Source organism: Anaerovibrio sp. JC8 (genome assembly GCF_002100115.1).
In the GTDB taxonomy this organism is placed as follows: domain Bacteria; phylum Bacillota; class Negativicutes; order Selenomonadales; family Selenomonadaceae; genus Anaerovibrio.
In genome coordinates this window covers 1-57,671 of sequence record NZ_ANBM01000012.1, presented here as the reverse complement: position 1 = coordinate 57,671, position 57,671 = coordinate 1, and the positions used below count along the sequence as shown (strand labels likewise).

General features: G+C 48.9%; 48 protein-coding genes and 3 tRNA genes (1 of these 51 running past the window's edge). 38 read left to right on the top strand and 13 right to left on the bottom strand.

What is annotated here, in order from left to right:
- Window positions 1-1,541, bottom strand: partial view of a nicotinate-nucleotide--dimethylbenzimidazole phosphoribosyltransferase gene (locus tag D081_RS10900; RefSeq protein ID WP_085024199.1) — the 5' portion only. It extends 400 nt beyond the left edge of the window; only the first 1,541 of its 1,941 coding nucleotides appear in the window; it begins with the start codon at window positions 1,539-1,541; its stop codon lies off the left edge, out of view.
- Window positions 1,538-3,730 carry a Tex family protein gene (locus D081_RS10895; protein WP_085024198.1) on the bottom strand — a complete coding sequence of 731 codons (2,193 nt, stop codon included), beginning with the start codon at window positions 3,728-3,730 and terminating at the stop codon, window positions 1,538-1,540. The genes D081_RS10900 and D081_RS10895 overlap by 4 nt, the downstream gene beginning before the upstream one ends.
- A 198-nt stretch (window positions 3,731-3,928) precedes the next feature.
- Here D081_RS10895 and D081_RS10890 point away from each other — a divergent pair, with 198 nt between their 5' ends.
- The 4 genes from D081_RS10890 (at window position 3,929) to rlmH (ending at window position 6,886) form a co-directional block, all read left to right on the top strand.
- Entirely contained in the window at window positions 3,929-4,366 is a 438-nt protein-coding gene (locus D081_RS10890; RefSeq protein WP_369824012.1) for a Fur family transcriptional regulator, read from the top strand.
- Window positions 4,367-4,519: 153 nt separating this feature from the next.
- Window positions 4,520-5,281 carry an MBL fold metallo-hydrolase gene (locus D081_RS10885; protein ID WP_085024197.1) on the top strand — a complete coding sequence of 254 codons (762 nt, stop codon included), beginning with the start codon at window positions 4,520-4,522 and terminating at the stop codon, window positions 5,279-5,281.
- A gap of 27 nt (window positions 5,282-5,308) precedes the next feature.
- Window positions 5,309-6,400: a S1C family serine protease gene (locus D081_RS10880; RefSeq protein WP_085024196.1), complete on the top strand. Its 1,092-nt coding sequence runs from the start codon at window positions 5,309-5,311 to the stop codon at window positions 6,398-6,400.
- Between the two features lie 6 nt (window positions 6,401-6,406).
- Window positions 6,407-6,886, top strand: a complete 480-nt coding sequence (rlmH, locus tag D081_RS10875) for a 23S rRNA (pseudouridine(1915)-N(3))-methyltransferase RlmH (RefSeq protein ID WP_085024195.1) — start codon at window positions 6,407-6,409, stop codon at window positions 6,884-6,886.
- Between the two features lie 56 nt (window positions 6,887-6,942).
- On the opposite strand, the gene D081_RS10870 is transcribed toward rlmH, so the two are convergent.
- Window positions 6,943-7,389, bottom strand: a complete 447-nt coding sequence (locus tag D081_RS10870; protein WP_085024194.1) for an Lrp/AsnC family transcriptional regulator — start codon at window positions 7,387-7,389, stop codon at window positions 6,943-6,945.
- A gap of 193 nt (window positions 7,390-7,582) precedes the next feature.
- Between D081_RS10870 and D081_RS10865 the strand changes: the two genes are divergently transcribed.
- The 15 genes from D081_RS10865 to D081_RS10795 all read left to right on the top strand — a co-directional run bounded on the left by D081_RS10865 (window position 7,583) and on the right by D081_RS10795 (window position 25,140).
- Window positions 7,583-9,559 (top strand): penicillin-binding protein, encoded by a 1,977-nt coding sequence (locus tag D081_RS10865; RefSeq protein WP_085024193.1) that lies wholly within the window; start codon window positions 7,583-7,585, stop codon window positions 9,557-9,559.
- Between the two features lie 28 nt (window positions 9,560-9,587).
- Window positions 9,588-10,385, top strand: coding sequence for a Cof-type HAD-IIB family hydrolase (locus D081_RS10860; RefSeq protein ID WP_085024192.1), 798 nt, complete (start codon window positions 9,588-9,590; stop codon window positions 10,383-10,385).
- A gap of 26 nt (window positions 10,386-10,411) precedes the next feature.
- Window positions 10,412-11,314 (top strand): RNase adapter RapZ, encoded by a 903-nt coding sequence (gene rapZ / locus D081_RS10855; protein WP_085024191.1) that lies wholly within the window; start codon window positions 10,412-10,414, stop codon window positions 11,312-11,314.
- A 13-nt stretch (window positions 11,315-11,327) separates the two neighbouring features.
- A complete protein-coding gene (gene yvcK / locus D081_RS10850; RefSeq protein WP_085024190.1) occupies window positions 11,328-12,641 on the top strand; it encodes a YvcK family protein in 1,314 nt (437 codons plus the stop codon).
- Between the two features lie 38 nt (window positions 12,642-12,679).
- Window positions 12,680-13,636: a DNA-binding protein WhiA gene (gene whiA, locus D081_RS10845; RefSeq protein ID WP_085024189.1), complete on the top strand. Its 957-nt coding sequence runs from the start codon at window positions 12,680-12,682 to the stop codon at window positions 13,634-13,636.
- A complete protein-coding gene (locus D081_RS10840; protein ID WP_233127479.1) occupies window positions 13,633-14,436 on the top strand; it encodes a polysaccharide deacetylase family protein in 804 nt (267 codons plus the stop codon). Before whiA ends, D081_RS10840 begins: the two co-directional genes overlap by 4 nt.
- Before the next feature lie 96 nt (window positions 14,437-14,532).
- The gene (scfA, locus tag D081_RS10835) at window positions 14,533-14,676 is read left to right on the top strand and encodes a six-cysteine ranthipeptide SCIFF (protein WP_071997203.1); all 144 of its coding nucleotides are present in this window, start codon (window positions 14,533-14,535) and stop codon (window positions 14,674-14,676) included.
- Between the two features lie 80 nt (window positions 14,677-14,756).
- Window positions 14,757-16,157 (top strand): thioether cross-link-forming SCIFF peptide maturase, encoded by a 1,401-nt coding sequence (scfB, locus tag D081_RS10830; protein WP_085024206.1) that lies wholly within the window; start codon window positions 14,757-14,759, stop codon window positions 16,155-16,157.
- Between the two features lie 242 nt (window positions 16,158-16,399).
- Window positions 16,400-17,413 carry a type I glyceraldehyde-3-phosphate dehydrogenase gene (gene gap / locus D081_RS10825; protein WP_085024188.1) on the top strand — a complete coding sequence of 338 codons (1,014 nt, stop codon included), beginning with the start codon at window positions 16,400-16,402 and terminating at the stop codon, window positions 17,411-17,413.
- A gap of 102 nt (window positions 17,414-17,515) precedes the next feature.
- Window positions 17,516-18,709 (top strand): phosphoglycerate kinase, encoded by a 1,194-nt coding sequence (gene pgk, locus D081_RS10820; protein WP_085024205.1) that lies wholly within the window; start codon window positions 17,516-17,518, stop codon window positions 18,707-18,709.
- Window positions 18,710-18,795: 86 nt separating this feature from the next.
- Complete coding sequence (gene tpiA, locus D081_RS10815; RefSeq protein ID WP_085024187.1) at window positions 18,796-19,548, top strand: triose-phosphate isomerase; 753 nt, start codon at window positions 18,796-18,798, stop codon at window positions 19,546-19,548.
- Window positions 19,549-19,565: 17 nt separating this feature from the next.
- A complete protein-coding gene (gene gpmI / locus D081_RS10810) occupies window positions 19,566-21,098 on the top strand; it encodes a 2,3-bisphosphoglycerate-independent phosphoglycerate mutase (protein WP_085024186.1) in 1,533 nt (510 codons plus the stop codon).
- A gap of 105 nt (window positions 21,099-21,203) precedes the next feature.
- Complete coding sequence (locus D081_RS10805; RefSeq protein WP_037325573.1) at window positions 21,204-21,899, top strand: iron-sulfur cluster assembly scaffold protein; 696 nt, start codon at window positions 21,204-21,206, stop codon at window positions 21,897-21,899.
- 34 nt (window positions 21,900-21,933) lie between these two features.
- A complete protein-coding gene (locus tag D081_RS10800; RefSeq protein WP_027406936.1) occupies window positions 21,934-22,935 on the top strand; it encodes a GGGtGRT protein in 1,002 nt (333 codons plus the stop codon).
- A 183-nt stretch (window positions 22,936-23,118) separates the two neighbouring features.
- Window positions 23,119-25,140, top strand: a complete 2,022-nt coding sequence (locus D081_RS10795; RefSeq protein ID WP_143272198.1) for a methyl-accepting chemotaxis protein — start codon at window positions 23,119-23,121, stop codon at window positions 25,138-25,140.
- Between the two features lie 62 nt (window positions 25,141-25,202).
- Here D081_RS10795 and D081_RS10790 read toward each other — a convergent pair.
- The 5 genes from D081_RS10790 to lysA form a co-directional block, all read right to left on the bottom strand.
- Window positions 25,203-25,277 (bottom strand) — tRNA-Glu (locus tag D081_RS10790).
- Between the two features lie 75 nt (window positions 25,278-25,352).
- A complete protein-coding gene (gltX, locus tag D081_RS10785) occupies window positions 25,353-26,822 on the bottom strand; it encodes a glutamate--tRNA ligase (RefSeq protein WP_085024184.1) in 1,470 nt (489 codons plus the stop codon).
- 106 nt (window positions 26,823-26,928) lie between these two features.
- A tRNA-Ser gene (locus D081_RS10780) sits at window positions 26,929-27,017 on the bottom strand.
- 84 nt (window positions 27,018-27,101) lie between these two features.
- Entirely contained in the window at window positions 27,102-28,043 is a 942-nt protein-coding gene (locus tag D081_RS10775; protein WP_085024183.1) for an AEC family transporter, read from the bottom strand.
- Between the two features lie 13 nt (window positions 28,044-28,056).
- A complete protein-coding gene (gene lysA, locus D081_RS10770; protein WP_085024182.1) occupies window positions 28,057-29,319 on the bottom strand; it encodes a diaminopimelate decarboxylase in 1,263 nt (420 codons plus the stop codon).
- Window positions 29,320-29,549: 230 nt separating this feature from the next.
- Between lysA and D081_RS10765 the strand changes: the two genes are divergently transcribed.
- The 7 genes from D081_RS10765 to D081_RS10735 all read left to right on the top strand — a co-directional run bounded on the left by D081_RS10765 (window position 29,550) and on the right by D081_RS10735 (window position 38,812).
- Entirely contained in the window at window positions 29,550-29,921 is a 372-nt protein-coding gene (locus tag D081_RS10765; protein ID WP_233127478.1) for a YkvA family protein, read from the top strand.
- Between the two features lie 34 nt (window positions 29,922-29,955).
- Window positions 29,956-32,454, top strand: coding sequence for a DNA topoisomerase 3 (locus D081_RS10760; protein ID WP_085024180.1), 2,499 nt, complete (start codon window positions 29,956-29,958; stop codon window positions 32,452-32,454).
- Window positions 32,455-32,471: 17 nt separating this feature from the next.
- Window positions 32,472-33,818: a hemolysin family protein gene (locus tag D081_RS10755; RefSeq protein ID WP_085024179.1), complete on the top strand. Its 1,347-nt coding sequence runs from the start codon at window positions 32,472-32,474 to the stop codon at window positions 33,816-33,818.
- A gap of 1 nt (window position 33,819) precedes the next feature.
- Entirely contained in the window at window positions 33,820-35,733 is a 1,914-nt protein-coding gene (locus D081_RS10750; RefSeq protein ID WP_085024178.1) for an ABC-F family ATP-binding cassette domain-containing protein, read from the top strand.
- Window positions 35,734-35,774: 41 nt separating this feature from the next.
- Complete coding sequence (locus tag D081_RS10745) at window positions 35,775-36,140, top strand: VOC family protein (protein ID WP_085024177.1); 366 nt, start codon at window positions 35,775-35,777, stop codon at window positions 36,138-36,140.
- A 36-nt stretch (window positions 36,141-36,176) separates the two neighbouring features.
- Window positions 36,177-37,454 (top strand): hexokinase, encoded by a 1,278-nt coding sequence (locus tag D081_RS10740; protein WP_085024176.1) that lies wholly within the window; start codon window positions 36,177-36,179, stop codon window positions 37,452-37,454.
- A 77-nt stretch (window positions 37,455-37,531) separates the two neighbouring features.
- Window positions 37,532-38,812, top strand: coding sequence for an SGNH/GDSL hydrolase family protein (locus D081_RS10735; RefSeq protein ID WP_085024175.1), 1,281 nt, complete (start codon window positions 37,532-37,534; stop codon window positions 38,810-38,812).
- A gap of 51 nt (window positions 38,813-38,863) precedes the next feature.
- Here the strand turns inward: D081_RS10735 and D081_RS10730 are convergent, their stop codons facing one another.
- Together D081_RS10730 and D081_RS10725 are read right to left on the bottom strand one after the other, a co-directional pair.
- Window positions 38,864-39,151 (bottom strand): hypothetical protein, encoded by a 288-nt coding sequence (locus D081_RS10730; RefSeq protein WP_085024174.1) that lies wholly within the window; start codon window positions 39,149-39,151, stop codon window positions 38,864-38,866.
- 1 nt (window position 39,152) lies between these two features.
- Complete coding sequence (locus D081_RS10725) at window positions 39,153-40,865, bottom strand: ABC transporter ATP-binding protein/permease (protein WP_085024173.1); 1,713 nt, start codon at window positions 40,863-40,865, stop codon at window positions 39,153-39,155.
- Between the two features lie 231 nt (window positions 40,866-41,096).
- Here D081_RS10725 and D081_RS10720 point away from each other — a divergent pair, with 231 nt between their 5' ends.
- The 10 genes from D081_RS10720 to D081_RS10680 all read left to right on the top strand — a co-directional run bounded on the left by D081_RS10720 (window position 41,097) and on the right by D081_RS10680 (window position 54,965).
- Window positions 41,097-41,756 (top strand): hypothetical protein, encoded by a 660-nt coding sequence (locus D081_RS10720; RefSeq protein ID WP_085024172.1) that lies wholly within the window; start codon window positions 41,097-41,099, stop codon window positions 41,754-41,756.
- 1 nt (window position 41,757) lies between these two features.
- Window positions 41,758-42,387: a YigZ family protein gene (locus D081_RS10715; RefSeq protein WP_085024171.1), complete on the top strand. Its 630-nt coding sequence runs from the start codon at window positions 41,758-41,760 to the stop codon at window positions 42,385-42,387.
- A gap of 187 nt (window positions 42,388-42,574) precedes the next feature.
- Window positions 42,575-43,738 carry a glucose-1-phosphate adenylyltransferase gene (locus D081_RS10710; RefSeq protein WP_085024170.1) on the top strand — a complete coding sequence of 388 codons (1,164 nt, stop codon included), beginning with the start codon at window positions 42,575-42,577 and terminating at the stop codon, window positions 43,736-43,738.
- A gap of 30 nt (window positions 43,739-43,768) precedes the next feature.
- Window positions 43,769-44,869 (top strand): glucose-1-phosphate adenylyltransferase subunit GlgD, encoded by a 1,101-nt coding sequence (gene glgD / locus D081_RS10705; protein ID WP_085024204.1) that lies wholly within the window; start codon window positions 43,769-43,771, stop codon window positions 44,867-44,869.
- 87 nt (window positions 44,870-44,956) lie between these two features.
- Entirely contained in the window at window positions 44,957-47,404 is a 2,448-nt protein-coding gene (locus D081_RS10700) for a glycogen/starch/alpha-glucan phosphorylase (RefSeq protein WP_085024169.1), read from the top strand.
- An 11-nt stretch (window positions 47,405-47,415) separates the two neighbouring features.
- Window positions 47,416-49,749, top strand: coding sequence for a 1,4-alpha-glucan branching protein GlgB (gene glgB / locus D081_RS10695; RefSeq protein WP_198941995.1), 2,334 nt, complete (start codon window positions 47,416-47,418; stop codon window positions 49,747-49,749).
- Window positions 49,746-49,871: a hypothetical protein gene (locus D081_RS13120; RefSeq protein ID WP_255375017.1), complete on the top strand. Its 126-nt coding sequence runs from the start codon at window positions 49,746-49,748 to the stop codon at window positions 49,869-49,871. Before glgB ends, D081_RS13120 begins: the two co-directional genes overlap by 4 nt.
- A gap of 15 nt (window positions 49,872-49,886) precedes the next feature.
- Entirely contained in the window at window positions 49,887-51,320 is a 1,434-nt protein-coding gene (glgA, locus tag D081_RS10690) for a glycogen synthase GlgA (RefSeq protein WP_085024168.1), read from the top strand.
- A gap of 26 nt (window positions 51,321-51,346) precedes the next feature.
- Window positions 51,347-54,796 (top strand): 4-alpha-glucanotransferase, encoded by a 3,450-nt coding sequence (malQ, locus tag D081_RS10685; protein WP_085024167.1) that lies wholly within the window; start codon window positions 51,347-51,349, stop codon window positions 54,794-54,796.
- 82 nt (window positions 54,797-54,878) lie between these two features.
- A tRNA-Leu gene (locus tag D081_RS10680) sits at window positions 54,879-54,965 on the top strand.
- Between the two features lie 235 nt (window positions 54,966-55,200).
- Here D081_RS10680 and D081_RS10675 read toward each other — a convergent pair.
- From D081_RS10675 to D081_RS10665, 3 genes are all read right to left on the bottom strand, one after another.
- Window positions 55,201-55,353 carry a YvrJ family protein gene (locus tag D081_RS10675; RefSeq protein WP_085024166.1) on the bottom strand — a complete coding sequence of 51 codons (153 nt, stop codon included), beginning with the start codon at window positions 55,351-55,353 and terminating at the stop codon, window positions 55,201-55,203.
- 74 nt (window positions 55,354-55,427) lie between these two features.
- The gene (locus D081_RS10670) at window positions 55,428-55,634 is read right to left on the bottom strand and encodes a DUF2922 family protein (RefSeq protein ID WP_085024165.1); all 207 of its coding nucleotides are present in this window, start codon (window positions 55,632-55,634) and stop codon (window positions 55,428-55,430) included.
- Window positions 55,635-55,657: 23 nt separating this feature from the next.
- The gene (locus tag D081_RS10665; RefSeq protein ID WP_085024164.1) at window positions 55,658-55,879 is read right to left on the bottom strand and encodes a hypothetical protein; all 222 of its coding nucleotides are present in this window, start codon (window positions 55,877-55,879) and stop codon (window positions 55,658-55,660) included.
- Between the two features lie 656 nt (window positions 55,880-56,535).
- Here D081_RS10665 and D081_RS12740 point away from each other — a divergent pair.
- Window positions 56,536-56,871 carry a hypothetical protein gene (locus D081_RS12740; protein WP_158087658.1) on the top strand — a complete coding sequence of 112 codons (336 nt, stop codon included), beginning with the start codon at window positions 56,536-56,538 and terminating at the stop codon, window positions 56,869-56,871.
- Between the two features lie 362 nt (window positions 56,872-57,233).
- Window positions 57,234-57,482, top strand: a complete 249-nt coding sequence (locus tag D081_RS10655; RefSeq protein ID WP_085024162.1) for a hypothetical protein — start codon at window positions 57,234-57,236, stop codon at window positions 57,480-57,482.
- The last annotated feature ends 189 nt before the right edge of the window (window positions 57,483-57,671 follow it).

The window sequence follows — 57,671 nt, the reverse complement described above, 5'->3', positions numbered from 1 at the left end:
ATTATAGCAATATCATTATCGATAAGGGAAAGCCCCATTATCTGGCTGGCAAGGGAAATGTTTTCCCCCTGAAGTCGGCCGAATTCAAAGGCATCCATCTGGGTTCTTTCGCTGGTCAGATAAGCGGCAATTGAGTCGGCTCCAGTCTGGGAAGCAAAGCTGTGAATGAAAGCAGCCTGCTCCAGGTCCGGGGCGGCTTCCCTTTTCATGCCTACCAGCAAAAGGGTTTTGGATATATCCCCCGGCAGCTCGTTGGAGGTGATACCGCTAAGCTGGGAGGCAATCTGCTCGATAACTCCCAAACTGTATATAGGCTTGGACAAGTTATCAAGACGCATCTGACACCGCTCCATGGCTTCCTTATCAAGGCTTGGCATGGTGCGGGTGTAGTAGTCAAAGGTTTTATCTGTAAGGGTTACAGCAACGTCGGGAATGATATCCTTTTCAATGGTATCCCCCATCAGCTCCCTGGCAGCTGTATCCTTTTGAATATTTCTGTATGCCCTTATGGAAGCATCCAAAATATCTGCCACCAGGGATGAGCCAATGGCTTCTCCCAGCTTAATATTTAAATCCATCAATGGGGTGAAATCCATCTCTTTAAGAATCAAAGGCTGTCCCTGCTCACCGGCCCTGTGGGATGGGATAAGATAATCCTTTACACCGGGGGCCAGCCTAAGGGCAATAAGGGCGGCGGCACTGGAGTTGAACCCGTCCAAAATGGTAAGGGAACGGGAGGCGGCGGCACCCAGCATCAGACCGGCTATGGCTCCCAGCTCAAAGCCACCAACCTTGGCCAGCACGTCAATAGGGTCGGTCGGGTCCGGCTGGTTTACGGCCAGTATTTTTTCCACAGTGGCCAGCTTGTGTTTATACCGCTGGTCGGAAATATTGGTTCCCCGTCCTGTGGTATTGGCAGGGGATTCCTTAAGCAATGCTGCAGTAATGGCGGCACTGGCGGTAGTATTGGATATGCCCATTTCCCCCGGCAAAAAGAGGGTAATGCCCTGCTGCTCATGCAGCTGTCTGGCCAGGGAATAGCCATAGTACAGGGATTTAACAGCCTGCTCTCTGGTCATGGCCGGGCCCTGGGCAGAATTATTGGTGCCGGAGGCAATGTGAAAATCTATGAGGCCGGGAATCTCCTTGGCCTTGTCACTGTTTATGCCTAAATCCGCTACGCAAAGATGGGCTCCCGTATAATCTGCAAAGACATTGGCGGCGGAGCCGTGGGAAATCAGATAGTTTCCCACCATGTGCAGGGTGGTTTCCGGCGGATAGGCGCTGACGCTTTCTTTTGCCACACCATGGTCAGCACAGCAAAGGGCTACAGCCTTTATTGGCATTTCCTCAAAGGAAGCCTGTCCTGTTGCCCCTGCGTATTTTTTCAGCAAAAATCTGATGGCACCGAAAGCTTCCTTGGAGATGGTGGATTTGGCCAGCACCTGTTCCACCTGCTGAACGCTGTCCATATCCCGTGGTGGAATCTGGGCAATAAGGTCCCGCAGCTCTTCTTCAGTTATACCGGGTAAGTTGGTCATATAGCTGCCTCCTGGGGAACCTGCTTCAGACTGAGGCCTATGCGGCCACGGGCTTCATCCACGCTGATAACAAGAACAGTGACAATATCACCTACAGCAACTACATCCAGTGGATGCTTTACGTGCTTGGTGCTTAATTCGGAAATATGGATAAGGCCGGCGGTCTTGATGCCAATATCCACGAAGGCACCAAAGTCGGTGATGTTGCGGACAGTACCCCGCATTACGGTGCCCACCTTGATATCGGACAGCTTCACAATGGCCTTGCGGGTCAATGGTACAGGCAGGTCCTCACGGGGATCACGGCCAGGCTTGGCCAAGGCGTCCAAAATATCCTTTACTGTCGGTACACCTGCGTCCAGATCCTTGGCCAGCTTGCTTGGGTCCGCCAGCTTTATTTTGGCCTGGAGCATTTCCAGCTGCTTTTTGTCAGTTAAAATATCAATATCGGCACCCAGCTTGGCCAGAATATTTTCTGCCAGCTCATAGGATTCAGGGTGAACCGGAGTGTTGTCCAACGGCATTTTGCCGCCGCCAATGCGGAGGAAACCGGCGCACTGGGTGTAGGCGGCATTGCCCAGACGGGCCACCTTCAGCAATTCCCTGCGGGACTTGAATGGTCCGTTTTCATTTCGGTAGGTCACGATATTCTTGGCAATGGTGGCGTTAATGCCGGCCACATGCTTTAAGAGGGCCGGGGAGGCCGTATTAAGCTCCACGCCCACATGGTTTACGGCGGATTCAATGGTCTGGTCCAGGGTATTGGCCAGCTCCTTCTGGTTTACATCATGCTGATATTGTCCCACGCCAATGGCCTTCGGGTCGATTTTTACCAGCTCCGCCAACGGGTCCTGCACCCGGCGGGCAATGGATACGGCACCACGGATGGTGACATCGTACTCCGGCAGCTCCTCCTTGGCCAGTGGGGAGGCAGAATAAACGGAAGCTCCTGCCTCGCTGGTGACAATGTAGTGGGTATCCAGATTATTGTCCTTAATGAGCTTGGCGGCAAATTCCTCGGTTTCAAAGGAGGCGGTACCGTTACCAATGGAAATAAGATTTACCTTGTATTTCTTGATAAGGGCCAATGCTTTTTTGGCAGACTCGACGGCACCCTTTTCACCGTGGGTAATGTAGAGTACACCGTGATCCAGTACATTGCCTGTAGGGTCCACAATGGCCATTTTGCAGCCGGTGCGATAGCCCGGGTCCAGGCCCATTACAGTAAAGCCTGCCAATGGGGCCTGCAGCAGGAGCTGGCGCAGATTTGTGCCAAAAATATCAATGGCCTGCTTTTCAGCGGTTTCAGTGAGCTGGTTGCGGATTTCCCGCTCCAGTGACGGCTGGATAAGACGCTTCCAGCTGTCGGCAATAGTGTCCTCCAGAATGGACTGGAAAATGGATTTATTGGTAATGAACCTCTTGCCAATAATGGCCAGTATTTTTTCTTCCTCAATTTCCAGCTTCACCTTCAGGCACTCCAGCTTTTCGCCACGGTTAATGGCCAGAATGCGGTGGGAAGGCAGGGTGCGGACCAATTCTCTGTATTCCTTGTACATGAGGAACACCTTGCCCTCATCAGTGGCTTCCTTTTCCTCATCCAGAGCTGTGGTAATAAAAGCATTGTTCCACAGGAACTTGCGGAGCTCCTGACGGAGAGGTGCTTCCTCGGAAATCATTTCCGCAATGATATCCATGGCACCTGCCAGGGCATCCTCGGCGGTTTCAACCTCCAATTCATGATTAATGAAGTCAGCGGCCACCTCTGCCGGGGTACCCTGGGTGAGCTGCTGGAGCATAATGGTATTTGCCAGAGGCTCAAGTCCCTTCTCCTTGGCCTTCTGGGCACGGGTGCGCTTCTTCTGCTTGTATGGAAGATAAATGTCCTCCAGCTCCTGCAGCTTGGTGGTCTTTTCGATGGCAGTGCGCAGCTCGTCGGTGAGCTTGCCCTGCTCCTCTATCTTATTGAGGATTTCCTCCTGACGCTTTACGAAATTCCGGAGATAGGTGAGACGCTCGGAAATGATACGTACCTTTTCCTCGTCCAGCTCCCCGGTCTTTTCCTTGCGGTAGCGGGAAATAAAGGGAATAGTATTTCCCTCATCCAAAAGCTCTATAACGGCATCGGTCTGAAAAACTTTTATTTTTAATTCGTCGGCAATGGTTTTGCTGATATTTTCTGTTTTCATATTGAATTAACTCCTTCATCAAGTAAGCGATAGCCAAATAATTATACCATAATATTATGTTTGTATAGAAATGAAACTATAATCCTATTATTGACATAGTTGTTAAATGTATGTAAAATACTCAATGGATAGTAATTATCCGTTAATAATTGTGAAAGATAGTTACATCATACAACTAAGTTTGGAGGAAAAGAAATGATGATGGATATGCAAGGGGTAGCGGAGATACTGCGCAGCCACGGATTTAAGGTGACCCCTCAGCGTCTTGCTGTATACGATGCCTTGCAGCACACCACTGAGCATCCAAATGCAGAGATGCTTTACAATATGCTGTTGCCGACCTATCCGGCCATGAGCCTGGCAACTGTATATAAGACCATGGAGATTTTTGACAAGATAGGTCTGGCCCAGGTGCTGAATATTGGGGAGGACAGCTACCGCTATGATGCCAGAATGGAAAATCACCCTCATATCCGCTGCAATACCTGCGGCCGGGTGGATGATATTATGGAATTTGAGGACGAGGCCATTATGGAGGCTGTGGCCAAGCTGTCCGATTATAAGCTGACTGGTCGTCAGCTGTATTTCTACGGCGAATGTCCTAAGTGTCAGGGTAAAAAGAAGAAATTAAACTAATAAGCTATGGGGACAGGGCTACATACAGCCCTGTCCTTTTCTTTGACCTTTTTTCGCTTTTTTGTTATGGTATATGAGGTTCTAAGGAAAAACTAATAATATTTACAGAATATTTTCAGCAGGGATTCTTATACTTGCCTTATAGGAGGAAAGATGCAGGTTTCGGTTTTGGCCAGCGGCAGCAAGGGCAATTGCACCTTCATTGAAATGGAGGGCAGCCACATTCTGGTAGACGCTGGTATCAGTGCCAGGCGAATAAAGCAGGAGCTTGGCAATATAGGCTATTCTATAGAAGATTTGGATGGGGTGTTTATCACCCATGAGCACAGTGACCATATTAAGGGACTTGCTACCTTGACAAAAAAATACGGTGTACCGGTTTACAGCCGTCCGGAAACCTTTCGGGCCATGAACTGCTACGGGGAGCTTCCTCAGGAGTGCATTAATCCGATTATGGACAGGGTCAGGATAAACAAGCTGACCGTTAAGGCTTTTGGAATCCCCCATGATGCGGCAGACCCGGTGGGCTATTCTATTATGGGCAGCGTAAAATGCGTGGTGGCCACTGACATGGGGTTTGTGGACAGCACCCTGCGGCAGGAGCTGGAATCCGCCAGGGTAATGATTCTGGAAGCCAATCACGATGTGGATATGCTGAAAAACGGCGAATATCCTTGGCCGTTAAAGCAGCGCATACTAAGCAACCGGGGCCATCTGTCCAATATGGATACGGCCTGGACTCTGGTACATCTAAAACAAAGACCACAAAAGGTTTTGCTGGCCCATCTCAGTGAGTCCAATAATCTGCCTGATTTGGCAATGAATACTGTAAAGCAGATTCTTGACCAGCAGGGGGTAAAAAATATGGAGCTTATACTCACTGCCCAGGACAGATGTGTCAGTGTGGAATTTTAACATAATTTATATTTTGGAGGGAGAAAAATGATTACAAAGGGTAAAATTTTGAAAGCATGTCTGCCTGCAGTTATGGGATTGCTGGTGGCAGGCTCCGTAATGCTGAGTGGATGTGGTAATTCCAATGCTGCCGAAGGTATTCCGGCCTCCAGCCCAAGCTACAGCAGCAACGTATCCGATGCCAGAAATACACCGGTTGTCCGGGCGGCCAAGACCGTGGGCCCGGCTGTGGTAGGCATTACCAATAAAGCAGTGACCAGAGATTTCTTCTTCAACCTTCGTGATGTGGAGGGCTATGGCTCCGGCGTAATTTTCCGCAAGGATGGTTATATCGTTACCAATAATCACGTAATTGACGGTGCCAAGGAGATTATCGTTTCCCTTTCCGACGGCCGTACACTGAACGGCAAGCTGGTAGGTGCCGATGAAATCACTGATTTGGCCGTGGTAAAGGTGGATGCCAATGATCTGCCGGCAGCAGAGTTTGGTGATTCCGATGATATTATGGTGGGTGAGCCTGCCATTGCCATCGGCAACCCAATGGGTCTGGAATTCCAGGGCAGTGTTACCACCGGTGTAATCAGCGCCGTAAACCGCGTACTTAACAAGGGCGAAAGCAACATGAAGCTCATTCAGACCGATGCAGCCATTAATCCGGGCAACTCCGGCGGTGCCCTGGTAAATGCAGATGGCAAGGTTATCGGCATCAATTCCCAGAAAATCGTTACCAATGCAGTAGAGGGCATGGGCTTTGCCATTCCTATCAACACTGTACGGGAAGTAGTGGAAGAGCTCATGACCAATGGCCGGGTAACCCGTCCATATCTCGGGGTAAGTGTATTCGACAAGGAATCCGCTGCCCGTCAGGGTTATATCCTGAACGTCGACAAGGGTGTGTATATCTATAGTGTAACCCTGGAGGGTCCTGCCGGCCGGGCTGGCTTCCACCGTGGTGACATCATTCTGGCCGTAGGTGGCACTGAGGTCAATACCGTAGGTGAGCTGAGAGCAGCCATTACTGCCCACAAGGTAGGAGAAACCGTGGAGATTAAGTATGAATCCAACGGCAGCACCAAGACCGTCAATGTTACCCTGGATGCCCAGCCGACTGAGGGTTGATGCAGAATGAAAATCAACATTGTCACCGCGGGCAAAATCAAGGAGAAGTATCTCACTGAAGGCATCAACGAGTTTATGAAGCGGCTGGGTCCCTTCGCCAATGTGAAGATTATTGAAATCAATGAGGAAAAGATGAAGGATAATCCTTCCGAGGCAGAAAAGCAGCAGACCCTGACCCAGGAGGGCCAGCGGCTGCTGAAGCAGGTGCCGGAGGGAAGCTACCTTATTGTATTGGATGTATACGGCAAGGAACTGTCCTCCGAGGAGCTGGCAGCCAAGATAGACAAGCTGGGGCTGGAGGGCAAGAGCAACATCACCTTCCTCATAGGAGGTGCCTTTGGACTTTCATCGGAGGTCCGGGGGGCGGCGGATATGCTCCTCAGCTTTTCAAGGATGACCTTTACCCACCAGATGGTACGCTTGCTTTTGGTAGAGCAGATCTATCGGGCCTTCAAGATTAACCGTGGAGAGAAGTATCACTGGTAAATTAAGAAATAAAAAATGGGGCTGCCCAAGGCAGTCCCATTTTTAACATATTGGATTTACTCTACGGTTACGGACGGTCTGTCAATAATAGATGACAGCACCACGATAGTCTGTGTCTTAATGACACCGGCCTGTTCCTTAATGCGCGTCAGCAGGCCTTCCAGGGTAGTTGTGTTTTGAGTGATAATCTTCAATGAATAATCAAAGTCACCAGTGATGTAGAAGCATTCCTTGATATCGGTCTCACCAACTACAAAATCTTTGAAGCTGTCACCATGGCTAGGGTTATCAAAGCTGAGGAAAACCAGAGCCATAAGCTGCTTGTCAACAAGCTCAGGATTTAAAATAGCGGTATACTGCTTAATGACACCGGAAGCTTCCAGCTTTTTCAAACGTTCACTGATAGCTGGCATGGAGAGGGAAATCTCCGAACTCAAAACTGAAATTGTGACACGGGCATTTTCTTGCAGGCGTTTAAGAATCTTCTTATCAATATCATCCATTTTTCACACCACCATTCTAGCTACATTATACCAGCGAAAAGATATAAAAGTAAACTTTTATCTTCAAAATCGTAAAAAAATTCTTTAAAAACAATTAATTCTGACATTTTATTTTGTTTACGTTAAGTTTTGGCATTTGTTCTATATTGGTGTAAAATAATAAGTTAGAATAGTATAAATTTGGAGAAGTATAATGAAAAATAAACAGGCAAAAATTCTTAGAAATATAAATTGGCTTACTGCTGGTATCATGCTTCTGTTTGTTATTACCATTGGCAGATATTTTATTTTGCAGGTAATTCAGCACAGTGAGATGGAACAGAAGATAATGAATATTGCCAAGGACAATGTTGTGCGCCAGTCCCCCCGGGGGAAGATTCTGGACCGCAACGGCCGGGAGCTGGCCATCAGCCGCATAGCAAAGCTGCTGGTTATAAGGCCCGACAAGGTGGGCGGCGAGGAGAATATTCAGGTCCTGGCCGCTGAGCTGAGTCCTATCATCAATATTCCGGCGGAAACCATTGCCAGCCGTATTCGTGAGGGCGGTGCCTATTATGCTGTAAAGCATGGCCTGGAAAGTAATGAGGAGGCGGCTATCAACCAGCTGAAGAAGGACAAGGGCTATGAGTGCATGTGGATGGATGACGAGGTAAAGCGCTACTATCCAAATGATATGCTGGCGGCCAACATCATTGGCTTTATCGGCATGGAGGACAAGGGCCTGGAGGGGCTGGAGTATTCCATGGACAGCATAGTAAAGGGGGATGTTCAGGAGGATGATGTCCTGACAGATATGCGTGGGCGGACCATCTTTGATTCCATTTTCTCCCTGTCACAGCAGCGATACAGGGGTGACAACTGCAAGACCGTTACCCTGACTATTGATGCCACCATGCAGTTTATTGTGGAACAGGTTCTTGACAAGGCCATGGTGGAGAATCAGCCTCAGAATGTTACGGCCATTGTCATGGATCCTAAAAACGGTGAAATACTGGCCATGGCGTCCCGTCCAAGCTACAACCCAAATAAATTTGGGGACTTCAGCATGGATGCCATTAAAAACCGTGCCGTGTCGGATATTTACGAGCCGGGCTCCACCTTTAAGTCCATTGTGGCCGGGGCGGCCCTGGAGGAGGGGGTTGTAACTCCTGACCAGAGCTTCTATGACCCGGGCCGGATTACTGTGTCGGAAAAGCACATTCAGAACTGGAACGGTGAGAGCTTTGGTACTGTAACCTTCACTGATATTGTTAAGAATTCCATCAACACCTGTTTTGCCATGATTGGCCAGATTTTGACAGGTGAAAAGCTCAATGAATATGCCCGCAAGTTTGGCTTTGGTGAGCCGACGGGAGTGGAGCTGCCGGGAGAGGCCTCCGGCATGCTGTTTGAAACAGATAAAATGCTGGACTCTGATATAGCCACCATGTCCATCGGCCAGAGTATTGCGGTAACACCGCTGCAGCTGGTAACGGCCATGTCCGCCATTGCCAATGACGGTGTGCTGCTGAAGCCTCATATTGTGAAGAATATTACCAATGCCGATGGCTCCATGTATAAGGAAAATGGCCGTGAGGAGGTGCGCCGGGTATTAAGCTCGGCCACTGACAAGACCCTTATGGGGCTGCTGGAGCAGGTAGTTGCCACCGGTGGCGGCCAGAAGGCCCAGGTCAAGGGTTATCGGGTTGCAGGCAAGACCGGTACAGCCCAAAAGATTAACAAGGATACTGCCGGTTATATGGATGGCCGCTACATAGCCTCCTTCTGTGGCTTTGCACCGGTGGAGGACCCACAGCTGGTGGTTCTGGTTATTATTGATGATCCTAGTGCGGGTGCTTTCTACGGCGGCCAGATTGCGGCACCGGTAGCAGGGGAAATCTTTTCCCAGCTCCTTCGCTACAAGCATATTGAGCCATCCTCGGACCCGTTTGCGGATATGGACAAGGAACACGGCCAAAAGGCTCCGCAGCCGGCAGTGAAAACTGCTCCGCCGGGCAAACAGATAATGCCTGACCTTAGGGGCATGAGCATAAGGGAGGTTTCCCAGAAGCTGGGCGAAATGGGCCTGGGCATGAACATTCAGGGCACGGGGCTTTCCTCGGGCCAGAGTATCCCCGCCAATACAGTGGTGGAGCCGGGAAGCAGTGTGACGGTTTACTTCACGCCGTAAATGGTGTGACTATGAAAGGATAATATTTATGAAAGCAAAGCTCTTTGTTACAGATATGGATGGTACCCTGCTGAATAGTCAGCGCCAGATTAATGAGGGAGTCAAAAAGGCCATTAAGAAGGCCGTGGAGGCGGGAGTTATCTTCACCATTGCCACTGGCCGCATGCATATTTCTGCCCTGCCCTATGTGAAGGATTTGGGAGTTAATGTGCCGGTTATTACCTATAATGGAGCCCTGATCAAGACTCTGGAGGGGGAGGAGCTGTTTGCCTCCTATCTGGACCGGGGCCTTGTGGAGGAATTGGTGGCCTTTGCGGAGTCAAAGGGGCTTTATATCCAGGTGTACAGCGATGATAAGCTCTACTATCGGGAGGAAAATGACAAATCCACCCTTTACCGTGGTTCGGCAGGGGTTGAGGGCCATGCAGTGGGAGATGACCTTCCGAAATATATGAACAAGGTGCCCAAGCTGCTGATTATTGCAGATAATTCGGAGAAGGGCGACCAGATAGTGGAAGAGGTTTCCAATAAGTTTGGGGACAGAATCGTGGCAGTAAAGTCTACCCATATTTACATAGAGCTCATTAAGCCGGGGGTAAACAAGGCCTCGGCCATTGCCCGGCTGGCAGAGAAGTATAACATTCCAATGGAGTCCGTGCTGGCCATCGGTGATTCCAACAACGACCTCACCATGATTGAGGCGGCAGGCTTTGGGGTGGCCATGGGCAATGCCAACGAAAATGTGAAGAAAATAGCAGGATATGAGGTGGCAGACTGTGACCATGATGGTGTTGCAGAGGCCATTGAAAGATTCTGTCTTGACTAACAGGCTGATTAAACAAGGAGGCTGTTATGGATAGAGATGAAAGAATGGATTTTATTATCGTAACCGGAATGTCCGGGGCGGGCAAAACCCAGGCATGCCGCTATATGGAGGATGTGGGGTATTTTGTTATCGACAATCTGCCACCGGTGTTTATTCCAAAATTTGCGGAGCTGTGCCGTCATTCCGATGGCCATGTAAACAAGGTGGTACTGGTAGTTGACACCAGAAGCCGGGAGTTTTTTGATACCTTTATCCATGTGCTGGAGACTATGGACCGGGATAATCAGCCTTATGTAATGCTGTTTATGGATGCATCTGATGCTGCCATTATTCGCCGCTATAAGGAAACCAGACGCCGTCATCCCATGGCTCCCAGCTCCAGAATTCCGGAGGGCGTGGCCAAGGAACGTGAGAGACTGGCTCCTATAAGAAACAAGGCTACCTATATTATTGATACATCAGATCTCAAGAAAATTGAGCTGAAGGAGAAAATCCTGAATATCTTTGCCACCAAGCCAGGGGATAAGCTCAGCACCAATGTCATGTCCTTCGGCTTCAAGTTTGGCATGCCGTTGGATGCTGATCTGGTATTTGATGTGCGCTTTTTGCCAAATCCGTTTTATGTGGAGTCCATGCGCCACAAGAGCGGTGCGGTGCCAGAGGTGGGACAGTACATCGAGCAGTATCCCGTTACCAAGGAATTTGAGAAGCATCTTGATAACATGATAGATTTTCTCATGCCCCAGTATGAAAAAGAGGGGAAAAATCAGCTGGTTATAGCCGTGGGCTGCACCGGCGGAATGCATCGGTCTGTCTTTATTGCCAAGCACATATATGAGCGGCTTAAGGAAAAGGGATATCTGGTAAACCTGGAGCATCGTGACCTGATGAAAAACGATGTATGGGAGCATGTTCGCGAGGAATGCTAAGGAGTAACAAGAAATGAATTTTTTGAAATGGTTGTATCCAGGCATGAGGTTCAAGCGCTGGCTGCTGCTGTTTGCTGCCGGTGTTATGCTGGCCAGTCTGGGCATAGCAATTATGTTCAACTACAAATACATAGATAGTATTGAGGAATCCATCTTCTGGGCTGTTTACACCTTCTCCGGGGAATACACCTACACGGCCACGGCGGTTATTGGTTCACTGATGGTTGTCATCGGTTTTGTAATCATGGCTTTGGCGGCCCGGTTTATTATTCAGTCCGTAATTGATGTGGTGTACCCGTCCAGCTCCGAGAAGCTGGTGGACCTTATATACGAGAAGCGGATGCTGGGCAAGGGACCGGCGGTCACAGTGGTGGGCGGCGGTCATGGCCTCAGTGTGCTGCTCCGCGGCATGAAGGAGGTAACCACCAATGTTACGGCGGTGGTTACTGTGGCCGATGATGGCGGTTCCTCCGGCCGCTTGCGTGAAGAGCTGGGAATTATTCCACCGGGGGATCTGCGAAATTGTCTGGTGGCCCTGGCGGATACGGAGCCTTTGATGGAAAAGCTGTTCCAGCACCGTTTTGGCGGCAACAGCACCCTGACTGGTCATAGCTTCGGTAATCTGTTTATTGCGGCCATGGCGGAGGTGACAGGGGATGTGGAAACTGCCCTTACGGAATCCTCCAAGGTTCTGGCGGTAAAGGGCCGGGTTCTTCCTGCCAGCAAGGAGCACGTACGGCTGGATGCCATTATGGAGGATGGCACCGTCGTTCGTGGTGAGTCCCATATTCCGGAGGTTCATAAGCGGATTCACAGGGTAAAGCTGTATCCGGAGCACGTGGAGGCAGTACAGTCCTCCCTTGATGCTATCCGTGATGCCAATGCTATTATTCTGGGGCCAGGAAGCCTTTATACCAGCATCATGCCAAATCTGCTGGTAGAGGGCATAGGTGATGCCATTTGCCGCAGCCGGGCCATCAAGATTTACATCTGCAATGTAATGACCCAGCCGGGGGAAACCGATGGCTATACTGCTTCCATGCACGTTAAGGCCATTTTGGACCACGCCGGCAGACAGGCCATAGATTACGTTATTGTAAATTCCACTCCGGTTCCGGAGGATTTGGCCCGCAAGTATGCCGAAAAGGGGGCATATCCTGTTGAGGTGGATGAAGATGCACTGAATGCACTGGGAGTTGGCCTCATAAAGGCTGACCTTATCAGTGCCAAGGATGCCATTCAGCATGATTCCCGCAAGCTGGCCAGCAGTGTTATGCGGGCGGTTTACGGCATAAAGGCCGGCCTTGACGAAATCAAGAGGTATTAATATTATTTATATATATTTAGAAGTTTGGTGAGATTTATATGCCATCTTTTGCCACTGATGTGAAAAATGAGCTGGCCCATAAACTGGATAAAAAATTATGCTGCCAGACCGCAGAGCTGGCAGCACTTTTGCGTATGGGTGCTTCCATTACATTGGGTCCGGCCATGACACTGGGGCTCAACTATGCCACAGAAAATGCGGCGGTAGCCAGAAAGACCTTGAGCCTGTTGAAAGCCACCAGTGATGTTCAGACTGAGGTCACCGTGACCCGCAGCAAACGGCTGAAAAAGAACAATAAATACATGATACGTGTGGTACCCTCTCCCATGGTAAGACCCCTGATGGAAAGACTGGGGATGCTGGGAGATTCCGAGGGCTCCCTGGGCCGGGACCATGCCCTGCTGAAAAAGGTGTGCTGCCGTCACGCCTATTTGCGGGGGGCCTTCATGGGGGGCGGCAGTATCAACAGGCCGGAGGCGGAGTGCCATCTGGAAATGGTCACCTCCAATTACGGCTTTGCGGACACCATTGCCGGCGTACTGAGGCGTATGGGGTTTCCGGCGGGATTTACGGACAGAAAAAATCATTACCTCATTTATATGAAGGATGGGGAAGCCATTATGGATTTTCTGTCCATTATCGGAGCCGCAAAATCCCTGGATGAGTTTGAAGGCGGCCGCAACCTCAAGGAGGTCCGCAATCAGGTTAACCGTCTGGTTAACTGCGAAACAGCCAATCTGCAGAAAACTGTGGATGCCGCCATTTATCAAAATGAATGCATAAATTATTTGAAGGAAACAGGGCAGCTGGAGGGCTTGACCAAGGCTCTCAGAAAGACAGCCCAGTGCCGTCAGGACAATCCTGATGCTACATTGGCCGAGATGGCGGAAATGCTGCTGGTGACCAAGTCCTGCGTCAATCATCGCCTGCGGAAGCTGGTGACTCTGGCGGAGGAGCTTCAGGATAAAAATAAGGAAAAAGGTGAAAATGATTGAAGAAGTTTATTAAGATAGCATTGTCGATTATTGTTATAGCCGCGTTGGCAATATTTGCGGGGGTTCAGTATCTCCTGTCCCAGCCGGCACCGGAGGGATTTCCCATTTTGGAATATCACATGGTGCAGGAGCAGAACCCGGATAAGGCATATGAGTACAATGTGCCACCGGCTGATTTTGAGGCCCAGCTGGACTATCTTCAGCAGGAGGGCTATACCACCATTTCCATCCGGGATTATTTAAGGGCCAAGAAGGGCCTGCAGGAGCTTCCTGAAAAGCCGGTTATTCTCACCTTTGATGATGGCTACGAAAGCAACTATACGGAGCTGCTGCCTATTTTGGAGCGTCGTGGTCTGAAGGCTACTATATTTATGGTAGGCAACGACATCGGTAAGGAAAATTATATGTCATGGGATCAGCTGAAGGATATTCAGCACCGTGGGGTGGAAATCGGCAGCCATACGGCCAACCATCTGCCACTGACGGAAATGGATCTCAATACGGCCCGGGATGAAGTAAAGCTGTCCAAGCTGTTGATGGAATGGAACGGCGTGAATACCATCTATACCCTTTCCTATCCCAATGGCAAATATACCAAGGATTTATTGGAAATATTAAAGGAAGAGGAATATCTGGCGGCGGTAACCGGCGACCCGGGCCTCAATACCTTTGAAACCAATCCTTATTTATTGCAGCGCATAAACATTCCCCATCCAATGTTTGGTCTGACGGAATTTAAATGGCGTCTCATCAAGGGGCGTATCTTTACACAGCTGGGCATATATCAGCATAAATCCTAGAGGGTGCGGGGCCAACTTGGACCCAGACCTTGCATATACAGGCAAAAAAGGGTAAAATAGCTTAGGACTTTGTTTAAGGTGAGGAGGTTACCTAATATGAAGCACATTCAGACTGTAAATGAGCCTACTTTGCAGGCTACCAAGACTTCTGGCGGCTGCGGCGAGTGCCAGGCATCCTGCCAGTCCGCATGCAAGACTTCTTGCACTGTCGGCAATCAGGTTTGTGAAAGCAAGAAATAATTTTAAAGGAAAAGGGCTCCCCAGGAGGGAGCTTTTTTCTTGTGTTTTTAGGAGACTACTAATTTATTATGAATAATGAAATGAGTACAAAAATCCATAAATTTGTCCAGAATGGCATGTATATCCTGCTGGATGTAAATAGTGGTGCGGTCCATGTAATCGATAAAATGATTTATGATGTCATGGATTATTTTAATGGAGAAAATGACAACGAGGTTTTGGACAAGCTGAAGGAGGCCTATTCCGAGACCGATTTAAAGGAGGCACTGGAGGAGCTGCACATCCTTATGGACAAGAACCAGCTCTTTGCCCCTGATATTGATGTTCCGCCTACCTTCAAGGCCAAGGGCCTGGTGAAATCCCTGTGCCTTATGACAGCCCATGACTGCAATATGCGTTGCAAGTACTGCTTTGGTGATACCGGCGAGTACGGCGGTGAGCGTCAGCTTATGAGCAAGGAAGTGGGCCGGGCTGCGGTGGATTATATCATTAATCACAGCGGCCTCAGAAAGCATTGCGAAATCGACTTCTTTGGCGGTGAGCCGCTTATCAATATGCCGCTGGTGAAGGATGTAACTGAGTATGTAAGAAAGCGGGAAAAGGAAACCGGCAAGATTTTCAAGCTGACCCTGACCACCAATGGCCTGGCCCTTAACGATGATACCATCAAATGGCTGAACGACAACAACATCAGCCTGGTTCTCTCCACTGACGGCCGCAAGGAAACCCATGACAACATGCGTCCTGACTGCGGTGGCCAGCCAACCTACGACAAGGTTATGAAGAACTTCAAGAAGTGCGTGGACTCCCGTAATGGCGACAACTATTACATGCGTGGTACTTACACTGCAGAGAACCTTGATTTCACCAAGGATGTGGAGGCCATGGCAGATGCAGGCTTTGACATTCTTTCCATGGAGCCGGTAGTATTGAAGGATTCTCCTTATGGACTGACCGAGGAGCTGCTGCCGGAGATATTCGCCGAGTATGATCGTTTGACTGACTTCTATCTGAAGCGTCATCGTGAAGGCAAGGGCTTCTTCTTCTTCCACTTTAATATGGATCTGTCCAATGGTCCGTGCGTGGCCAAGCGTCTGGCGGGCTGCGGTGCCGGCCATGAGTATTATGCAGTGGCTGCCAATGGTGACTTGTATCCTTGCCACCAGTTTGTGGGCCGCAACAAGTACAACCTGGGTAATGTCTTTGATGACCTCCATGAGGGGGCAGAGGAAATAACCCAGTATTTCCGTGAGTCCCACGTGATGAACAAGGAGCTCTGCAAGGGCTGCTGGGCCAAGTATTTCTGCTCCGGCGGCTGTCATGCCAATGCTGATTTGTTCCATGATGATATCCGCAAGCCTTATGAGGTGGGCTGTGAGATTCAGAAGAAGCGCCTGGAATGTGCCATTGCAGTACAGGCTATCCTATCCATGGAGAAGATAGAAAAAAAGGATTATAATCCTGCTTCTGTAAATTGCTGAGTATTACTTTTTAGTGATTTTAAGCTTACTTTAGTATGATACATATTATTTATGCTATAGTTATTGAAGCTTATGAATTTGCGTTGACAACGTGTCTTTAATTGGTGTAATATTATCTTACTTGAAAGATAAAGGACACTAAAGATATGGTTTGTCATCTGTCTCCCATTTGGGTGATGGATGTCTTTTTCTGACGTGTTCTCAAATTATTTATCTATATATTTTTAGGGGGTATTTTACAAATGGCAGTAAAAGTAGCTATTAATGGTTTTGGCCGTATTGGTCGTCTGGCTTTCCGTCAGATGTTCGACGCAGAGGGTTATGAGGTTGTTGCAATCAACGACTTGACCAGCCCTAAGATGCTGGCTCATCTTCTGAAGTACGATTCTTCCCAGGGTCGTTACAAGTACGCAGACAAGGTAACTGCTGGCGAGGATTCCATCACTGTTAACGGCAAAGAGATCAAGATCTATGCATGCGCTAACGCTGCAGAGATTCCTTGGGCTCAGCATGATGTAGACGTTGTACTCGAGTGCACCGGTTTCTACACTTCCAAGGAGAAGGCTTCTGCTCATCTTAAGGCAGGTGCTAAGAAGGTTGTTATTTCTGCTCCAGCAGGTAAGGACCTCCCTACTGTTGTTTACAATGTTAACCACAAGGTACTCACCAAGGAAGACAAGGTTATTTCCGCAGCTTCCTGCACCACTAACTGCTTAGCTCCTATGGCTAAGGCTCTGAACGATCTGGCTCCAATCCAGTCCGGTATCATGGCTACTATCCATGCTTACACTGGTGACCAGATGACTCTTGATGGCCCACAGCGTAAGGGTGACCTCCGTCGTTCCCGTGCTGCAGCTGTTAACATCGTTCCTAACTCCACTGGTGCTGCAAAGGCTATCGGCCTCGTTATTCCTGAGCTGGACGGCAAGCTCATCGGTGCTGCACAGCGCGTTCCTACCCCTACCGGTTCCACTACTCTCCTCTACGCTGTAGTTAAGGGTAACGTAACTGTAGATCAGGTTAACGCTGCTATGAAGGCACAGGCTACTGAGTCCTTCGGTTACAATGAGGATGAGATCGTATCCAGCGATATCGTTGGCATGCGTTACGGTTCCCTCTTCGATGCTACCCAGACCATGGTTAGCCCTGTAGGTGATGGCCTGACTCAGGTTCAGGTTGTTTCCTGGTATGATAACGAGAACTCCTACACCAGCCAGATGGTTCGTACCATTAAGTACTTCGCTGAGTTAGGCTAATAGCTCGTCATCACAAAACAATAGTTTAAAAGATCCATTGAGGTCCGGCCTTTTGTTTGGGCCGGACCTATTTTATTGACGGAGGGTTTTATTAACATGGGTATGAACAAGAAAACCATTAAAGATGTAGATCTTAAGGGTAAGAAGGTATTTTGCCGCGTAGATTATAACGTGCCATTTGATGAGAATATGAATATCACCAATGATACTCGTATTCAGGCTACCAAGGAAACTGTTAAGTACATGCTTGATCAGGGTGCAGCAGTTATTCTTGCTTGCCACATTGGTCGTCCTACTGAGGCTCGTGAGGACAAGTTCTCCACCAAGCACATCGTTAAGCGCGTATCTGAGGTTATGGGCGTAGATGTTAAGTGGGCTCCTGACTGCGTTGGTCCTGAGGCTGAGAAGGCTGCAGCTGACTTGAAGCCAGGCGAGATTCTCCTCTTAGAGAACCTCCGTTATCACAAGGAAGAGAAGAAGAATGACCCTGCATTTGCAAAGCAGCTGGCATCCCTTGCTGACATTGCTGTAAATGATGCTTTCGGTGTTTCCCACCGTGCTCATGCTGCTAATGTAGGTGTGGCTCAGTATCTGGAGTCCGTTGCAGGCTTCCTTATGGAGAAAGAGATTAAGTTCATTGGCCAGACCTTGGAGGCTCCAAAGCGTCCATTCGTTGCTATCATCGGCGGTGCAAAGGTTTCCGATAAGATCGGTGTTATCTCCAACATGATCGACAAGGTAGATACCATCATCATCGGTGGCGGTATGGCCCATACCTTCGATGCTGCACAGGGTCTGCCAATCGGCAACTCCATCTGCGAGAAGGACAAGTTCGAGGAGGCTCTCGGTCAGCTTAAAAAGGCCAAGGAGAAGGGCGTAAAGGTTGTTCTCCCTGCTGACCTCACCATTGCTGATGATTTCTCTGCTACTGCCAACACTCAGATTGTAGATGTTGACAAGGTTCCAGAGGGTTGGGAAGCTCTCGATTCCGGTCCTAAGACCTGCGACCTCTATGTAAAGGCTCTTGAGGGTGCAAAGACTGTTATCTGGAATGGTCCAATGGGTGTATTCGAGTTTGATGCATTTGCAAAGGGTACCCTGGCTGTTGCTGAGGCTGTTGCAAAGGCTACTGAGAATGGTGCAACCTCCATCGTTGGTGGCGGTGACTCCATTGCTGCTCTGAAGAAGACTGGCCTTTCCGACAAGATTTCCCACATTTCCACCGGTGGCGGTGCAACTCTTGAGTTCCTGGAGGGTAAGGAACTGCCAGGTATCGCTGCAATCGCAGATGCATAATATGCGGCGAAAATCCTATGCATATTGACCGTTAAATACAGTTAAAAAATATATTATTTGTATTATTTGAGGAGGATATTTTTATCATGGCACGTAGACCTATTATTGCTGGTAACTGGAAGATGAACAATACTATCGCTGAGGGCGTTCAGCTCGTTAAGGAGTTGGCTCCATTGGTAGCTGACGTTGAGGCTGTTGACGTAGTAGCTTGCCCAACTGCAACTGCTTTGGCTGCTGTAGCTGATGCCTGCAAGGGTACCAAGATTCATGTTGGTGCACAGAATGTTCACTGGGAGCCAAAAGGTGCTTTCACTGGTGAAATCTCCACTGGCATGCTGAAGGAAATCGGCGTAGAGTACGTTGTTCTCGGCCATTCCGAGCGTCGTGACTACTTCGGTGAGACTGATGAGGGCGTAAACAAGCGCGCTCGTGCTGCTTTCGCTGCTGGTATCACTCCTATCATCTGCTGCGGTGAGTCCCTTGAGATCCGTGAGGCTGGTACTTATATCGCTCACGTTGTAAAGCAGATCAAGGCTGCTCTTGATGGTTTCTCTGCTGACGAGGTTGCTAAGCTGGTTATTGCTTATGAGCCAATCTGGGCTATCGGCACCGGCAAGACTGCTACCTTCGAGCAGGCTGAGGAAGTTTGCAAGGCTATCCGTGAGGCTGTAGCTGAGGTATTTGGTCAGAGCGCTGCTGATGCTATCCGCATCCAGTATGGCGGTTCTGTAAAGCCTGCTACTATTAAGGATCTCATGGCTCAGCCTAACGTTGATGGTGCTTTAGTTGGTGGCGCATCCCTGAAGGCTGCTGACTTCTCCGCTATTGTAAAGTTCTAATTGAGGTTGATAAAATAATGGCAAAATTAAAAAATGCACCTGTTGCATTAATTATCATGGATGGCTATGGCAATGGCAAAACTAATGACCCAAACAATGCTATCCAGATAGCTAAGACTCCTGTTATTGATGGTCTTAGACAGAATTTCCCAACTACTCACATTCAGGCTTCCGGCGAATTCGTTGGTCTTCCTGATGGCCAGATGGGTAATTCTGAGGTTGGTCATACCAACATCGGTGCCGGCCGTATTATTTACCAGGCACTGACCCGTATCTCCAAGGCTATCAAAGATGGTGATTTCTTCAAGAATGAGGCTCTTGTAAGTGTAGCTTCCGATGCCAAGGCAAATGGCGGCGCACTGCATCTCATGGGTCTCGTTTCCCCGGGCGGCGTACACAGCCACAGTGAGCATCTCTATGGTCTGTTGCAGTTCGCCAAGGATCAGGGCTTCAAGGATGTATATGTTCATGCATTCCTGGATGGCCGTGATGTTGATCCTTCTTCTGCTGCTGAGTATGTTGCAGAGCTGGAGTCTAAGATTGCTGAAATCGGTTGTGGTAAGATTGCTTCCCTGTCCGGCCGTTATTATGCAATGGACCGCGATAACCGCTGGGATCGTGTACAGAAGGCTTATGAGGCCATTGCATTGGGCAAGGGCGTGGCTGCAGATGATGCAGTGGGCGCAGTTAAGGCATCTTACGCAAATGAGGTAACTGATGAGTTCGTAGTTCCTGCTGTTGTAGGCGGCTACCAGGGTATGAAGGATGGCGACGGCGTTGTATTCTTCAACTTCCGTCCTGACCGTGCCCGTGAGCTGACTCATGCATTTACTGATGTTGAGTTTAGTGGTTTTGATCGCAAGGCTCTGAAGCTTTCCTTCGCTACTATGACTCAGTACGAGGAAGGTCTTAATGTAAAGGTTGCATATCCACCTGAGTCCATCACCAACACCCTTGGTGAGGTTATTGCCAAGAACGGCATGACCCAGCTGCGTATTGCAGAGACCGAAAAATATGCTCATGTAACCTTCTTCTTCAACGGTGGCGTTGAGGAGCCTTATAAGGGTGAGGACCGTATCCTGGTTCCTTCTCCAAAGGTTGCTACCTACGATCTGCAGCCTGAAATGAGTGCGATTGAGGTTACTGATAAGGTTGTTGAGGCTATCAAGTCCGGCAAGTACGATTTCATTATTCTGAACTATGCCAACGGCGACATGGTTGGTCATACCGGTGTTATCGAGGCAGCTGTCAAGGCTGTTGAGACAGTTGACACCTGTGTTGGTCGCTTCGTTGATGCTATCCGTGAGGTTGGTGGCGATGTATGTATTACTGCTGACCACGGCAATGCAGACCAGATGGTTGATCCTGAGACCGGGGCTCCATTTACTGCTCATACAACCAACCCTGTACCATTCATCGTTGTATCTGACCGTGTAGGTTGGATTGCCAGCGATGGTGCCCTCTGCGACATTGCTCCAACCCTGCTGACCTTGGCAGGCATGGAGATTCCGGCAGAGATGACTGGTACTCCAATGGTTAAGCTCAAGTAATTGAACTTAATCCGTGAATGTGTTTGAAGGTGCATGGCGGCCCGGACCTGGCTTTAGGGTCGCCTGGCACTGAGTATTATATTATAGTGAAGAGAGGAATACGAAATGATTTATTATGATAAGCATGTTGAAGACATGACTTGCATTGCAAAAGAAGTAAACCATGGTCCAGCTCCAATTCCTGAAGAGGGTAAGTGGGTACAGTCTAAGGAGATTAAGGATATCAGCGGTCTGACTCATGGTATCGGCTGGTGTGCTCCTCAGCAGGGCGGCTGCAAGCTGACTCTTAACGTTAAGGATGGTATCATCGAAGAGGCTCTCATCGAGACCATCGGTTGCTCCGGTATGACTCATTCCGCAGCTATGGCAGCAGAGATTCTCCCAGGCAAGACTATCCTGGAAGCTCTGAACACTGACCTGGTTTGCGACGCTATCAACACTGCTATGCGCGAGCTGTTCCTGCAGATCGTTTATGGCCGTACTCAGACTGCATTCTCCGACAATGGTCTGCCAGTAGGCGCAGGTCTGGATGACCTTGGTAAGGGTCTCCGCAGCCAGGTAGGTACTCTGTACTCCACCAAGCTGAAGGGTGCTCGTTACCTCGAATTAGCTGAAGGTTATGTTACCAAGATGGCAGTTGACAAGGAAGACCGCGTAATCGGTTATGAAGTTGTTCACCTTGGCAAGGCTATGGAAGCTATTGCCAACGGTACTGATGCTAACGAAGCAATCAAGAAGAACACCTCCACTAAGGGCCGTTACGCAGATGCTGCCCGTTACATCGATCCTCGTAAGGAATAATTTGAGATAACGAACAGGAAGGACTGAACAAGAAATGGCATTATTTGAAGGCTATGAGCGCCGTATTGACGGTATTAATGAAGTTTGCAAGAAATATGGTATTGCTTCTATTGAAGCTGCTGCTGATATTTGTAAGGAAAAGGGCTTTGACCCAGCTGCTATCGTTACCGACCTGCAGCCAATCTGCTTCGAGAACGCTAAGTGGGCTTACACTCTTGGTGCTGCTATTGCTATCAAGAAGGGTGTAAAGACTGCTGCTGACGCTGCAAGAGCTATTGGCGAGGGTATTCAGGCATTCTGCGTACCTGGTTCCGTTGCTGACCATCGTAAGGTAGGTCTTGGCCATGGTAACCTGGCTGCTATGCTCCTGACTGAGGATGCTGAGTGCTTCGCATTCCTGGCTGGTCACGAGTCCTTCGCAGCTGCTGAGGGTGCTATCGGTATCGCTCAGACTGCTAACAAGGTTCGTAAGAACCCTCTCCGTGTAATCCTCAATGGTCTCGGTAAGGACGCTGCTCAGATTATCTCCCGTATCAACGGCTTTACCTATGTTCAGACTCAGTATGACTACAAGACTGGCAAGGTTAACGTTGTTAAGGAAGTTAAGTACTCTGATGGTCCTCGTGCTGCAGTTAAGTGCTACGGTGCTGACTCCGTTCCAGAGGGTGTGGCTATCATGCATCTGGAGAAGGTTGATATCTCCATTACTGGTAACTCCACCAACCCTACCCGCTTCCAGCATCCAGTAGCTGGTACCTACAAGAAGGAGTGCACCGAGCAGGGTAAGAAGTACTTCTCCGTTGCTTCCGGTGGTGGTACTGGCCGTACCCTGCATCCAGATAACATGGCTGCAGGTCCTGCTTCCTATGGTATGACCGATACTCTCGGCCGTATGCATTCCGATGCACAGTTCGCTGGTTCTTCTTCCGTACCTGCTCACGTTGACATGATGGGCCTCATTGGTGCTGGTAACAACCCAATGGTTGGTATGTCTGTTGCTGTTGCAGTTGCTGTTGCAGAGGCAATGAACAAGTAATAAATTAAATTAGTTCCGTAAAACGGGCTGTATGGCGATAATTCGTCCTGCAGCCCGTTTTTTGATGCATTGATTACAATAAAGGTATGTTTTGTTAATTTTAATTACAAAAGCAGGAAAATAAAAGTTAATGGAGAATAATTCACACAAAATCATTAAATAAGGATGAGAGGTGAATGTTGTATGTACAATGACAATGATGATAATTTTTCCAAGCTTGTACCCACCAAGGATTCATTTAAAACCAGGCTGATTGCCATAATGCTGCTGCTGGTTTTCGTCCCTATGGTATTATCCACTGTTGTTAGCTATATAACCTCTACTGACAAGGCCGTGGAGGATGCCAAGGAGAAATTGGAGTGGCAGGCAAGCTATATGGAGGATCTTTTTGCAAAGATCATTGAAAAAAATGTATCCTCATTGAAGGTATTGGCCACTACACCTGCTACCATAGCCTACCTGAAGGATCCCACCGGCGCAGCTGCCCTCAGTGGTGATGTGTTTGCAGCCATGAAGGCCGTAGATGCCTACATGGATGACGGCAATGGTACAACTCTCACCGGTACCGATGGCAATCAGCTTTTAAGAACCGTGGGCAAATGTGTAAATATTTCTGACAGAGAGTATTACAAGCAGGCCATGAAGGGTACACCGATTTACATATCAGATGTAATGGTATCCAAGGCCACAGGAATACGTCAGATATGTATGATAGTGCCGGTTTTTGATGAAAACGGAAAGGTAATCGGCAGTGTTCAGAGAAACTACGATATGGAAGATTTCCACGACCTGTTGGCCGGGGCCTTTGAAGATGCCTTCATATTGGACAGAACAGGCTTTGTTGCCGCTCATTCCCAGTATGTAATCGGCAAGGATCACGATGAAGAGGACAGATCCAAATCTGTGCCTATGACAAGCGGGAAGGATAAGGGCTTTTATATCACAGATACAGGTAAGGGCTATTCAGCCCATATTGCCTATGAGAGGGAGCCGTACTCTGATTTCAAGGTTGTTGTTGCAACAAACTCCGTAAAGATTTTGGGTGCAGCAAAAAAGACGGCATATATAGTTGTGGCCATTGCCATTGTAATGGTGTGCATAGCAGCCTTTTTTGCAATTCTCACCGCCCGGGCCTTCTATAAGCCGGTCAGCAATATAACCAATGCCCTTAAGGAAATGTCAGAAGGAAAGTTCGTGGAAATTGCGGATGACCGTGACAGAAAAGATGAATTTGGCGTAATGGTGAATTCGGCAAATTCTTTGGCCCAAAAGCTGACAGCAATTGTGGGGAACATAAAGCGTGGGGCACGAAGTGTTGCGGATTCCTCCGAAAATCTGTCAGAGACCCTGGATCAGATTTCCCGGACTACTGATGACATAACCAATGCCATTCAGGAGGTTGCCACCGGTGCAACCCAGCAGGCCAATGAAATTCAGACAGCCTCAGAGAACGTTATGACCATCAGCGAGGCTGTTATAGATGTTCAGTCCAGTGCAGAACGGCTTGAGTCATTGTCCAATACAATGAAGGAGGCATCCACAGCCTCAACCAGGTCCCTGGAAAATCTCCAGAAATCTGCAGAAGGAATGACCAGCAAGATTACTGATATAGCAGAGGCTATTCAGGAAACCCAAAATGCCGTAAGAAATATTAATGACAAGGTTGAGGGCATCAATAGCATTGCAAGTCAGACCACACTGTTATCACTTAACGCCAGCATAGAGGCCGCACGGGCTGGTGAAGCCGGACGGGGCTTCTCGGTTGTTGCCGAAGAAATTGGCAAGCTGGCCGGTGAGTCCAAGAACCTGGCTGATGAAATCAAACAGGAGATGGATATACTGATCAGCAAGGCTGGGGGTGCAGTTGCAGCAGCTGATGAAGTCAAGGCGGCCAATTCCGATCAGCAGACTTCCCTTGGTGAAACCATTGAGTCCATAAACGGCATGATTGGTGATATCAACGAAACCGTAAATGGCGTATATGAAATTTCTGATGGTGCAAAGCAGTGCGAGACCTCCAAGGATAAGGTATCCAATGTTATAACCTCACTCAGTGCCATTTCAGAGGAAAATGCAGCCAGTGCAGAAGAGACCAGTGCTTCCATGGAGGAGCTCTCGGCAACAGTTATAACCCTGGCAGAATCCGCCAGCGGATTAAAGCAGGTTGCTGACAAGCTTTCCCAGGATATGGGCTTCTTCAAGTAATACAGCAGCAAAAATAAACATCAAAAAAGCTCAGGACGAAATGTCCTGAGCTGATTTTTTTATGGTGACGCGTAGGGGATTCGAACCCCTGAAGCCGCCGTGAGAGGGCGGAGTCTTAACCACTTGACCAACGCGCCGTTGACAATGAATATAATACCTCAAATTGAGGTTACTTGTCAAATAGTTTTTTAAAAGTTTTTTGAAGCTCTATATTAGCCCTGCACCTTTTCAAGACCAATATTTAAACGTTTCATGGATTCTTCTCTGCCCAGGAGATAAAGCAGCTCGGTAACACCGCCCGGGGTTACTGTCTGACCGGACAGGGCAATGCGGGCAGGCCACATAAAGGTGCCCATCTTGATGCCGCTTTCTGCTACGCCTGGCTGGAGGATTTCATCAATGCCCTCAGGGGTCCAGGTTTGTACTTTTTCCAGAACCTGAATAACCACTGGGAGAATCTCTGCTGCTTTTTCAGGATTTACCTTGTTGCGCTTATTGTTGAACAGATCAGTGGAATAATCAGGCAGGTCCTTGAAGAAGCCAATCTGATCCGGGATTTCATTGAAGCGGCTTACCCGGGTCTTAAGGAGAGAAGCCAGATAGGTCCACTTTTCACCCATGGATTCAGCAATAATGCCGCCAAAAGCACTGGAAAGCTTGGCAAAATCCTCGTCGCTCATGGCCTTGAAGTATTCACCGTTTACCCAGTCCAGCTTGTTGTAGTCAAAAACAGCCGGGGACTTGCTGAGGCCCTCAAGGGAGAAGCGCTCAATAAGCTCGTTCATGGTGAAGATTTCCTGCTCGGATTTTGGGGACCAGCCCAGGAGAGCTACATAGTTGGTGATAGCCTCCGGGAGATAACCCATGTCTACCAGCTGGCTAAAGCCGGTGGCACCATGACGCTTGGAGAGCTTGGATATGGAGCCGTCCTCATTCTTGCCCATTACAGGTGGCAGATGAATGAATACCGGTGGCTCCCAGCCCAGGAACTGGTACAGGAGAACATGCTTCGGAGTAGAAGTGATGAACTCGGTACCACGGAAAATATGGCTGATGTCCATAAGATGGTCATCGATAACGTTGGCAAAATTGTAGGTAGGCATGCCGTCACGCTTCAGGATAACCTGGTCCTCAAGGGTATCGCAGGCAATGGTAATGTTGCCATGTACCACATCATGGAAGGTAACCTCACCGGTGAGAGGCATCTTCTGGCGGATAACATAAGGTCTGCCCTCAGCCAGATACTGGTCAATAACAGACTGCTCCAAATCGCGGCAGGCACGGTTATAACCGCCAAAGCTCTTGGCATCGCCGGCCTCCTGGGCAGCATGCTGCTCCTCACTGCAATCATTGCAGAAGCAACGGTAGGCATGACCCTTTTCAATAAGCTCCTCAGCGTACTTCTTATAGATGTCAAGTCGCTGGCTCTGGATGTATGGGCCGCAGTCACCGCCAATATCCGGTCCCTCGTTAGGGATAATATTGGCTGCCTTTAAGGTATTCTGAATAAACTCTACCGCATCAGCCACATAGCGCTTCTGGTCAGTATCCTCGATACGGAGTAGAAAATCACCATTCTGGGACTTGGAAAAAAGATAACCATAGAGTGCGGTACGAAGATTACCGATATGCATATAGCCGGTAGGGCTTGGTGCAAAACGGGTACGAACGCGATTTGACAAAATAATTCCTCCTAAAAAAAGAGATTGCCGGAGAGCAATCTGTAAATACACTAAGTGATCATCACCAGGCTCAAGCAGTACTGCGTTTGCTTTCACCAAGCGCTGATGGCAGAGAGGGTGGGATTCGAACCCACGGAGGCTATTAACCTCACTTGATTTCGAGTCAAGCACCTTCGACCACTCGGACACCTCTCCATAGCATTAAATTATATAGATGGATACCATCTGCATAACAGAGATATTATACACTAAAATAAGTCTAAAATAAAGAAAAAGGGCTTAGATAAGCCCTAAAGTTTTTCCCAGGAATATCCAGCCAAAGATGGTGAGGCAAGAGAAGCCGGAGGTTGCGATTATGCAGTTGGCGGCCAGCTCGTAGTCGCTGTCCATCTGCTGGGCCATGGTGAAGCCCACCACGGCACATGGGGCAGCAAACACTGTCATGAGGGACACCAGCTCAATGTCGCGATAGCCCATCCATACAGCCACCGGCAGAATAATGGCCGGGGCGATTATAAGGCGGGCGATGGTGCAAAGGGCAATAGACAGCTTGTTGCGCATTACACTGGAAATGGTAAATGAGGCCCCCAGCAAAATCAGGGCCAATGGAGTGGTGGCGCTGCCAACCTGAAAAATCGGCTTCAGGATACAGTCGGGAACCACAATATGACACAGACTAAAGATAATACCGGTAACACAGCCCAGTATCATGGGATTCTGGGCGATACCCAGCAGCACCGGCTTTAAGCGGATGCTGTTGCCCCGGAAGGTTTCAAAGATGGCAACCGCCAGTACATTGTACATAGGGATGACCACCGTAATAAGCATGGCCGTAATGGCGATTTTATCATGGCCATAAATATTGGCTGCCACGGGAATACCGATAATAATAAAATTACTGCGGTATATGGAATGTATCATGGCGCCCCGCCGTTTGTTGTCGGTTTCAAAATAGCACACAACAACAGCAGCCACTGCCACCGTGGCCAGGATGGCCACAAAGGCAAAAAGCAGCAGCCGGGGCTGAAAGGCTAAGCCAAAATCGGCCTGATACATATTTTGAAACAGGAGGCAGAAGAACAGGATTTTAAATACCAGCTTGTTCACATGGTTTATTTCATCCTTGGTGAGAAAATGCATTTTCTTGACCAACAGGCCGATTCCTATAAGGATGGCTATTGGAAGCACTGCCTCCAGGGCAACTATAAAATTACTGTACATATTAAAACCAGCTTTACTTCATAATAGCACCATCAAAACCGGTCAAAGTTGCAAAGTAATCCTCCAGGGTCTCGGCCCGGCGGATCATTTCCACGCTGCCGTCCTCACGGAGAAGCAGCTCGGCACTTCTCAGCTTGCCGTTGTAGTTAAAGCCCATGGAATGGCCGTGGGCACCGGTGTCATGAATGACAATACGGTCTCCCATATCAATCTTTGGCAGCTGACGGTCGATGGCAAATTTATCATTGTTCTCACAGAGAGAACCGGTAACATCGTAAACATGGTCCCTAGGGGCCTTTTCCTTGCCCACCACAGTAATGTGATGATAAGCGCCATAGAGGGCAGGACGCATGAGATTGGCCATGCAGGAATCAAGACCAATGTAATTCTTGTAGGTGTGCTTCTCATGGATAGCGGTGGAAACCAGATAACCATAAGGACCAGTGATGGCACGGCCGGACTCAAAGCAGATAGCACATTTTCCCAGACCGGCCGTCACCATTATGTCATTATACAACTTATGGATAGCTTCGCCAACCTCTTCCAGATTTACTTCGTCATGGTCAGGCTCATAAGGGATACCGATACCGCCGCCAAGGTTGACAAACTCCAGGGTAATGCCCAGCTTTTCCTTGATTTCCTTGGCCAGATTGAACATGATGGAAGCGGTAAGAGCAAAGCCTTCGGTTCTCAGCTCATTGGAAATGACCATGCAGTGAAGGCCAAAGCGCTTTACACCACGGTCCTGGGCCATTTTGTAGGCCTCCAGAATTTGGTCGTGGGTCAGGCCGTACTTGGCTTCCATAGGCTTGCCGATAATATCGTTGCCGGCGATAAGATTGCCCGGATTATAGCGGAAGGACATAATCTGCGGCATGCCGGCATGCTTTTCCAGATACTCAATGTGGGTTATATCATCAAGATTGATGACTGCTCCCAGCTCAATGGCCTTCTGGAATTCATCTGCCGGGGTATCATTGGAGGTGAGCATGATTTTCTCACCGGTGATACCGGCGGCCTCGGAGAGACACAGCTCCGCCAGGGAGCTGCAGTCAGTGCCGGCACCCTCCTCTGCCAGAATCTGCATGAGCTTAGGATTTGGAGTGGCCTTTACAGCAAAATGCTCCCTGAATTCAGGAGCCCAGCTGAATGCTTTGAAAAGACGGCGTATATTGGCCCGAATTGCCTTTTCATCATAAATGTGAAATGGCGTAGGGAATTTTGCAATAATCTCCTCCAGGCGTTCCTGGGAAATTGGAAAAATCTTTTCTTTCATAAATAAAGCCCTCCATATTTAAATTTGAAAAATAGCTAATTAATCAAAAACTAATTGATAAGCACTATTAATTACATAGATAGTATAAAATGTCATAGAAAATATGTCAATTATATATTTTTTGTTATATTACAAAAATCAACCTTAATTTTGTGGTATAGCTTAAATATGGTAAAATAATATGATAGGCAGCTAAATGAAACCAGTTAATCCAAGGGGAGATGAAAATAATGAACCGGCTTATTATGATATTTAATTTGATACGCAAGGATATTGTGGTTATGCTGTTCGCATTGATAAACCGCAGGACGCCCAAGGCCTTTCGCCTTGCCATACTGGCCGCTCTTATATATTTCATCAGCCCTATAGATATAGTGCCGGATGCCATTCCCGCAGCGGGCCTGGTGGATGATGCAATAATTGTTCCGGCCATTCTGGCGGGACTCCGTCAGCTACTGCCGCCTGATGTGCTGGAGGACTGTCAGCATAGTGCCGGTCATTATGGCCGCTTTCTGCCCATAGTGGTGGTTATAGCCACTATTTTGCTGCTGCTGTGGACGGGAATAGTGATATATGGAGTTTATAAATTAATCTTTACCTAATATTATTAAGATACAAATTCGAGAGGTTGTTACAGTGCGTTTATATATAGCAGAGAAGCCCAGCATGGGTGCCGAAATTGCCAAGTGTCTGCCAGGACCATCCCGCCGGGGTGATGGTTTTATTGAAACCGCCGGGGGAACGGTGACCTGGGGCTTTGGGCATATCCTGCGGCAGGCTGAGCCTCAGGAGTATGACGAAAAATATAAAAGCTGGCGGGCAGAGGATCTGCCAATAGTGCCCCAGCAGTGGAAGCTGCTGGTGGATGCCTCCTGCGCCAAGCAGTTTAATATAGTAAAGGGCCTTATTGACCAGGCGGATGAAATAGTTCATGCCGGGGACCCGGACCGTGAAGGTCAGCTGCTCATTGATGAGGTATTGGATTATGTGGGCAACCAGAAGCCTGTAAAGAGGATTCTCCTCAATGCCCTTGATGAAAAGAGCATTAAGGAAGCCAACGCTTCCCTTCGGGAAAACAGCGAATTTTTCAATCTGAAGCAGTCGGCACTGGCCAGAGCCCGGGCAGACTGGCTTATTGGCATGAATTTATCCCGTGCCTATACTTTGGCAGCCCAGCGGGCCGGCCACAGACGGCTGGTATTGCCGGTGGGCCGTGTCAAGACCCCCACCCTTGCCCTGGTAGTACGGCGGGAGCGGGAAATTGAGAACTTCAAGCCGGTGGATTATTACACCATAAAGGGCAAATTCCACCATGAAAATGGTGATTTTTATGCCACCTGGAAGCCAAAGGATATTCAGGCGGGGCTGGATTCAGAAGGTCGCCTGGTGGACAAGGCTGTGGCAGAGGCCAAGATGGCGGAGTTTTTGGCTGCCCCAACTGATGGAATTATTGCCGCCTACACCAAGAGCAAGAAGCAGGAGCAGCAGCGTCTGCCATTTTCCCTGTCCTCACTGCAGGTGTTGGCGGGCAGACGGTTTGGCTATGATCCACAGCAGGTGCTGGATACGGCCCAGAAGCTCTATGAGCGGAAGCTGACCACCTATCCCCGTTCAGACTGCGAGTATTTGCCGACAAATCAGTTCAAGGACAATGGGGCAATTTTGCAGCACCTCCAGAATTTTGGGGATGAGCAGCTGGCCAAGTGGGCGGCTGAGGCTGACAGCTCCATTAAGAGCCGGGCCTGGAACGATAAGAAAATCTCGGCCCATCACGCCATTATCCCTACACGGGTGCCGGCGGCCAGTGACAAGCTGAGTGCCATGGAGCGGAATATTTATTTTCTTGTGGCCCAGGCCTACATTGCCCAGTTCTATCCGGTGCATACCTATAATCAGACAAAGATTGAAATAGATTACAAGGATGAGCTCTTTACGGCCAGCGGCCGGGTGGAGCTTGATCTGGGCTGGAAGGCCCTGTATACCTCCCAGACCAGGGATAAAAACGAGGATAATGCCGACAACGGGGAAAATGGTGAGGAGGAGGATTCCGCCTCACTGCCGATGATGAAGAAAAAGGATGGAGTAACCTATCTGGAAGGTGAAATGAGCCAGAAGGCCACCAAGCCACCGGTACGCTTCACCACCTCCACCCTGCTGGCGGCCATGAAGGATATTCATAAATTCGTCAAGGACCCGGAGGCCAAGAAGAAGCTGAAGGACGTATATGGTATTGGTACGGAGGCCACCAGGGCCACCATTATTGATGACCTTATTCGTCGGAAGTTTATGACCCAGACAGGCAAGAAGAAGTATCTCCAGCCAACCCAGTCGGCCTACATGCTCATTGATGCCATGCCGGAGGAGCTGTCTTATCCGGACTTTACCGCTATTTGGGAGGACAAGCTCCATTCCATGGCGGACGGTGATGGTACTCTGGAGGACTTTATCAAGAATCAGGTCCAGTTTACCACGGACCTTTGCCAGAAGGCCTATGGAGCCAAGCTGCAGGTGGCCGCCACCACTGAGGGGGGCGAGGCTGCCAATGTATGCCCGCGGTGCAAAAGCGGTGTGCTGCTGAAGCGTCACGGCAAGAATGGTGATTTCTGGGGCTGCTCCGCCTTTCCGAAATGCCGTATGACCTGTGATGACAAGGATGGCAAGCCGGATTTGGAGGGGGCAAAGGCCCGGATTCAAAACCGTGGCAGCTTCGGTGGCAATAACAGAAATTATGGCAGTCAGTCCAATGTGGCTTCTGCTGCAGCCCCTGTTGAGGAAATGCCTTTCGGCAACCCGTATATCAGCGAGGAAGAAATGCAGGCCTTCAATCAGGAGTTCCAGCTGATGGATTCCTTTACCGCCACAGCTGGCAGCGGCTATCAGGAGACAGTGCCTTCCTTTGGGGGAAGAAGCAGCTATAATGGTGTTAATAGGGATAATAAGGAGCCAAAGGTCTCCGCGGCCCCTATGGAACATATTCAGAAGAATAATCAGGATTCAAAATATCTTTGTCCGAAGTGCAGGGAAGGCAGCTTAAGACGCATCAAGGGCCGCAACGGCAATTTCTGGGGCTGCAGCAATTATCCACGCTGCACCGCCACCTTTGATGATGAAAAGAATATGCCGGTTTTTCAGTAATTTAGGAGGAAATTTTCTTGGACATAACAGAGATTATAATAAAGCTTATAATCATAGTGGTTTTGGTAGCCCTTAACGGCTTCTTTGTGGCGGCGGAATTTGCCATTGTTAAGATGCGTGTATCCCGTCTGGATTCCATGATTGAGGCGGGGATTCGTCGGGCCATTTATGCCAAGCCGCTGGTGGAGCATGTGGATGTTTCCCTGTCTGTAACCCAGCTGGGCATAACCATGGCTTCCCTGGGCCTTGGTCTTTTGGGTGAGCCTACCATCAGTAAGGTTTTGGCGCCGGTCTTTGAAATGCTGGGGCTGGGGGGCACCCTCTCCACCACCATATCCTTTATTATTGCCTTTTCACTGGTGACAGCGGCCACTATTATTATCGGTGAGCTTATACCAAAGAATGTGGCCATACAGCAGGTGGAGCGGGTAATGCTGGCGGTGGCCATACCCCTGACCTTTTTCCAGAAAATAATGTATCCCTCAGTTTGGGTTCTTAACAAGGTGGCTGTATTTGTAGCCAAAATCTTCGGCATTGATATTTCCAACAACAGTGACGAGGTGGCCCATACAGAGGATGAAATCCGCCGTCTCATGGAAGAAAGCCACAAGCAGGGCTACATCGACAAGACAGAGCTGGACTTTGTGGACAATGTATTCGATTTTGCGGATCGTAATGTCCGTGAAATAATGATACCCCGCACCGATATGGTGTGCCTCTATCTGGAGGACAGTTTTGAGGAAAACATCAAGGTGGCTATGGAGGAGCACCTTACCCGTTACCCGGTGTGCGGTGAGGACAAGGACGATATTGTGGGCTTTTTGCACATCAAGGATTTGATGCAGTCCCTTTATAACCGCCGTCGGCCAATTCTGCGGAAGCTGGTACGCCGCAGTCTGGTGGTGCCTGAAACCATGAAGATAAGCATGCTGCTGAAAATGATGCAGAAGCAGCGTTCCCAGCTGGCCATTGTGGTGGACGAGTACGGCGGCACCGCCGGCATGGTTACCATTGAGGACGTTATTGAGGAAATCGTAGGTGAAATTCAGGACGAGTTTGACCAGGAGCGTCCGTCCATTGAGAAGCGGAGTGACTTGATTTATTCCATTGATGCCATGCTGCTTTTAGAGGAAGTCAGCGATATCTTTGAGATGGAAGTAGAGGCGGACAATATTGATACCATTGGCGGCTGGCTCTATAACAATGTTCAGTCCCCACCAATGATAGGCATGAAGGCATCCTGCGACTGCGTGGATTTCTTCGTGGAGGAAATCGACAATCTCCGCATTACCAGAATACTGCTCCAGCTGTCCCGTCCATTGACGGAGGAGCATCCGGAGATAACCGCCGAGGAGGAAGTTTAACTTGGTTTTGACAGTGGAAGACCTGGGCAAGAGCTATGGCGAGAAAGTCTTGTTCAGTCATGTAAATCTTAATGTAAATGAAAATGACAAAATAGGTATAGTGGGTGTAAACGGCACCGGCAAGTCCACCTTTTTAAGGACGGTGGCAGGAAAGCTCACGGCGGATACCGGCAATATGGTGACCATGCGGAACCTTCGCATCAGCTTTTTGGAGCAGTCCAAGGAATTTGATATGGACAATACGGTGCTCATGGAGGTATTTAAGGATGACAGTCCTCTTATGAGGGCCCTTCGGGATTATGAGGCGGCTCTGGCCAAAACAGAGGCCGGTGACCAGTCACCGGAGGTACAGCAGGCCTTGGTAAATGCTTCTGCCAAGATAGACAGTGTCAACGGCTGGAGCATGGAAAGTGAAGCCAAGACCATCCTTAATCACTTGGGAATACACGATTTTGAGGCCAAGGTGGGCAGCCTGTCCTCCGGTCAGCAAAAACGTATGGCTTTGGCTACGGCTTTGATTCAGCCCTGCGACTTGCTGATACTTGACGAGCCCACCAACCATCTGGACAGTGAAACCATTGGCTGGCTGGAGGAATATCTGGCCCATTGGAAGGGCTCATTGCTGACAGTTACCCATGACCGCTACTTTTTGGACAGGGTAACCAATGGCATCCTGGAGTTTGATAAGGGCCGGACCTACAGCTATGATGGGAATTATTCCGAGTATCTGGAGCAGAAGGCAGCCCGCATTGAGCGGGAGGAAGCCGGGGAACGCAAGCGTCAGAACTTTCTGCGAAACGAATTGGCCTGGATACGGCGTGGGGCCCAGGCCCGGTCCACCAAGCAAAAGGCCCGTATTCAGCGGTTTGAGCAGGTGCGGGACCAAAAGGTGGATCTGGCCCGCAATCAGGTGGAAATCGGCTTGGCCGGCAGCCGCCTGGGGCGGAAAATCATTGAGCTGGACAATGTTTCCTACCGATGGCAGGGCAAGACATATCTCAAGGACTTTACTTATACAGTTTTGCGGAATGACCGCATTGGCATATTGGGGGGCAACGGTACCGGCAAGTCCACTCTCCTTAATATTATTGCCGGCAGGCTCCAGCCTACGGCGGGAACCGTGGATATAGGCCAGACAGTGAAGCTGGGGTATTTTGCCCAGACCAATGTGGAAATGGACGGCCGTCTGCGGGCCAAGGAATACATACAGGAGGCGGCCCACTATATCACCATGGCGGATGGCACCAAGCTGTCTGCGGGGCAGCTTATGGAGCGGTTCCTGTTTCCACCGGATCTGCAGTGGACGGAAATATCCCGTCTCTCCGGCGGTGAAAAGCGGCGGCTGTATCTTCTCCGCATCTTGATGGAGGAGCCAAACGTACTGCTGCTGGATGAGCCAACAAACGATTTGGATTTGGACACCATGGCGGTGTTGGAGAACTTTATTGAGGACTTTAATGGGGCCATAATATTTGTGTCCCATGACCGGTTCTTCACGGACCGCATGGCAAAGAAGGTCTTTGTCTTTGATGAGGATGCCCGGGTTCAGATAATCATGGGCGGCTACTCTGACTACAAGGAAAAGGCTGACGCCGAAGCGGCGGAAAAGCTGCAGCAACAGCGTCAGGCGGACAAGGCCCGGGCAGCGGCTGCGGCCCCTGCTGAAAAGGCGAAGCCAAAGAGCAAAAGCCGGGGACTTAGTTACAATGAAGCCAGGGAGTACGCAGAAATTGAGGCAGTAATTGCCAGCAAGGAAAGCGAGCTTAAAGTGGTGGAAATGCAGATGACTATCAACGGCTCCGATTATGATATGCTGCGGGAGCTTACGGCGGAGCAGGAAAGGCTGTGCGCCGAGCTGGACAAGCTTATGGACCGCTGGGCATATCTGGAAGAAAAGGCCAATGACCAGGATTGATTTTGATAAATACGAAGTGTAATAAAGGAGATTTATATAATATGAAGTTTACTATGGCACATAGCAGTATTGCAGTAAAGGATGTGGAGCGTTCTGTGGAATTTTACAAAAAGGCTGTCGGCCTCAAGGTGAAGAGCAACAAGGATTTGCCTCACATTAACCTCACCTACATGGTGGATGCGGAGGAGTCCGGCTATGAGCTGGAGATTACTCTGAAAAAGGACCATGAGGGTGACTACAACTTGGGCGAAAATCCGGTTCATCTGGCCTTCTGGGTAGATGACTACAAGGGTGCCCTGGCCTTGCATCAGGAAATGGGCTGTGTGTTAAGAGTAGTGGAGCCGGCGGGGATTCACTTTATTCAGGACCCGGACGGCTATGTAACGGAAATAATGCCAAAGGCATAATCAATAACGACATGCAAGATAAAGGGGGCACACAGGGTGGCATTTAACGAAGCGTTATACAAAGAAATAATGGAGGAGCTGACGGTCAGCCAGGAATTTATTACCGAGGCGGCGGGGGCTTTCCGCTGGGATTTGGAGCAGGGCCTGAAGCACAGCGAATTTTCTTCTCTGCCGATGCTGCCTTCCTTCATTGGTCTGCCTGATGGCGGGGAAAAGGGGGAGTATGTGGCCCTGGATTTCGGGGGCAGCAATGTGCGGGCCTCCGTGGTACGTCTGCTGGGAAACAGCCGGTATGAGGTGCTTAATTGGGTGGAAAGGCCTCTGGTGACGGCGGAATATAATCTCATAAGCAGTGAGACAGACCCGGATAATCTCTTTGATTTTCTGGCGGAAATAGCCGGTGAGGCGGTGGAAAATGACCATGACAGGGAGTTTCTGCTGGGCCATACCTTTTCCTTTGGCACGGAGCAGCAGGATATCAATCGGGCCAGGCTCATAAAGTGGGCCAAGGAAATTGCCGTACCAGGGGTAGAGGGCCAGGACATAAATGATATGCTGGAAAAGGCCCTTATCCGCAAGGGCTTTGGCAATATTAAGCCCGTGGCCATATTAAATGACACCGTGGCGGCGCTTTTGGCGGCGGCCTACAGCTATCCCGATACCCGGATAGGCTCCATTTATGCCACAGGCTACAACACCTGTTATATGGAAGTCATGCCGGATGTGGGGCGGCCAGCCTGCATTATCAATATGGAATCCGGTGCCTTTTCCAAGCTGGTGCCCAATAAATGGGATCTTGCCCTGGACAAAGCCTCGGAGCAGCCGGGCCGTCAGCGGCTGGAAAAAATGGTGTCCGGCCGGTATCTGGGTGAGCTCTTCAGCATGCTGCTAAAGGAGCTGTTTGAGCTGGCTGAAAAGCCTTCACTGACTGCGGTGGATATGTCAGCCATTATGAATGATAAGACCAGGGGGGCGGCCATTTTGGGGCAGATATTGGAAAAGGAGGCCCTCGGGGATGATTCCCTTGAGAAAATCCGGGAACTGGCCATGGCCATTACCATCCGCTCTGCCAGAATTGTGGCAGCAAGCTGGGCCGGGACACTGTGGCATCTGGCGGGGAACCACAAGGTGGAGCCCCAGCATATTGCCGTTGATGGCTCCGTTTATCAGCACATGCCCCATGTACAGGAAAATGTCAGACGGGCACTGTATGACATTATGGGCGAGGAAGCAGGCGGCCTGAAGCCAGTATTGGTAAAGGACGGCTCCAGTATCGGGGCGGCTATTGCGGCAGCCGTTGCAAGCTTTGGCTAATAGTGATAATCTATTATATATATAGAAAAATAGTCACGGATAAAATTTTTAATCCGTGACATCTGGGAGAGATAAATTTGAAGTTTTCCAACATGGTTATGGCAACGGTTATTGCGGGCATTATGTCCTTTTCCGGTGTAGTGGTGGCAGAGGATATTAATGACCAGCCTCTTATGGAGAAGGTGGTCCAGCAGGAGCCCTTAAACAAGGTGAGGATAAATTGGGACACTGTTCCGGGGGCGGTCAGCTATCGGCTGGTTATTACCAAGTCAAACAGCACCAGTCCTGAGGCAGAGGTGAAGCATTTCAATCTGGTGCCTGTTAACGGCTTTGAGCTGAACACATCGGATATGCTGAAGGCCAGAGAATATTACTGGCGGATATGCCCATTGAATTACGATGGCATTGCCATGGATGGTTACACTGCTCCCAAGCCCCTTGTGGAGCAGGAGCTGAATCCTGAGGCACCACGGCCTACCACGGAGTTTGATGAAATGGCCTATTCCCCACTGTATCCTGTATTTTCATGGGTACCGGTGGATGGCAGCGGTGCCTATGAAATAAGGGTTAGTCTGGAAAATAAAATCGCTCCGGGCAAGTACAAGGTAGTTCGGGAAATGACCACCCAGAGCAATATATATTATGAAACTGGTGGCTACACCTGGCCGGGCCATTATATGTGGCAGGTCCGCTCACGGAACAAGGTGGGACAGCCCAATACGGAATGGTCGGAGCCACGGTATTTTGACGTGGAGAGCCATGTTCGGGTGGCAGCCCTGGGGGACAGCATTACCCACGGAGGTGGCGTGTGCAATGTTCCGCCAAGCTATGCCATGTACAGCTGGGAATATTATTGTAAGGTGCCCATTAAAAATCTGGGACGCAGTGGCGACAGTGTTCAGGATATGGCCAAGCGCTTTGATCAGGATGTCATGCCCTTTACCCCGGGTATGCTGATAATCATGGGAGGCGTAAACAATTTCCGGGCCGGCGAAGACGGCTGGGATACCATTGCCGCCATGGAGCAGATATTGGCGGAATGTCAGTATCATAATGTTATCCCGGTATTTGTGACTGCTACTCCTATCAACGCTGATTTAATGGCCAAGGTGCCAACCATTGAGACTCCGGCCTGGAACTGGAAGGAACAGCAGCAGCTCCTGAACCAGTGGATAAAGAATCAGCCATATCACATTGATGTTACTCCGGCCCTGACGGATGCCAACGGACAGCTGAAAGCAGAGCTCACCACCGACGGACTCCATCCGGACCATATAGGCAAAAAAATAATTGGGGAGACCATCAGCAACTATCTGCTGACTACCTTCCCAACCTATAACTTAACATCCAAGCAATAAGCAACAAAAAATGCTGGCCTGTAATCAGGTCAGCATTTTAATTTTTCCGTTTTAAAGCAGAACCATCATGATGGAACCAACGAACATGGCAATGCTCATGCCCTTCAGAAGGTTGGACATAAACCAGTCCTGGTCACCCCGGGCTTTTCGCAAAAGCACATGGGCCTCATAGATCAGGAAAGAGCCGGTGAAAAAGCATAGGGGCAAATCCCAGTCCGACAGACCATAGAGGAACAGGACCAGAGACAGGGCCATGCCCGCCTTTTCGCCGTTGCTGAAGGTGGTGTCCTTCTTATCATTTGTTTCATTTATAGGTGGTTTATATCTCATTCCTGGCATTTTAACAGGTCCTTTCAATCATCCAGGCACCGCCACCCAGCAGATGGAAGATGGTGCTGTGACGGGATTTTATGGTGGAGCGGTGTCCCACGCTTACCACGGACATTTCCGGCAGCTTCTCCTTCAGCATATCGTAGGAACGGGCCTCCAGCTCCTCGTCCATGGCGGAGGTGGATTCATCCAGAAATACCATTTCTGGCTTAAATAGTAAAATGCGGATAAAGGCAATGCGCTGCTGTTCGCCCAGGGACAATATACGGCTCCAGTCATCCACCTGGTCCAGCCTGTCAGCCAGGGCAGACAGATTGAATTCACGGAGATAGCTTTCCAGTGATTCTGTTTCCTGCTCTGGAACATTCTGAGGATAGTAGATGGCCTGCCGCAGGGTGCCCAGTGGCAAATATGGCCGCTGAGGCAGGAACATAATCCGCCAGTTATCCGGACGGGCAATGGTGCCGTTGCCGTAAGGCCAAAGATTGGCCAGGGCCCGCAGCAGGGTACTCTTGCCGGAGCCGGATGGGCCGCTGATAAGGGTATATTCCCCAGGGGTGATATCAAGGCTGAGCTGTTCAATGAGCTTGCTGCCCTCCGGCAGGAGAATGTTCATATTCTCAAGGGACAGCTTGTTGTCTGTATTATTGACAGTATTGAAGTCGGATTTCAGCTCGTCCACCTCATCCATGTGGGCGGTGAAGTCACCAAGACGGCGGATAACCGCTGCGTACTGGGCGATGGAATCGTAGGCGGTAACAAAGTAGCTGAGGGCATCCTGCACCCGGCCAAAGGCGCTGATGGTCTGCATGAGACCACCCAGCTGCATTTCCCCGGAAAAATATTTTGGCGCTGCCATAATAAGGGGATAAATGATGGCCAGCTGGGCGTAGCCGTTAATGTAGAAGTTCAGCAGCTTGGTCCGCTTCATGAGGCCCCAGAAGTTTTGAACCACCATTTTAAAGCGGTCCCCAAAGCCGTTGAGCTCCGGGGATTCACCACCATAAAAGGCGATGCTTTCACTGTTTTCACGGACCCTTATCATATTGAAACGGAAGTCCGCCTCGTAGCGCTGCTGGTCATAGTTCAGTTTTATCAGCTTGCGGCCGACTATATGGGCCAGCCAGGTGCCCACAATGGAGTACAGCAGGGAGAGCCATACCATATATCCCGGAATGGAAATGGCTGTTTCACCAAGGGACAGGTCCAGGGAACCGGAAAGGCTCCACAACACGAAGATAAAGGCTGCCAGAATGGTGAACTGCTTCAGAAAACCCAGAAAAAGGGTCAGGGTAAGGGTGATAAAGGAATTGATGTCCTCGGAAATACGCTGGTCCGGGTTATCCATGTCGGACTTCAGGACCTGCAGCTTGTAATAGACCTGTTTGGCCATCCAGCTGCTTAAATAATTGTTGGTCATCCATGTACGCCATTTTATCTGCAACATTTGCTGGAGATAAACGGCATAAACTGCAGCTATGATGTAGATGAAGGCTATAAGGGTAAATTGCCCCACCAGGGGCCAGAAATTTTCAAAATCATAATTTTGCAGGGCGTTATAAAAGTCATTGTTCCACTGATTCAGCATAACCAGGAGATAAACCTGGGCCAGATTCAGGACGACGATGACTGCCAGCATGCCACGGGCCCACCATCGTTCCTCAGATTTCCAATAAGAGCGCATCATGCTCAAGATGCTTTTTGCAATATCCTTTTTCTTCATAAAGGGTCTCCTTTTTCATAACATAAATCCAGTTAATTATAACGCAATTGTTCAAATTTTTCTTCCAAAAGGAAGAAAAATATTCGATATAGCGTTTCAACGAGGCATTATCTTTTTGCCTCGTTATAACGCAAAAAACCACCTTAAAACTAGGGTTATTTTGCCCTATGGGCGGTTTGGTGTATAATATAGTGTACGCATTTAGTATAAATTATATTGAAGGGATTCCTTATGATATTACCAATTATAATTGCAGCTATAGTATTGGTCCTGACAATACTGGTGCTGGAACGGAATATTAAGAGCCGCCTGGCCTTCTATGCCTTTTGCGGTTCCATGCTGCTGGCTTTGTCCATTGTGGGCTATGGCTATTATACCAGCGCCTCAAACTCATACGAGGAGCTGGATGAATCCGCCATCCGCCATATTACGGCCCAGCAGCTGGCCTTCGGGGAATGGTATACCAATTACAAGAAAAAGCTGGATGCCATTGATTATTGCTGGGTGTCCTATTACCGCATCATGAAGGATTTTAAGAATGATGATATTTCCCTGCCGGAGGCATACACACGCCTTGCCCAGCTGGAGTCCAACGTGGTGAATCTTCACAATGAGATTTATCAGCTGGACCCGCCAATAAGTCTGGATGATGCCAACTATGATCTGACCTCCGCCATTCTGAAAAAGACCAAGGCCTATGCCGATGCCCAGCTGCGGACAGTGAGGGCCACCAAGCTGATGGCGGACCCGGAAAAAATGCACACGGATAATCATGAGGTTCAGGTGGGCTATCTCAATGATGCCATGCTGATGAATTCCCCGGATATGCTTTTTACTGCTGCCGAAATAAATTCTCTCAGGCACAATCTCACCATTCCGGAGGTAAATTGATATGCAGCCATATAAGACCACTGCCGATTTTGGCACGGCCTATTATGAAATACAAAAATCAAAATTTTATACCTACACGGCCCATGTGGAGGATGAGGCGGCGGCCCGGGAATTTGTGCAGAGCATCAAGAAAAAGCATTTTGATGCCCGCCATAACTGTTCCGCCTGGATTTTGGGGACTGACAGCAGTCAGCAGAAATCCAATGACGACGGAGAACCGGGGGGCACTGCCGGAAATCCTATACTGGAGTCAATCAAGCAGCATGGCCTCACCAACGTGGTAGTTGTGGTGACCCGCTACTTTGGGGGTATAAAGCTGGGGGCCGGGGGACTTATTCGGGCCTATAATCATTCTGCGTCCCTGGGGCTGGAGGCCACGCCCCAGGTGGAAGTAAAGCCTTTTTGTAGGGTGGCAGCCACCATGGATTATACCTTGCTGGGGACTGTGGAAAACTGGGTTCGCAACAATAGCATCCGCTCCGAGGAAACGGAGTATACTGACAAGGTTACGGTCAAGCTCCTGATAGAGCCCCAGGATGTGGAAAAAATACAGGGAGAACTGGTGGATTTAACAGCCGGAAAATGCTCCATTACAGTGGCTGATCCGGAATATTTGGAGGTTCCAGCCTGAGGAAAAACTTCTGACAAAATTAAAAAATACGAATTCTGCAAAAAAGATAGGAAAAAAAGTTTATTTTTTCAAGAAAACTACTTTTATGCAGGATTTTTTTTTTGAGTGAAGAAATAAGTATAGTACAAAAATTATGTTTTATTTTTCATTATAGTAGTATTCTGACTTAAGCGCAGGGGTGAGTTTTATGAGTAAGACAACGTGTGTAGCCATGATTTTGGCAGGCGGTCAGGGAAGCCGCCTGGGGGCATTGACTAAGAATATTGCCAAACCGGCTGTACCGTTTGGTGGCAAGTATCGAATAATTGATTTCCCACTTTCCAATTGTGCCAATTCCGGTATAGACAAGGTTGGCGTGCTGACTCAGTACCGTCCTTTGGAGCTTCACAATTATCTTGGCACCGGCGATGCCTGGGACCTGGATAAGTCTGATGGTGGCGTTTTTATTCTGCCACCTTATGCAAGGGACAAGGGTGCAGACTGGTATAAGGGCACAGCGGATGCCATTTATCAGAACCTTAATTTTATTGATATGGTGGATCCTGACTATGTGCTGGTGCTTTCCGGCGACCATATTTATACCATGGATTATGCCAAGATGCTGGCAGCCCATAGGGCCAACAAAGCCGATGCAACCATCGGTGTTTTTGAGGTGCCTTGGGAGGAGGCTCCACGCTTCGGCATAATGAATACCGACGAAAAAGACGGTCATATTGTAGAGTTTGAGGAAAAACCAGCCAAGCCGAAGAGCAATCTGGCTTCCATGGGTATTTATATCTTCAACCGTGACTTCCTTGACAAGTATCTCAAGGAGGATGCAACTGATGAAAATTCTTCTCACGATTTCGGCAAGAATATTATTCCTGCCATGCTGGAGAACAAGGCAAGACTGTTCTCCTATGCCTTCGAGGGCTACTGGAAGGATGTAGGAACTATTGAGAGCCTTTGGCAGGCCAACATGGATCTGCTGCAGGATGAGCCTCCATTTTCCTTTAACAGTGCCTGGAAGATTTATTCCAATAATCCATCACTGCCTCCGCATTATGTGGGACAGGATGCCAAGATTACTTGCTCAATGCTGAATGAAGGCTCTATGATTATGGGCGAGGTAGATCATTCTGTGTTATTCTCCGGTGTTAAGATTGGTAAGGGTGCCAAGGTTACAAATTCTGTAATTATGCCATTTACCGTTGTTGAAGAGAATGCAGTTATTGACCATGCCATTGTGGCACAAAACTGCGTAATTACTGCCGGGGCACATGTTGCTGGTTCAGATGGCGCTATAGCCGTGGTTCCGGAGGGGGAAACCATTAAGGCTGAACAGGCAAATTTGGGACAGCAGGTGAGCTGATTATGACAACGAGAAATGGAGCTGATCATATTGGGTAATGTAATGGGGATTATAAGACTCGATGGTGCCAATAATATGCTTAAGGAGCTTTGTGAGCATCGCCCGGTGGCGGCGCTTCCTATTGCCGGGCGCTATCGTATACTGGATTTTGCTGTATCCAGTCTGGTAAATTCTGGGATTGGTCATGTAGGTGTACTGGTATCCAAGAAGGCAAGACCGGTTTTTGACCATCTCCGCTCCGGTAAGGATTGGGATTTGGCCCGCCATCGTGATGGTCTGGCATATCTTCCTAATGACGGTGAGCGTGGTCAGGGTACGGCTCTGGCCGGCCTTTACCAGAATATCGATTTCGTGATGCGCAGCTCAGCTGAGTACGTGTTCCTGGCACAGGCTGATACTGTATATAATATCGATTTGAGACCGGTGCTTCTGTTCCATCAGAATACCGGGGCCGACATAACCATGGTTTATTGCAAGGCCAGGGAGGACCTGCCTGGAGAAGCAGCCTCCATGCAGATTGCAGAAAACGGCAAGGTTACCGACATAGCCAAGAGAATGACCTCCACCAAGGGGTCCAATGATTTTATGGGCATATACCTCATGCGCAAGGATACCCTGGTGAAGCTGGCCACCTCCACCTTTGAGCGTGGTGGCAACAGCATGCTGGTGGATGGCATTATCCGTCACATGGATGATTACAGCATCTATGGCTATGAGCATAAGGGCTTCTATGCCAGAATAAATTCCACCATGGCATATTTCAACGCCAACAAGGCCATACTGAATCCTGATGTATGGCATGAGCTGTTCATGAGCGAGCTTCCTATTCATACCAAGACCAAGGACGCTGCTCCGGTTCAGTACAAGAATACAGCCAAGGTTACCAATTCTCTTATCGGCAACGGCTGTGAGATTTATGGTGAGGTTGAGGACAGTATCCTCTTTAGGGGCGTAAAGGTCGCTGAGGGTGTAAAGATTAAGGATTGCATCATCATGGAGCAGTGCCAGATAGAGCAATATGCTATGCTGAGGGATGTAATCTGTGACAAGAATGTTGTCGTTTCTGAGGATCAGTGGTTAAAGGGTGCTGAGAATTATCCTTTGATTATTGCTAAGAGCACCGTTATTTAATAATTGATTTCAGGCCGCTGGTGATAAGATTTTTCTTGTCGTCAGGGGCCTGTTTGGCTTTTTGTAAATATAATTAGGAGTGATTATATGGCATTTATTGACAGAGATATTGATGAAATCAAGAATGAATTGAAGGAACGGTTTATCCTTACTGCCAAGATTTTGTATGGCCGGGAGCTGGCAGACCTTTCTCAGCACGAGGTCTATAATGCTATTGCGGCGGTAGTAAAGCAGTACACTACTGAAAACTGGATCAAGACCAACAAGCAGTATGCTATTAACGACGACAAGCAGATTTATTATTTCTCCATTGAGTTCCTGCTGGGCCGTCTTCTGAATACCAACCTTATTAATCTTGATTTGAAAAATGCTCTTAAGGTTGTATTGAAGGAACTGGAGTACAAGCTGGATGACATTTACAATGAGGAGCCGGATGCAGGTCTTGGCAATGGTGGTCTGGGCCGTCTGGCAGCCTGCTTCATTGATTCCATGGCATCCCTGTCCCTGCCGGCTCATGGCTGCGGTCTCCGCTATCAGTATGGTCTGTTTGAGCAGAAGATTATCAACGGCACCCAGATTGAGATTCCGGATAACTGGCTCCGTGACGGCTATGCATGGGAGTTCAGAAAGCCTAACAAGGCCGTTAATGTCCGCATCGGTGGTCATGCCTACATGAAGGCTGTAGAGGGTGAGGATGAGTTGCAGCTGGTTTATGAGGGCTACACCGATATCATGGCTGTTCCTTATGATGTACCGGTTATCGGCTACAAGAATACCACTGTAAATACCCTGCGCCTGTGGAATGCAGAGGTTAATATGGACTTTTCCGACTACGGAACCCTGACTCAGGAGGAAATCAACCAGCGTCAGGAGTATCGTCGTTGGGTTAACCGTATTACCGAGTATCTCTATCCTGATGACCGTCTTTCCGACGGCAAGAAGCTGCGTCTGCTGCAGGAGTATTTCTTTGTGTCTGCCGGTGTTCAGAGTATCATCCGTCACTATAAGCTGACCCATGACAATATTTTCGACCTTTCCGAAAAGATCGGCATTCATATCAACGATACCCATCCGGCTACTGCAGTTCCGGAGATTATGCGTATTCTGGTGGATGAAGAGGGTCTGGACTGGGAGGATGCCTGGGATATTACCACTCAGGTTTGTGCCTACACCAACCACACCATCCTGCCGGAGGCTCTGGAGAAATGGGATGTGGGCCTCTTTAAGGAGCTGCTGCCTCGCATCTACATGATTGTGGAGGAGATTAACCGCCGCTTCCTGGAGGGCATTCGCAAGAAGTATCCTGGGGATGAGGCTTTGGTTCGTGAGCTGTCCATTATTGAAAATGGCCAGGTTCACATGGCCCGTCTGGCAGTCGTGGGCTCCTACAGCGTAAACGGTGTGGCTCGGATTCATTCCGATATCTTAAAGACCAATACCCTGAAGTTCTTCTATAAGGTATTCCCTAGAAAGTTCAACAACAAGACCAATGGTATCACTCACCGCCGCTGGCTCATCAGTGCCAACAACGATTTGGCCCATATCATTGATGACAAGCTGACTCGTGAGTGGCGTCATAATATTAAGCTGTTGAAGAAGATTAATGATTATGTGGACGATCCTGATTTCCTGAAGGCCATCAACAAGGTCAAGAGAGCCAGAAAACGTGCTTTGGCCCAGTATGTATGGTCACATAACAAGGTTCGCGTAAAGATTGATTCCATCTTTGATATTCAGGTTAAGCGTATTCATTCCTATAAGCGCCAGCTCATGAATATCATGCACATTATGTATCAGTACAACAGACTGAAGAATGACCCTGATTATGATATGCCGGTTCCAGTGGTATACTTCTTCGGCGGCAAGGCTGCTCCTGGCTACTACACCGCCAAGGAGACCATCCGCCTCATCAACGCTGTGGCTGACAAGGTTAACAACGATGAGAGCATCAATGGCAAGATCAAGGTAGTGTTCCTGGAAAACTTTGGCGTATCCCTGGGTGAAATGGTATATCCGGCTGCAGATGTCAGCGAGCAGATTTCCACTGCTTCCAAGGAGGCCTCCGGTACCGGTAATATGAAGTTCATGATGAACGGTGCCATTACTCTGGGTACCCTGGACGGCGCCAATGTGGAGATTCATGAGCAGGTTGGCGACGACAACTGCGTAATCTTCGGCCTCAAGGCTGAGGAGGTTATCGCTTACTATGAAAACGGTAACTACAATGCCTGGGATGAGTACAATACCAATGAGCGGGTACGCACAGTAATGAATCAGCTCACTGATGGTACTTATGGCAACTTCCAGACCATTTTTGATTATCTGATTAACAGTAATGATGAGTTCTTTATCCTGAAGGATTTTGACGCTTATATTGAGGCCCATGAGGAAATTGTCCGCCGTTATCAGGACCATGATGCATGGCTGAGATCCTCTGCCATCAATATTGCAAATTCCGGTATATTCTCCTCTGACCGAACTATTACTGAGTACGCTGAGGATATTTGGAATATCGAACCTATTGAGATCAAGTGAGAGGGGTATACATGAATACATCTGAGTTAAGCGAGTTTGACCTGTTTCTGTTCCATCAGGGAACCAATTTTCGTGCCTATGAAATGCTGGGGGCACATGTAATAGAGCAGGACGGTAAAAAGGGTGTAAGATTTACCGTCTGGGCACCTCATGCCAAGGAAGTATCCGTGGTAGGTGATTTCAACAACTGGGATACCAGGGTGAACAAGATGTCCAAGCTGGGAGATGGGGAGATATGGAATCTCTTTATTCCTGATATTGGGCCTGGTACCGTGTACAAGTATGCTATTTTGCCACAGCATGAGGGACCTCATATCATGAAGGCTGACCCTTATGGCTTCTTTGCTGAAAAGAAGCCGGAGACTGCTTCCATAGTATATGACCTTAATAATTACAAGTGGCGTGACAGCAAGTGGGCCAAGTTCAAGGAGGATCATCCTTCCTACAGTCGTCCGATGCTGACCTATGAGGTTCATCTGGGCTCCTGGCGCCGCACTCCGGACGGGGAGTACCTTTCCTACATGGATATGGCGGACCAGCTGGTGGATTACGTAAAGAGCATGAATTACACTCATATTGAGTTTATGCCTCTTTGCGAGCATCCATTTGACGGGTCCTGGGGCTATCAGGCAACAGGCTATTATGCTGTTACCAGCCGTTATGGCAATCCTGATGAGTTCCGCTATCTGGTGGACAAGGCCCATCAGGCCGGTATCGGCATTATCATGGACTGGGTTCCTGGCCATTTCTGCAAGGATAATCAGGGCCTTAGGGATTTTGATGGTCAGAACCTTTATGAATCCGACAATATCCAGCGGGCAGACAATGCCGGCTGGGGTACTGTAAACTTTGACTACGGCCGTACTGAGGTCCAGAGCTTCCTGATTTCCAATGCCCTGTTCTGGATGGACCAGTACCATATTGATGGTCTGCGCATTGATGCGGTGGCCAATATGCTGTACTTGAATTATGGCCGTCAGGACGGCGACTGGGTACCAAATAAATTCGGTGGTGACGGCAATCTGGAGGCTATTGATTTCCTCCACAAGCTCAATGAGGCTGTGTTCAAGAACTATCCGCAGGCTCTGATGATTGCTGAGGAATCCACCTCCTGGCCGAATATTTCCAAGCCTGTCTACATGGGCGGCATGGGCTTTAACTACAAATGGAACATGGGCTGGATGAATGACATTCTGCGTTATATCAGCCTGGACCCAATTTACCGTAAGTGGCACCATGATAAGGTGACCTTCTCACTGATGTATGCCTTCAGCGAGAATTTTGTACTGCCTTTGTCCCATGATGAAGTGGTACATGGCAAGTGCTCCCTTATCAGCAAGATGCCGGGGGATTACTGGCAGAAATTTGCCGGTCTCCGTGCCTTCTATGGCTATTGGATGGCCCATCCTGGCAAGAAGCTGCTTTTTATGGGCGGCGAGTTCGGCCAGTTTATTGAGTGGAACTTTGATGACAGTCTGGACTGGCATCTGGTGGAGCAGTATGAAAAGCATACCCAGATGCTGGAGTATTCCAGGGCTCTTAATAAATTCTATGTTGACCACAAAGCCATGTGGGAGGTGGATTTCGACTGGAGCGGCTTTGAATGGATGGATTGCGACAATGCAGAGGACAGTCTGGTATCCTTTATTCGTAAGGCCGAGGATGGCTCCTTCATTATCGCCATTTCCAACTTTACCCCTGAGGTGCGCCATGGCTACCGCTTTGGTGTTCCTAAGGCTGGTGTTTACAGGGAGATATTCAACAGTGATGCCGAGGAGTTTGGTGGCTCCAACGTACTGAATGATTATGATATTATCTCCGAGGAAATGGAGTGGCAGGGAAAGGCAAATTCCATTCTGGTAACTGTGCCACCTTTGGCGACGATTTATCTGGAATTGCAGTCCCCCAGTGACGATGGGGTGAAGAAGACCGCCGCTAAGACTAAGAGCACTGCAACGGCCAAGAAGACTACAGCAGCCAAGGCAACAACCGCCAAAAAAACAACGGCCAAGGCAACAGCCACCAAGAAAACTGCAACCAAAAAATCCACGGCAACCAAAAAAACAGCAACAGCCAAAACTGCTGCTGCCAAGGCTGAAGAGGAAAAGGAAGTAAAACCGAAGACAAGGACACGGAAAACTGTGGTGGCCAAGGCTGATGAGGAAAAAGAAACCAAGCCGAAGACAACCAGAACGAGGAAAACTGCTGTAAAGGCCAAGGAGGAAGGGGAAAAGGAAAGGAAACCAAACCAAAGACTACCCGGACCAGAAAAACAGCAGCGGCCAAAACAGAAGCAGAAAAAGAGGCTAAGCCGAAGACAACAAGAACAAGAAAAACTGCGGTGACCAAGACCGAGGAAGAAAAGGAAGCCAAGCCAAAGACAACCAGAGCGAGGAAAACCGCAGCAGCAAAAAAAGAGGAAGAAAAGCCTAAGACAACCAGGGGTCGGAAGAAGGCCGAGCAATAGAGAGAGGTGCAAGTTATGAAAGTTTTGTATGTAGTTTCAGAAGCAGTTCCTTTTATCAAGACTGGAGGATTGGCGGATGTAGCCGGTTCCCTGCCTAAATATCTGAAGGCTGAAGGTGTGGATGCCAGAGTTATCCTGCCAAAGTACAGCTCCATTTCCGATGAATACCGAAACAGAATGGAGCATGTCGGAGATATTACCGTTCCTGTATCCTGGCGTGAAAAATATGCCGGGGTGGATAAGCTGGAGCATGAAGGAGTTACCTACTATTTCGTGGATAACCAGGAATATTTCTATCGTGATGGTCTTTATGGCTATTTTGATGATGCTGAAAGATTTTCCTTCTTCTCCCGTGCAGTGCTGAATCTGCTGCCAACCATGGATTTTTGGCCGGATGTCATCAATTCCAATGACTGGCATGCTGCATTGGTAAATGTATTCCTGAAGCTGGAGCATCAGGGTGACAGCCGTTATGAAAACATTAAGACCGTATTTTCCATTCACAATCTGAAATATCAGGGCATTTTCGACAAGAACATCATGGGAGATGTGCTTGGTCTGGGCTGGGAATATTTCAACAACGGTGATCTGGAATTTAACGACTGCGTCAATTTCATGAAGGGCGGCATTGTTTATGCTGATAAAATCAGTACTGTAAGCCGTACCTACGCTGATGAAATCCAGTACGAGTTCTTTGGGGAGCACCTTGATGGTCTCCTGAGATCCCGCTGTGAGGATATTCGCGGTATCATCAATGGTATTGACAACAGCATTTATGATCCGGCAACAGACAAGTATCTCTTTGAGAATTTTGATGCCAATTCACTGGAAAAGAAGCTTACCAACAAGGAGAAGCTCCAGGCACAGCTGGGTCTCCCTGTAAGCCGCAATACTCCTATGCTGGGTATTGTATCCCGTCTGGTGGAGAATAAGGGCGTTGAGCTTATTATAAGAATAATGGATGAGCTGCTGACCCATGAGGACTGTCAGCTGGTGGTACTGGGTACTGGTGACAAGGCTTATGAGGACTGGTTCCGTGAGCTTCAGTGGCGGTTCCCTACCAAGGTGTCCGTCAACATTTTCTTCTCCAATGAGCTGGCCCAGAGAATCTACGGCAGTGCAGATTTCTTCCTGATGCCATCGATTTTCGAGCCATGTGGTATCGGCCAGATGATAGCTCTCCGTTATGGTACTGTGCCAATTGTCCGTGAGACTGGCGGCCTGAAGGATACTATAAAGCCATTCAACAAGTACGATAATACCGGAAATGGCTATACCTTCAGCAATATCAATGCTCATGACCTGATGTACTGCATCAAGCGTGCTCTCACTGAGTATCATAATCTGCAGATCTGGAATATGCTCCAGAACAATGCTATCAGATCCAATTTTGACTGGAAAAAGTCGGCAAGTGAATATATTGATATGTACAAGCAGCTTTTAGCCTAGTGCTTACGCTGTAAGGAGGTCATTTTGTGGCTGCACTGCTTAATATAATTCACGATTCGCAAAATGAATTTTATCGTTTCCCCGTAGGGGCGGCTGCAACTGAGAGCAAGGTGCGGCTGAGATTAAGGGTGGAAACAGACAAGGAAACCAAGGTTACCGGCGTAAAAATCCGCATTTGGGAGGACCGTGTAGGCGAAACCCTTTACACTATGGCCCGCATGGAAGATGGCGAGCACTACGAGGGCTATATTAATATGCCTAAAAAGGGTACCCTGCTCTGGTACTATTTCATAATCAGCGTCAATGGACGTGTTTGTTTCTACAGCAATAATGATGAGCAGCTGGGGGGAGTTGGTCTTTTGGCCGACTGTCCTCATTCTGCCTACCAGATTACGGTATACAACAAGGAGTCCAAGACTCCTGACTGGTTTAAGCACTCGGTTATGTACCAGATTTTCCCGGACCGGTTCTATCGCAAGGGGAATACCATGGTAGAGAAGCCAAATGCCCTTTACCATGCCTCATGGAAGGACAAGCCGCGCTATTACAAGGACCCGGACAACGGTGAGATTATTGCCTATGACTTTTTCGGAGGGAATTTTGCCGGTATCAGGGAAAAGCTGCCCTATCTGAAGGATCTGGGCATATCGGTGGTATACCTCAATCCTATATTTGAATCTGCCAGCAATCATCATTATGATACTGGCAATTACATGAAGACGGACCCAATATTGGGTACCAATGAGGAATTTGCGGAGCTGTGTGCAGAAGCCAGAAAATATGGCATAAGATTTATATTGGATGGTGTTTTCAGCCATACGGGCGAGGACAGCATTTACTTTAATAAATACGGTACATACGATTCTGTAGGTGCCTGTCAGAGCAAGGATTCCCCGTATTACAGCTGGTACAGCTTTGTGGATTATCCGGACAAGTATGAGAGCTGGTGGGGCTTTACGAACCTTCCAAATGTGCGGGAGGAGACTCCTGCCTATATGGATTACATTATCAACAAGGAAGATAGTGTGCTCCATTATTGGAACAAGCAGGGCATCAGCGGCTGGCGTCTGGATGTTATTGACGAGCTGCCGGAGAAATTCAGCCAGGCCTTTTATGCGGAGCTGAAAAAGACAGATCCGGATTCGGTGCTTATCGGCGAGGTTTGGGAGGATGCCTCCAACAAGGTGGCCTATGGGGTGAACCGCCACTATCTCTGCGGCTATGAGATTGATTCTGCCATGAATTATCCTTTCCGCAAAATTGTGATGGATTTCCTTTTGGGTTATGTGGACGGCCATCAGACCTGCCGCAGGATTATGAGCCTTAAGGAGAATTATCCGGCCCAGAACTTCTATGCCATGATGAATCTTTTGGGCAGCCATGACCGTGAGCGTATACTGACCCTGTTGGGTGAGGCTCCTTCATGCGAAGGGGTGCCGGAGAGACTTCAGGCAAGGTTTAAGCTGGATGAGGAGCATCTGAAGCTGGGCAAGAACCGTCTGAAGCTGGCGGCTGCCTGGCAGATGACCTTCCCGGGAGTTCCTTGTATTTATTATGGTGATGAAATCGGCATGGAGGGTTACAAGGACCCGTTCTGCCGTCTGCCTTATGATTGGGAAAACGGTGATGAGGCTTTGCGTGAGTGGTACACAAAGCTCATTCATCTCAGAAATGAAAATACGGCCCTGCGTACCGGTAAATTCCTGCCGGTTTATTCCGAAGGGGATATACTGGGCTATGCACGGGTAATTGATGATGGCAAGGATGTTTTCGGTCAGCCGGCGGAAAACGATGTTTTCCTGATTTTGATGAACCGGGGCAAGGAAATGTGCACTGCCTATGTGGATGTTCGTGACCTCTGGGCAGGCAGCTTTGTCAATGTATTTGGTGATGGCAGGGAGCTGGAGACCGTACGTGATGTGCTCCATGTATTCCTGTGCCCTTACAGCGTGAAGATATATAGATGTGTGAAGAAGGAAGCCCAGTATACCAGGGAATGCGGTGTGCTGATGCATCCTACCAGCTTCCCATCAAAATATGGTGTAGGTGATTTTGGCTCCCAGGCCTATGAGTTCGTGGACTTCCTGGCCAAGGCCAATCAGAAAATCTGGCAGATACTGCCGCTGACACCGGTGGATGACTGCAATTCGCCTTATGCCTCTCCATCCGCCTTTGCCGGCAATTCCATGCTTATCAGCCTGGAAAAGCTGGTGGATATGGGACTTCTCACTGAGGAGGATATCAAGGTTCCTGAAACTGTAGCCACCAACAAGACAGATTATGAATTTGCCCGTAAGTTCAAGGGCAGGATTCTTGCCAAGGCGGCGGACAATTTCTTCGCCAGATCCGATGCCAACGATATGCTGGTATTTGAGGAATTTTGCAGCCAGGAATCCGACTGGCTGGAGGAGTATGCCCTTTTCAAGGCCATATCCAAGCAGCAGAATCAGGCCGGTTGGATAGAGTGGCCGGATGAGCTGAAGCTGCGTGATACTGAGGCGTTGAAAAAGGCCAGACATGAGCTGGCTGAGGATATCGGCAGGGAATGCTTCTATCAGTATCTGTTTTCAAAGCAGTGGCAGGAGCTGAAGATTTATGCCAATACCAAGGGCATAAAAATTCTGGGTGATATGCCGATTTTTGTATCCCAGAACAGTGCCGATGTCTGGGCCAATCAGAAGCTCTTCAAGCTGGGCAAGGATGGCAGGCCATTGAAGGTGGCGGGCGTACCGCCTGATTACTTCAGCAAGACCGGTCAGCTGTGGGGCAATCCGCAATATGACTGGGATGAAATGGCCAAGGACGACTACCGCTGGTGGATGAACCGTATGGCCCGAATGTTTGAGCAGTTCAATATGGTCCGCATAGATCACTTCCGTGGCTTCGAGGCCTACTGGGAGGTTGACGGTGATGCGGAAACTGCCATTGACGGCGAGTGGGTCAAGGGACCGGGCTGGGACTTCTTTAAGAGAGTCAAGGATTCCCTGGGCGGTGTGCCGATTGTTGCAGAGGACTTGGGCATCATTACTGATGAGGTGGAGGCCCTGCGTGAAAAATGCGGCTATCCGGGCATGAAGGTGCTGCAGTTTGAGCTGCACTTTAATGCCTTCCACAGAATTAATTATGTGGAGCCGGAGAACTGTCTGGTATATACCGGCACTCATGACAACAACACTGTAGTGGGCTGGTTGGAAGAGGATGCAGACATCGAAACCAAGGATGCTGTGGCAAAGCTCCTGGGCAAGGAAGGGGCCGACAGTGAGACCTTGTGCCGGGCCATGGTAGAGCATGCCTATGCCTCCAGGGCAAGGACGGCTATTGTACCGTTGTGGGATGTTCTGGCCCTCGATGGCAGCAACCGTATGAATCTGCCGGGAACAGCCGGCGGCAACTGGAGCTGGAGAATGCTGCCAGGAGCCCTGGAAGATGACAAAGCCCGTTGGCTGGCGGAGCTGGTAGAGAAATATAATCGCTAGTATGCACTGAAAATAGTTGACAATATTGCTGTATCATGTTAACATAGCACTGTTGTGTAACGCAGTTGCATAACATAAAAGTGCCGAAGTGGCGGAATTGGCAGACGCAGCAGACTCAAAATCTGCCGTATGCAAATACGTGCCGGTTCGAGTCCGGCCTTCGGCACCACTTGAAATTACTGGCCTCCGAGAAATCGGGGGCCTGTTCTTTTTTGTTCGATAAAAAGCAATTGACAGCCAGATGACAGCCACACGAATTTTTTGCTGCACAAGATAATGAGCTAATCCCATTTTTTGCCCCATATAAGGGCCAAAGTGGGGAATGAAGGATTTTCCCACTTTTTGGGAATTTTAGGCAAAAATATATCCCGTACTCCGGAATAAAAATGGAGTACGGGATTTTCTTATCTGAGCTGTTCCTTTCGGATTTCCAAAAGCAGCTCGTCGATCTTGTCGCAGAACTTGTCCATGGTAGTCTGGAACCTTACCAAGAGGTAAAAGGTAATGACTATTGGAAAGCCCACGGTGCTGACAGCTGATAAAATTGCTTCATCCATAGGTATGCTCCTTTCGTATCAGAAAACCCCTCCACCGCCATCTGGGGCAGCGAAGGGGCAATCATCAGAACCGGTTAAGCCAGGTTGGTGGTAACGGTTTCCTTGAGATAAGCGTCCTTGACGCCGGTAACATTCTCATAGGCCTTCTTATCGACAAACTTCTGCATAACTGCAAGAGCATCGGCCTTGGTCAGACCCGGCATCGGATTTGCCACGACAACGGTCTTGGACTTCTTTGGGTTATGATTAAGCTCATATTCAAGATACAGTTTCTGTGCCATAGTAATTTTCCTCCTTTACCAGATTATTCCTCGACAATTTTTGCACTGTCCAGGCGGGTCATATTGCGTAAGGTGAACTTCTGCAGAGATGCCATGCCCTCTGCCAGTTCCGCAAAATCCGCATCGGAAACGGCCTTGCTGATGCCGGAGACAGTAACAGTGCTGTAAGTTTCCTTGCCATCGGTATTGTCAGTAATGTACTGAAGTTTCATGGAAGTGGTTTCATTGGATTTCAAAACAGCCATAAAATAATCCTCCTTTGAATAAGATAAAATAAGATAAGATAAACGCGGGCCCAAACAAAAAGCCCGCGGTGCCAGACCGCGGACTTTTTGCGGAATGACAATATATATTCCATCCCGGCCGGGAAGAATATCGGGGTTTTATCGTCATTCCATGAACGATATATTTTTGTCGAGTCCATTATATAATAGTTGTAGTTAATGTGTCAATATATGGATAAAAAATATAAAAAAATATCCAAAATATACGATAATGATATTGGGGCGGGCTTACGGCGGGGGTGCGGCGGCGCGAAACTGGTTGGTTATTTCAGTGGCTGTGTGCTGGCGCGTCCCCGGCTCTCGGGCGGGGTCCCGCGAGGGAGAGAAGGTAGGAATGGACATCTTACTTTCGATAAATGTGCTTATCGGAACCATTGGCCCCCAGCACAGAGCCAGGCGTTTCGATAAGCTCTCCGGCGTTTATCGGAAGTAAAATGGCCTGCCTTATGAGGATGGAGACACCTTCCCCCAACGGCCAAGATAAAAACACAGAGAAGGTGGCTCAAACCCATACTCCTGGGCCTAAACTTGGAGCTGCTGAAAATATACGACCAAAATGTATAGCAGATTTTATACCAAAAATAGGGGTAAAATTCTCTATACAATTAGGTCATGTAATGGGACAGGGCTTTTATTCGTCCCCACCTTCGGGGAGCCGCTGGAGGGCTCCCAAGGAAGGTGCAAGTAGTCCGGGGCGGTTTATTCAGGGCGGGGATCATCGGCTAAAGTCAGCCCTGCCTTTTAAATGGCTTCCGACTCCGGCGGAAGGCCACCATCTGCAGGGGATGGAGCCAACGGCTCTATCTACTGCTACTCTCTTGGAGCTGGATGGAACCTTTTTCCGGGGGTATGACTGCGCCCCTGGGTGTAGTGATACCCTCCGGGGCCTAACCTTGGAGAAGGGGCGGCGGCTGCTTGCAGCGGCCGCTTACTGGCCCTGTAGTAGACGATAGCCCCTATACGGTGAAAGGGTATGGACTCATTTAATGCGGAACGAGGCCATACGCTTTCATCCGGCCGTAACACTTCGAGCAGTGCAGACGGGAAAGTGGGGTGGCTGGACGTATGGTAAGCCGCCCCGCTTTCACGGCTCACTTCCATCGGTGGCACCCAGTAGTGCAAAGTAAAGCTCCGGCTGTGCCGGAGATCTGTTTGTGGGTGGCTTCCTTTTATCCCCTTTTTTAATAATTTTGTATACATGAGCAATTTGAATGGGCTTTTTTATTGCCAGTGAAGAATTGTTTTTTATATCCGAAAAAATATAATTTAAGTAGAGAAATAAGTGGATAAATGATTTAAAATGGGGGTGTAAATCATGACCAAAGAAGAAGGGGTTAAAGCATTTGTTGACCTTGGTATGGATGAGGATGTTGCTATAAAAAGAGTAGATCGCTTATATGAGCTTGGCCCCGAAGGTTTTGAAATGTGCATGGATATTCAATTAAACTTTATTAAAATGTTGCCTGAGAGGGAATTTTACGGAAATGAAAAAATGGAGGTGAGTTATATTCCAAAAGGTCGCCTTGCTCCGTATCCAAAAGAGAAAAAAGAAGGCACCCGTTAAAATTTTATCCATTTACACTAATATGTAGGTGATTATATGCAGGATAGATATGCTGGTGATGTAGGGGATTATGGAAAAATTGGGTTATTGAAATGCCTGCAGGCTCAAGGCTTTACCATCGGCATTAATTGGTATCGTGTTCCCGCTCTGGACAGTGAAAAGAAGGAAGATGGAACATATAAGCAGCAT

Coding starts and splice junctions, on each gene's coding strand:
- D081_RS10895 (WP_085024198.1), bottom strand. CDS start 3,730: ATGAAAACAGAAAATATCAGCAAAACCATTGCCGACGAATTAAAAATA.
- D081_RS10890 (WP_369824012.1), top strand. CDS start 3,929: ATGATGGATATGCAAGGGGTAGCGGAGATACTGCGCAGCCACGGATTT.
- D081_RS10885 (WP_085024197.1), top strand. CDS start 4,520: ATGCAGGTTTCGGTTTTGGCCAGCGGCAGCAAGGGCAATTGCACCTTC.
- D081_RS10880 (WP_085024196.1), top strand. CDS start 5,309: ATGATTACAAAGGGTAAAATTTTGAAAGCATGTCTGCCTGCAGTTATG.
- rlmH (WP_085024195.1), top strand. CDS start 6,407: ATGAAAATCAACATTGTCACCGCGGGCAAAATCAAGGAGAAGTATCTC.
- D081_RS10870 (WP_085024194.1), bottom strand. CDS start 7,389: ATGGATGATATTGATAAGAAGATTCTTAAACGCCTGCAAGAAAATGCC.
- D081_RS10865 (WP_085024193.1), top strand. CDS start 7,583: ATGAAAAATAAACAGGCAAAAATTCTTAGAAATATAAATTGGCTTACT.
- D081_RS10860 (WP_085024192.1), top strand. CDS start 9,588: ATGAAAGCAAAGCTCTTTGTTACAGATATGGATGGTACCCTGCTGAAT.
- rapZ (WP_085024191.1), top strand. CDS start 10,412: ATGGATAGAGATGAAAGAATGGATTTTATTATCGTAACCGGAATGTCC.
- yvcK (WP_085024190.1), top strand. CDS start 11,328: ATGAATTTTTTGAAATGGTTGTATCCAGGCATGAGGTTCAAGCGCTGG.
- whiA (WP_085024189.1), top strand. CDS start 12,680: ATGCCATCTTTTGCCACTGATGTGAAAAATGAGCTGGCCCATAAACTG.
- scfA (WP_071997203.1), top strand. CDS start 14,533: ATGAAGCACATTCAGACTGTAAATGAGCCTACTTTGCAGGCTACCAAG.
- scfB (WP_085024206.1), top strand. CDS start 14,757: ATGAGTACAAAAATCCATAAATTTGTCCAGAATGGCATGTATATCCTG.
- gap (WP_085024188.1), top strand. CDS start 16,400: ATGGCAGTAAAAGTAGCTATTAATGGTTTTGGCCGTATTGGTCGTCTG.
- pgk (WP_085024205.1), top strand. CDS start 17,516: ATGAACAAGAAAACCATTAAAGATGTAGATCTTAAGGGTAAGAAGGTA.
- tpiA (WP_085024187.1), top strand. CDS start 18,796: ATGGCACGTAGACCTATTATTGCTGGTAACTGGAAGATGAACAATACT.
- gpmI (WP_085024186.1), top strand. CDS start 19,566: ATGGCAAAATTAAAAAATGCACCTGTTGCATTAATTATCATGGATGGC.
- D081_RS10805 (WP_037325573.1), top strand. CDS start 21,204: ATGATTTATTATGATAAGCATGTTGAAGACATGACTTGCATTGCAAAA.
- D081_RS10800 (WP_027406936.1), top strand. CDS start 21,934: ATGGCATTATTTGAAGGCTATGAGCGCCGTATTGACGGTATTAATGAA.
- D081_RS10795 (WP_143272198.1), top strand. CDS start 23,119: ATGTACAATGACAATGATGATAATTTTTCCAAGCTTGTACCCACCAAG.
- D081_RS10775 (WP_085024183.1), bottom strand. CDS start 28,043: ATGTACAGTAATTTTATAGTTGCCCTGGAGGCAGTGCTTCCAATAGCC.
- lysA (WP_085024182.1), bottom strand. CDS start 29,319: ATGAAAGAAAAGATTTTTCCAATTTCCCAGGAACGCCTGGAGGAGATT.
- D081_RS10765 (WP_233127478.1), top strand. CDS start 29,550: ATGAACCGGCTTATTATGATATTTAATTTGATACGCAAGGATATTGTG.
- D081_RS10745 (WP_085024177.1), top strand. CDS start 35,775: ATGAAGTTTACTATGGCACATAGCAGTATTGCAGTAAAGGATGTGGAG.
- D081_RS10730 (WP_085024174.1), bottom strand. CDS start 39,151: ATGCCAGGAATGAGATATAAACCACCTATAAATGAAACAAATGATAAG.
- D081_RS10725 (WP_085024173.1), bottom strand. CDS start 40,865: ATGAAGAAAAAGGATATTGCAAAAAGCATCTTGAGCATGATGCGCTCT.
- D081_RS10720 (WP_085024172.1), top strand. CDS start 41,097: ATGATATTACCAATTATAATTGCAGCTATAGTATTGGTCCTGACAATA.
- D081_RS10715 (WP_085024171.1), top strand. CDS start 41,758: ATGCAGCCATATAAGACCACTGCCGATTTTGGCACGGCCTATTATGAA.
- D081_RS10710 (WP_085024170.1), top strand. CDS start 42,575: ATGAGTAAGACAACGTGTGTAGCCATGATTTTGGCAGGCGGTCAGGGA.
- D081_RS10700 (WP_085024169.1), top strand. CDS start 44,957: ATGGCATTTATTGACAGAGATATTGATGAAATCAAGAATGAATTGAAG.
- glgB (WP_198941995.1), top strand. CDS start 47,416: ATGAATACATCTGAGTTAAGCGAGTTTGACCTGTTTCTGTTCCATCAG.
- glgA (WP_085024168.1), top strand. CDS start 49,887: ATGAAAGTTTTGTATGTAGTTTCAGAAGCAGTTCCTTTTATCAAGACT.
- D081_RS10675 (WP_085024166.1), bottom strand. CDS start 55,353: ATGGATGAAGCAATTTTATCAGCTGTCAGCACCGTGGGCTTTCCAATA.
- D081_RS10670 (WP_085024165.1), bottom strand. CDS start 55,634: ATGGCACAGAAACTGTATCTTGAATATGAGCTTAATCATAACCCAAAG.
- D081_RS10665 (WP_085024164.1), bottom strand. CDS start 55,879: ATGGCTGTTTTGAAATCCAATGAAACCACTTCCATGAAACTTCAGTAC.
- D081_RS12740 (WP_158087658.1), top strand. CDS start 56,536: ATGGGACAGGGCTTTTATTCGTCCCCACCTTCGGGGAGCCGCTGGAGG.
- D081_RS10655 (WP_085024162.1), top strand. CDS start 57,234: ATGACCAAAGAAGAAGGGGTTAAAGCATTTGTTGACCTTGGTATGGAT.